The 55,926-nt window shown below is 71.1% G+C and carries 55 protein-coding genes and 1 riboswitch (2 of these 56 running past the window's edge); of the genes, 29 read left to right on the top strand and 26 right to left on the bottom strand.

Annotated elements, in window-relative coordinates:
• Nucleotides 1-264, bottom strand: partial view of a helix-turn-helix domain-containing protein gene (locus ACFFQA_RS05870; protein WP_377850600.1) — the 5' portion only. Its footprint begins 279 nt before the window's first position; 264 of the gene's 543 nt are visible here — the first part of the coding sequence; the start codon lies at nt 262-264; its stop codon lies off the left edge, out of view.
• A gap of 154 nt (nt 265-418) precedes the next feature.
• Here ACFFQA_RS05870 and ACFFQA_RS05875 point away from each other — a divergent pair, with 154 nt between their 5' ends.
• Entirely contained in the window at nt 419-2,320 is a 1,902-nt protein-coding gene (locus tag ACFFQA_RS05875) for a vWA domain-containing protein (RefSeq protein WP_377850601.1), read from the top strand.
• On the opposite strand, the gene ACFFQA_RS05880 is transcribed toward ACFFQA_RS05875, so the two are convergent.
• Nucleotides 2,296-3,492: a serine/threonine-protein kinase gene (locus ACFFQA_RS05880; RefSeq protein WP_377850602.1), complete on the bottom strand. Its 1,197-nt coding sequence runs from the start codon at nt 3,490-3,492 to the stop codon at nt 2,296-2,298. The genes ACFFQA_RS05875 and ACFFQA_RS05880 overlap by 25 nt on opposite strands.
• Nucleotides 3,493-3,638: 146 nt before the next feature.
• On the opposite strand from ACFFQA_RS05880, the gene ACFFQA_RS05885 reads away from it, so the two are divergent.
• Nucleotides 3,639-4,001, top strand: a complete 363-nt coding sequence (locus tag ACFFQA_RS05885; RefSeq protein WP_377850603.1) for a DUF1304 domain-containing protein — start codon at nt 3,639-3,641, stop codon at nt 3,999-4,001.
• A 161-nt stretch (nt 4,002-4,162) separates the two neighbouring features.
• Here the strand turns inward: ACFFQA_RS05885 and ACFFQA_RS05890 are convergent, their stop codons facing one another.
• Nucleotides 4,163-4,729 carry an NUDIX hydrolase gene (locus ACFFQA_RS05890; protein WP_377850604.1) on the bottom strand — a complete coding sequence of 189 codons (567 nt, stop codon included), beginning with the start codon at nt 4,727-4,729 and terminating at the stop codon, nt 4,163-4,165.
• On the opposite strand from ACFFQA_RS05890, the gene dop reads away from it, so the two are divergent.
• The 4 genes from dop (at nt 4,728) to prcA (ending at nt 8,314) form a co-directional block, all read left to right on the top strand.
• Nucleotides 4,728-6,227 carry a depupylase/deamidase Dop gene (gene dop, locus ACFFQA_RS05895; RefSeq protein ID WP_377850605.1) on the top strand — a complete coding sequence of 500 codons (1,500 nt, stop codon included), beginning with the start codon at nt 4,728-4,730 and terminating at the stop codon, nt 6,225-6,227. The two genes, ACFFQA_RS05890 and dop, sit on opposite strands and share 2 nt — an antisense overlap.
• Before the next feature lie 100 nt (nt 6,228-6,327).
• A complete protein-coding gene (locus tag ACFFQA_RS05900) occupies nt 6,328-6,522 on the top strand; it encodes a ubiquitin-like protein Pup (RefSeq protein ID WP_377850606.1) in 195 nt (64 codons plus the stop codon).
• Between the two features lie 58 nt (nt 6,523-6,580).
• On the top strand, nt 6,581-7,450 hold the full coding sequence (gene prcB / locus ACFFQA_RS05905) for a proteasome subunit beta (RefSeq protein ID WP_377850608.1): 870 nt from the start codon (nt 6,581-6,583) through the stop codon (nt 7,448-7,450).
• 54 nt (nt 7,451-7,504) lie between these two features.
• Nucleotides 7,505-8,314, top strand: coding sequence for a proteasome subunit alpha (prcA, locus tag ACFFQA_RS05910; protein WP_377850610.1), 810 nt, complete (start codon nt 7,505-7,507; stop codon nt 8,312-8,314).
• Between the two features lie 38 nt (nt 8,315-8,352).
• On the opposite strand, the gene ACFFQA_RS05915 is transcribed toward prcA, so the two are convergent.
• The 3 genes from ACFFQA_RS05915 to ACFFQA_RS05925 form a co-directional block, all read right to left on the bottom strand.
• Complete coding sequence (locus ACFFQA_RS05915) at nt 8,353-9,573, bottom strand: cytochrome P450 (RefSeq protein WP_377850612.1); 1,221 nt, start codon at nt 9,571-9,573, stop codon at nt 8,353-8,355.
• On the bottom strand, nt 9,570-10,331 hold the full coding sequence (locus ACFFQA_RS05920) for a tRNA-dependent cyclodipeptide synthase (RefSeq protein WP_377850800.1): 762 nt from the start codon (nt 10,329-10,331) through the stop codon (nt 9,570-9,572). The genes ACFFQA_RS05915 and ACFFQA_RS05920 overlap by 4 nt, the downstream gene beginning before the upstream one ends.
• Before the next feature lie 218 nt (nt 10,332-10,549).
• Nucleotides 10,550-12,049, bottom strand: a complete 1,500-nt coding sequence (locus ACFFQA_RS05925) for a bifunctional phosphatase PAP2/diacylglycerol kinase family protein (protein WP_377850615.1) — start codon at nt 12,047-12,049, stop codon at nt 10,550-10,552.
• Between the two features lie 139 nt (nt 12,050-12,188).
• On the opposite strand from ACFFQA_RS05925, the gene pafA reads away from it, so the two are divergent.
• The 11 genes from pafA to ACFFQA_RS05980 all read left to right on the top strand — a co-directional run bounded on the left by pafA (nt 12,189) and on the right by ACFFQA_RS05980 (nt 23,603).
• Nucleotides 12,189-13,547 (top strand): Pup--protein ligase, encoded by a 1,359-nt coding sequence (gene pafA / locus ACFFQA_RS05930; RefSeq protein ID WP_377850617.1) that lies wholly within the window; start codon nt 12,189-12,191, stop codon nt 13,545-13,547.
• Nucleotides 13,548-13,703: 156 nt separating this feature from the next.
• Nucleotides 13,704-13,877: a hypothetical protein gene (locus ACFFQA_RS05935; RefSeq protein ID WP_377850619.1), complete on the top strand. Its 174-nt coding sequence runs from the start codon at nt 13,704-13,706 to the stop codon at nt 13,875-13,877.
• A gap of 48 nt (nt 13,878-13,925) precedes the next feature.
• A complete protein-coding gene (locus ACFFQA_RS05940; protein WP_377850620.1) occupies nt 13,926-14,900 on the top strand; it encodes a helix-turn-helix transcriptional regulator in 975 nt (324 codons plus the stop codon).
• Nucleotides 14,901-14,972: 72 nt separating this feature from the next.
• Nucleotides 14,973-15,953 carry a helix-turn-helix transcriptional regulator gene (locus ACFFQA_RS05945; protein ID WP_377850622.1) on the top strand — a complete coding sequence of 327 codons (981 nt, stop codon included), beginning with the start codon at nt 14,973-14,975 and terminating at the stop codon, nt 15,951-15,953.
• 141 nt (nt 15,954-16,094) lie between these two features.
• Nucleotides 16,095-16,328, top strand: a complete 234-nt coding sequence (locus ACFFQA_RS05950; RefSeq protein WP_377850624.1) for a bacteriophage holin — start codon at nt 16,095-16,097, stop codon at nt 16,326-16,328.
• Nucleotides 16,329-16,351: 23 nt separating this feature from the next.
• Nucleotides 16,352-16,693 carry a Sec-independent protein translocase subunit TatA gene (gene tatA, locus ACFFQA_RS05955; RefSeq protein WP_377850625.1) on the top strand — a complete coding sequence of 114 codons (342 nt, stop codon included), beginning with the start codon at nt 16,352-16,354 and terminating at the stop codon, nt 16,691-16,693.
• Between the two features lie 101 nt (nt 16,694-16,794).
• On the top strand, nt 16,795-17,709 hold the full coding sequence (tatC, locus tag ACFFQA_RS05960) for a twin-arginine translocase subunit TatC (protein WP_377850801.1): 915 nt from the start codon (nt 16,795-16,797) through the stop codon (nt 17,707-17,709).
• Nucleotides 17,706-18,599 (top strand): diacylglycerol kinase family protein, encoded by an 894-nt coding sequence (locus tag ACFFQA_RS05965; RefSeq protein WP_377850626.1) that lies wholly within the window; start codon nt 17,706-17,708, stop codon nt 18,597-18,599. Before tatC ends, ACFFQA_RS05965 begins: the two co-directional genes overlap by 4 nt.
• Before the next feature lie 81 nt (nt 18,600-18,680).
• On the top strand, nt 18,681-21,446 hold the full coding sequence (locus ACFFQA_RS05970) for a DEAD/DEAH box helicase (protein WP_377850627.1): 2,766 nt from the start codon (nt 18,681-18,683) through the stop codon (nt 21,444-21,446).
• Between the two features lie 139 nt (nt 21,447-21,585).
• The gene (locus ACFFQA_RS05975) at nt 21,586-22,326 is read left to right on the top strand and encodes a DUF4333 domain-containing protein (protein ID WP_377850628.1); all 741 of its coding nucleotides are present in this window, start codon (nt 21,586-21,588) and stop codon (nt 22,324-22,326) included.
• Nucleotides 22,327-22,397: 71 nt separating this feature from the next.
• Nucleotides 22,398-23,603 carry a GNAT family N-acetyltransferase gene (locus ACFFQA_RS05980; protein ID WP_377850629.1) on the top strand — a complete coding sequence of 402 codons (1,206 nt, stop codon included), beginning with the start codon at nt 22,398-22,400 and terminating at the stop codon, nt 23,601-23,603.
• A 34-nt stretch (nt 23,604-23,637) separates the two neighbouring features.
• On the opposite strand, the gene ACFFQA_RS05985 is transcribed toward ACFFQA_RS05980, so the two are convergent.
• Nucleotides 23,638-24,570 carry a 5'-3' exonuclease gene (locus ACFFQA_RS05985; RefSeq protein WP_377850630.1) on the bottom strand — a complete coding sequence of 311 codons (933 nt, stop codon included), beginning with the start codon at nt 24,568-24,570 and terminating at the stop codon, nt 23,638-23,640.
• Nucleotides 24,571-24,652: 82 nt separating this feature from the next.
• Here ACFFQA_RS05985 and ACFFQA_RS05990 point away from each other — a divergent pair, with 82 nt between their 5' ends.
• From ACFFQA_RS05990 to ACFFQA_RS06005, 4 genes are all read left to right on the top strand, one after another.
• Complete coding sequence (locus tag ACFFQA_RS05990; protein ID WP_377850631.1) at nt 24,653-25,285, top strand: TetR family transcriptional regulator C-terminal domain-containing protein; 633 nt, start codon at nt 24,653-24,655, stop codon at nt 25,283-25,285.
• The gene (locus tag ACFFQA_RS05995; RefSeq protein ID WP_377850632.1) at nt 25,282-25,848 is read left to right on the top strand and encodes a hypothetical protein; all 567 of its coding nucleotides are present in this window, start codon (nt 25,282-25,284) and stop codon (nt 25,846-25,848) included. The genes ACFFQA_RS05990 and ACFFQA_RS05995 overlap by 4 nt, the downstream gene beginning before the upstream one ends.
• A gap of 176 nt (nt 25,849-26,024) precedes the next feature.
• Complete coding sequence (locus tag ACFFQA_RS06000) at nt 26,025-26,615, top strand: helix-turn-helix domain-containing protein (RefSeq protein WP_377850633.1); 591 nt, start codon at nt 26,025-26,027, stop codon at nt 26,613-26,615.
• Entirely contained in the window at nt 26,612-27,883 is a 1,272-nt protein-coding gene (locus ACFFQA_RS06005; RefSeq protein ID WP_377850634.1) for an MFS transporter, read from the top strand. The genes ACFFQA_RS06000 and ACFFQA_RS06005 overlap by 4 nt, the downstream gene beginning before the upstream one ends.
• Before the next feature lie 25 nt (nt 27,884-27,908).
• On the opposite strand, the gene ACFFQA_RS06010 is transcribed toward ACFFQA_RS06005, so the two are convergent.
• Nucleotides 27,909-28,142, bottom strand: coding sequence for a hypothetical protein (locus ACFFQA_RS06010; RefSeq protein WP_377850635.1), 234 nt, complete (start codon nt 28,140-28,142; stop codon nt 27,909-27,911).
• 111 nt (nt 28,143-28,253) lie between these two features.
• Between ACFFQA_RS06010 and ACFFQA_RS06015 the strand changes: the two genes are divergently transcribed.
• Both ACFFQA_RS06015 and ACFFQA_RS06020 read left to right on the top strand, forming a co-directional pair.
• Nucleotides 28,254-29,387 carry a M24 family metallopeptidase gene (locus ACFFQA_RS06015; protein ID WP_377850636.1) on the top strand — a complete coding sequence of 378 codons (1,134 nt, stop codon included), beginning with the start codon at nt 28,254-28,256 and terminating at the stop codon, nt 29,385-29,387.
• Nucleotides 29,388-29,840 carry an Lrp/AsnC family transcriptional regulator gene (locus ACFFQA_RS06020; protein ID WP_377850637.1) on the top strand — a complete coding sequence of 151 codons (453 nt, stop codon included), beginning with the start codon at nt 29,388-29,390 and terminating at the stop codon, nt 29,838-29,840.
• 178 nt (nt 29,841-30,018) lie between these two features.
• Here ACFFQA_RS06020 and ACFFQA_RS06025 read toward each other — a convergent pair whose 3' ends face one another.
• The 6 genes from ACFFQA_RS06025 to ACFFQA_RS06050 form a co-directional block, all read right to left on the bottom strand.
• Nucleotides 30,019-30,942, bottom strand: coding sequence for a glycosyltransferase family 2 protein (locus tag ACFFQA_RS06025; RefSeq protein WP_377850638.1), 924 nt, complete (start codon nt 30,940-30,942; stop codon nt 30,019-30,021).
• 101 nt (nt 30,943-31,043) lie between these two features.
• A complete protein-coding gene (locus tag ACFFQA_RS06030; RefSeq protein WP_377850639.1) occupies nt 31,044-32,132 on the bottom strand; it encodes a GDSL-type esterase/lipase family protein in 1,089 nt (362 codons plus the stop codon).
• Between the two features lie 65 nt (nt 32,133-32,197).
• On the bottom strand, nt 32,198-32,338 hold the full coding sequence (locus ACFFQA_RS06035) for a hypothetical protein (RefSeq protein WP_377850640.1): 141 nt from the start codon (nt 32,336-32,338) through the stop codon (nt 32,198-32,200).
• A gap of 542 nt (nt 32,339-32,880) precedes the next feature.
• Complete coding sequence (locus tag ACFFQA_RS06040) at nt 32,881-33,549, bottom strand: ABC transporter ATP-binding protein (RefSeq protein WP_377850641.1); 669 nt, start codon at nt 33,547-33,549, stop codon at nt 32,881-32,883.
• Nucleotides 33,546-34,229, bottom strand: a complete 684-nt coding sequence (locus ACFFQA_RS06045; protein WP_377850802.1) for an ABC transporter ATP-binding protein — start codon at nt 34,227-34,229, stop codon at nt 33,546-33,548. The genes ACFFQA_RS06040 and ACFFQA_RS06045 overlap by 4 nt, the downstream gene beginning before the upstream one ends.
• 13 nt (nt 34,230-34,242) lie before the next feature.
• Nucleotides 34,243-36,816, bottom strand: a complete 2,574-nt coding sequence (locus ACFFQA_RS06050; RefSeq protein WP_377850642.1) for an FtsX-like permease family protein — start codon at nt 36,814-36,816, stop codon at nt 34,243-34,245.
• A 185-nt stretch (nt 36,817-37,001) separates the two neighbouring features.
• Between ACFFQA_RS06050 and ACFFQA_RS06055 the strand changes: the two genes are divergently transcribed.
• Nucleotides 37,002-38,186, top strand: coding sequence for an exonuclease domain-containing protein (locus tag ACFFQA_RS06055; RefSeq protein ID WP_377850643.1), 1,185 nt, complete (start codon nt 37,002-37,004; stop codon nt 38,184-38,186).
• Nucleotides 38,187-38,654: 468 nt separating this feature from the next.
• Here the strand turns inward: ACFFQA_RS06055 and ACFFQA_RS06060 are convergent, their stop codons facing one another.
• A complete protein-coding gene (locus tag ACFFQA_RS06060) occupies nt 38,655-39,440 on the bottom strand; it encodes an FHA domain-containing protein (protein ID WP_377850644.1) in 786 nt (261 codons plus the stop codon).
• Between the two features lie 82 nt (nt 39,441-39,522).
• Here ACFFQA_RS06060 and ACFFQA_RS06065 point away from each other — a divergent pair, with 82 nt between their 5' ends.
• Nucleotides 39,523-39,987: a hypothetical protein gene (locus tag ACFFQA_RS06065; RefSeq protein ID WP_377850645.1), complete on the top strand. Its 465-nt coding sequence runs from the start codon at nt 39,523-39,525 to the stop codon at nt 39,985-39,987.
• A 564-nt stretch (nt 39,988-40,551) separates the two neighbouring features.
• Here the strand turns inward: ACFFQA_RS06065 and ACFFQA_RS06070 are convergent.
• From ACFFQA_RS06070 to ACFFQA_RS06095, 6 genes are all read right to left on the bottom strand, one after another.
• Entirely contained in the window at nt 40,552-42,774 is a 2,223-nt protein-coding gene (locus ACFFQA_RS06070) for a serine/threonine-protein kinase (protein ID WP_377850646.1), read from the bottom strand.
• A 31-nt stretch (nt 42,775-42,805) separates the two neighbouring features.
• On the bottom strand, nt 42,806-45,040 hold the full coding sequence (locus tag ACFFQA_RS06075; RefSeq protein ID WP_377850647.1) for a HelD family protein: 2,235 nt from the start codon (nt 45,038-45,040) through the stop codon (nt 42,806-42,808).
• A 111-nt stretch (nt 45,041-45,151) separates the two neighbouring features.
• Nucleotides 45,152-45,649, bottom strand: coding sequence for a GbsR/MarR family transcriptional regulator (locus ACFFQA_RS06080; protein ID WP_377850648.1), 498 nt, complete (start codon nt 45,647-45,649; stop codon nt 45,152-45,154).
• A 308-nt stretch (nt 45,650-45,957) separates the two neighbouring features.
• Nucleotides 45,958-46,896: a sigma-70 family RNA polymerase sigma factor gene (locus ACFFQA_RS06085; protein WP_377850649.1), complete on the bottom strand. Its 939-nt coding sequence runs from the start codon at nt 46,894-46,896 to the stop codon at nt 45,958-45,960.
• 95 nt (nt 46,897-46,991) lie between these two features.
• On the bottom strand, nt 46,992-47,117 hold the full coding sequence (locus ACFFQA_RS06090; protein WP_377850650.1) for a hypothetical protein: 126 nt from the start codon (nt 47,115-47,117) through the stop codon (nt 46,992-46,994).
• A gap of 174 nt (nt 47,118-47,291) precedes the next feature.
• On the bottom strand, nt 47,292-47,612 hold the full coding sequence (locus ACFFQA_RS06095; RefSeq protein ID WP_377850651.1) for a hypothetical protein: 321 nt from the start codon (nt 47,610-47,612) through the stop codon (nt 47,292-47,294).
• Nucleotides 47,613-48,120: 508 nt separating this feature from the next.
• Between ACFFQA_RS06095 and ACFFQA_RS06100 the strand changes: the two genes are divergently transcribed.
• On the top strand, nt 48,121-48,873 hold the full coding sequence (locus ACFFQA_RS06100; protein ID WP_377850652.1) for a nucleotidyltransferase domain-containing protein: 753 nt from the start codon (nt 48,121-48,123) through the stop codon (nt 48,871-48,873).
• Here ACFFQA_RS06100 and ACFFQA_RS06105 read toward each other — a convergent pair.
• Entirely contained in the window at nt 48,845-49,336 is a 492-nt protein-coding gene (locus ACFFQA_RS06105) for an Lrp/AsnC family transcriptional regulator (RefSeq protein ID WP_377850653.1), read from the bottom strand. The genes ACFFQA_RS06100 and ACFFQA_RS06105 overlap by 29 nt on opposite strands.
• A 94-nt stretch (nt 49,337-49,430) precedes the next feature.
• On the opposite strand from ACFFQA_RS06105, the gene ACFFQA_RS06110 reads away from it, so the two are divergent.
• A complete protein-coding gene (locus tag ACFFQA_RS06110; protein WP_377850654.1) occupies nt 49,431-51,125 on the top strand; it encodes an MOSC domain-containing protein in 1,695 nt (564 codons plus the stop codon).
• Nucleotides 51,122-51,991 (top strand): aminoglycoside phosphotransferase family protein, encoded by an 870-nt coding sequence (locus ACFFQA_RS06115; protein WP_377850655.1) that lies wholly within the window; start codon nt 51,122-51,124, stop codon nt 51,989-51,991. Before ACFFQA_RS06110 ends, ACFFQA_RS06115 begins: the two co-directional genes overlap by 4 nt.
• 282 nt (nt 51,992-52,273) lie before the next feature.
• On the opposite strand, the gene ACFFQA_RS06120 is transcribed toward ACFFQA_RS06115, so the two are convergent.
• The gene (locus ACFFQA_RS06120) at nt 52,274-52,759 is read right to left on the bottom strand and encodes a DinB family protein (protein WP_377850656.1); all 486 of its coding nucleotides are present in this window, start codon (nt 52,757-52,759) and stop codon (nt 52,274-52,276) included.
• An 18-nt stretch (nt 52,760-52,777) separates the two neighbouring features.
• Nucleotides 52,778-53,605, bottom strand: a complete 828-nt coding sequence (locus tag ACFFQA_RS06125; protein ID WP_377850803.1) for a bifunctional 5,10-methylenetetrahydrofolate dehydrogenase/5,10-methenyltetrahydrofolate cyclohydrolase — start codon at nt 53,603-53,605, stop codon at nt 52,778-52,780.
• A 58-nt stretch (nt 53,606-53,663) separates the two neighbouring features.
• Nucleotides 53,664-53,761: riboswitch (ZMP/ZTP riboswitch) on the bottom strand.
• Between the two features lie 64 nt (nt 53,762-53,825).
• Here ACFFQA_RS06125 and ACFFQA_RS06130 point away from each other — a divergent pair.
• The gene (locus ACFFQA_RS06130; RefSeq protein ID WP_377850657.1) at nt 53,826-54,653 is read left to right on the top strand and encodes an arylamine N-acetyltransferase family protein; all 828 of its coding nucleotides are present in this window, start codon (nt 53,826-53,828) and stop codon (nt 54,651-54,653) included.
• 48 nt (nt 54,654-54,701) lie between these two features.
• Here the strand turns inward: ACFFQA_RS06130 and ACFFQA_RS06135 are convergent, their stop codons facing one another.
• Nucleotides 54,702-54,983 carry a hypothetical protein gene (locus tag ACFFQA_RS06135; RefSeq protein WP_377850658.1) on the bottom strand — a complete coding sequence of 94 codons (282 nt, stop codon included), beginning with the start codon at nt 54,981-54,983 and terminating at the stop codon, nt 54,702-54,704.
• Nucleotides 54,980-55,926: the 3' portion of a YihY/virulence factor BrkB family protein gene (locus ACFFQA_RS06140; RefSeq protein ID WP_377850659.1), read on the bottom strand. Its footprint extends 31 nt past the window's final position; the window shows 947 of its 978 coding nt (coding positions 32-978); its start codon lies off the right edge, out of view — the gene reads right to left on this strand; it ends in the stop codon at nt 54,980-54,982. The genes ACFFQA_RS06135 and ACFFQA_RS06140 overlap by 4 nt, the downstream gene beginning before the upstream one ends.

The following is a 55,926-nucleotide window of genomic DNA, read 5'->3' on the forward strand; positions in this document are numbered from 1 at the left end:
GGACATCCGGTCGAAGGCCGGGTCGGCGACCAGGGACTCCACCGCGAGCAGCCTGGCGAGCACCGCCGGGTTGCTGATCTTGGCGCGCTGGCCGGACATCAGCTGCGAGAGCATCGGCGCGGACAGGCCGATCACGTCGGCGAAGGCGGACTGGGACAGCCCGAGCCCTGGCAGCAGCCTGCGCACCTTGGCGCCGAGCTGCTCGCCGTACCACTCGGTCTGCAACTGCTGGTTGCGTGCGACGACATCCTCGCCGGTGCTCATCGTCCCCCTCGCCGAGTCGTTCTCATGTGGAACCGATCTGTTTGCAGTCGCGTCCGAAGATCTGTTCGTCTGCGACATGGACCTGCGTACAAGCTGGTCACGGCCGTTCGCAAGCGTAACATTCGACCGGCGACCGAGAGTGGATGTGGGGACGATGGCAAGAACGACCGCGGTGGTGTCGGCGGTGCTGGCCGGGCTGCTCGGCCTGGGGCCCGCCGCGATCCCAGCACAGGCGGACCAGCAGGCGCGGGAGTACGCGCCGACCATGCTCGTCCTGGACGCGTCGGGGTCGATGACCAAGGTGGACGCGGGCGGGTCTCGGATGGAGGCCGCGAAGAACGCGGTTCGCACCGTGGTGGCCGCCGCTCCGGCCGAGGCGCGGATGGGACTGACCGTCTACGGCACCTCGACCGGTTCCTCGGACGCGGAGAAGGCGGCGGGGTGCAAGGACGTCACGGTGCTGCGCAAGGCGGAACGGATCGACAAGGCCGCGCTCACAGCGGCGGTGGACGGTATTGCGCCGCGCGGCTACACCCCGATCGGAACCGCGCTGCGCACTGCTGCGGACGCGTTGCCGAAGTCGGGGCCGCGCTCGATCGTGCTGGTTTCCGATGGCATCGACACGTGCTCACCGCCTGACCCATGTGAGGTCGCGAAGGAACTGCGCCAGCAGGGGCTGGACCTCATCGCGCACACCATCGGCTTCGGCGTCGACGCTGCGGCGCGCAAGCAGCTCACCTGCATCGCACAGGCCACTGGCGGCACCTACACCGACGCGCCCGATCCGAAGTCCTTGGAGCGGGTGCTGCCGCGCGTTACCGCCAGCGCGCTGCGCAACTACCAGCACGCGGGACAGCCGGTGACCGGAACGGCCGACGTGCGCAGCGCGCCGGACCTGCGACCCGGCCAGTACCTCGACACCCTTGGCAGAGACGAGAAGCGGCACTACGCCGTGGATGTGCCGAAGGACGCGACGGCGTACTTCAGCGCGACCATGTCCTACCCGCGCGGTACTACCGCGGACCGTCAGGACATCAACGGTCTGCGGCTGCGCGTGTTCGACGATGAGGGTACGGACTGCCACAAGACCGAGAGCGAGATGGCGACGATGTCGAAGGACGGCGAGACCGTCTCGGCGTCGATCACGTGGGAGGGTGCGAAGAAGTCGCGTGGCGTGTGCACCGGAGCTGGCCGTTACGTCTTCGAGGTGGAGTGGGGCCCCGCTTCCACCGACCAGCCTGAGCGCCTGCCGCTCGAACTGCTCGTCGGTGTGGAGCCGGGTGTCGTCGGCGGCACAGGCGCCGTGGTCGCCGCGGAGCGCGTGTCGTTCGTCAACCCCGCCGGTCCCGCTCGGCCCGTTCCCGGTGGCGGCTCGTTCACCGTCGCGGGCGCCCTCGACGGCAGTGGCCACTACACGGACACGTTGCAGCAGGGGGAGTTCGTTTTCTACCGCGTGAAGCTGAACTGGGGACAGGGGCTTGCCTACCGGGTTCGTTACGACGAAACGCCGGACAGGACCACCGCGAACATCGTGAACATCGAGACGACGCTCTACACGCCGTTCCGCAGCCCGATCGAAAGCGACCGGACCGCGTACACCGGTAGCGCCAGCTCGCTGCCCACGGGCAACAAGGCATTCGCGACGAAGCCGGTCCGCTACAACAACCGCACTGCGAACGACAGCAAGGACCGCATGGCGAACATCGCCGGGTGGTACTACATCTCCGTCAAGCTCGGTCGTGCGCTGGCCGACACCGACAAGCCGCGCAACGCCGTTCCGGTGCACCTGGACCTTACGGTCGCTGGTGAGCCGGAGCCAGGACCCGACTACGGGTTCGCCTCGCCGGAGGCCAAGGAAGGCGGGGTGTTCGGCGAGGGCACCAAGCCCGCCCCGGAAACCGCTCCGACCAGCACCTCGGTCGCCGTGGACAGCGCCTCCAGCAAGGGAGTTCCGGTGACGGTGTGGATCGTGGTCGCGGGCGCCGTGGTGCTCGTGCTGGTGCTCGGCGGGTTCTTCCTGCGGCGCAGGCGTCAGCCGACGGGTTTCCACCGGTAGTCGCCGCCGGGCTGCTGGACGCAGCGGACCAGGACTCCGTTCGCGGAGACCTCCTGGTTCGCCACGTCCTGCCAGTCGCAGCGGCCGTCCACCTGGATGTCGGCTCGTGGTGGAGCCTTCTGGGAGGCGCTCGTCGTCGCAGTTGTTCCTGGCGTGTTCGGTTGGCTCGGCTTTTCGTTGTCCAGCAAGAGAATTGCCGTGGTCGCGGCTCCGGCGGCGACCACGGCGAGCGCTGCGAGGACAACTCCACGCCGTGACCTCGGCGGCGTTGTGTCCACTTTGGTCACTGGAAGCGGCGACGGCGTCACGGGGGCCGGATCGCTCCAACCGGACGGCAGCGGGCCAAGGACGTCGTAGACCTCGACCGGCTCGCCGGTGATGGCGCTGAGGGCGGGCAGCTGCAGTGGCACGCCCGTGAGCGCGTGCGCCAACTGCGCGTGCACGTCCTTGGCGTCGCGCCGGTGGGTCGGGTCGGTGTCGAGCAATCGGCTCACCACCGCCCACACCGGATCCGGCACACCGGGTGGGCGGGAGTTCGCGGTCCGCTGCTCCGGCCGCTCCTGTCCGGCGAGCAACTGCCACGCCAGCACGCCGAGCGCGAACAGGTCCTGGCTCGGCTGCGGCGGGTGGCCCGCCAGGATCTCCGGCGCGAGGTAGCCGGGAGTGCCGACGACGAACCCCACCTCGGTGAGCCGAGGGCCGTCGGCCGGGTAGGCGATGCCGAAGTCCGCCAGGCGCGCGTGTGGCGCTCCGGAGCCCGTCGCCTCCATCAGGACGTTGGAGGGCTTCACGTCGCGGTGCAGCAGACCGGCGGAGTGCACGTGGTCCAGCGCGCCGAGCAGTTGGAGCAGGATCTCGGCGGCGTAGCGCCAGGGGAGCGCGCCGTGGTCGCGGACGAGCGCGAGCAGCGTCCCGCCGCGCACCAGCTCGCTCGCTACCAGGACCCCGTCGTCCTCGGCCGCCCAGGTGTAGGGGCTCAGCACATGCGGATGGGTGAGCCTGACTCCCTGTTCGCGCACCACGCGGACCAGCACGTCCGCGCTGTGACCGTTGGCCAGCTTCGCCGCGCAGTACTTGCCGGTGCGGTGGTCGTAGGCGCGCCACACGGTCGCCGCGCCACCGGCGCCGATCCGGTCGACGAGCGCGAAACGGCCGGCGACGAGGTCATTCACGCGCACAGACGCTACTGGAGCGCGATGACTGATCGGATTACACCTCTGGCAGGTCAGGGGCGCCTTTGGTTCGCTGTGCGTGCCCCAGCGGCTAACGCTACGATACCGTAGCGAATCATTCCGAGCACGAAACGGAGGCTGCGCCGATGCAGCTCCTGGCGAACATCCTCGTGGGCGCGGTCGCCGTCCTGCACGTCTACATCCTGGTCCTGGAGATGTTCCTGTGGCAGACGCCCAAGGCCATGGCCGCCTTCGGCACCGACCCCGAGTTCGCGGCGGCCTCCGCCCCGCTCGCGGCCAACCAGGGCCTCTACAACGGGTTCCTGGCGGCCGGGCTGGCCTGGGGGCTGGTCGTCGGCGGTGACGTCGGCTTCCAGTTCAAGGTCTTCTTCACCGTCTGCGTGATCGTCGCGGGGATCTACGGCGCGGCCACGGCCACCAAGCGCATCCTCTTCGTGCAGGTCATCCCCGGTGTGCTGACCCTGGCGGCGGTGCTGGCCGCGGGCTAGGGCCTGCCGCGCTGCTCTGAGGCCGCGCGCGGTCAGGGTTCGCGTTTTGTCACCTTGTTGCGCGATGGAGCGCTCTCTTTTCGCGCTAAGGGTCCATAACGCGAAAAGAGGGCGGCGGGCTGAGGACGCACGGTCCACTAGCGACCGTCGCGATGGGCCGATCAGACGGAGCTCGGGAGCGGGTTGCGGCGGAACCACTCCTCGATCAGCTGGCGCCCGTCGGGCACGAACGGCCAGTCCGGGTCGGCCAGCCGGGACCGCAGCTCCGCCAGCTCCATCCAGCCCCCGGAGACGACCTCCTCCGGCTGCCACACCACGGGACCGTCCCACCGGGTCTCGAAGGCGAACATGTGCGCGCGCACCGGCGGCCGGAGGTAGGTCGCGGTGAACAGCGGCACCACCTCCACCCCGGAAACGCCCAGCTCCTCGGCCAGCTCCCGCTCCGCGCAGGAGGCCGGGTCCTCGTCGGCACCGAGCACCCCGCCCGCCCAGCAGTCGTACATCCCCGGCGCGAAGTCCTTGCCGTCGCTGCGCTTGTGCACGTACACCCGGCGGCCGTCGCCCGAGCGCACCAGGACCGCCGTTGAGCCGTGCCAGAGGCCCTTGGCGCGCATCACCGACCGGCGCTCGCCGCCGACCCGGTTACCGCGCGGGTCGAAGATCGCAACCAACTCGTCGATCACCGCCACCCCCTGATCGTCACACAGAGGCCGTAAGGTGCAACACATGCGGCGGATCATGGGAACCGAGGTGGAGTACGGCATCTCCGTGCCGGGCGACCCTGCGGCCAACCCGGTGCTCACTTCGACTCAGGTCGTGCTCGCCTACGCGGCGGCGGCCGAGATCCCCAGGGCGCGACGCGCGCGCTGGGACTACGAGGTGGAGTCACCGTTGCGGGACGCGCGCGGGTTCGACCTCGGCGCGCCGGGACTGCCGCCGACCGACCCCGACGTGGAGGACCTCGGGGCGGCCAACGTCATCCTCACCAACGGCGCGCGGCTCTACGTCGACCACGCGCACCCGGAGTACTCCACGCCCGAGCTGACCAACGCCAGGGACGTGGTGATCTGGGACAAGGCGGGTGAGCGGATCATGGAGGAGGCCGCGCTGCGCTCGGCGAGCGTGCCGGGCCAGCCCAAGATCCAGCTCTACAAGAACAACATCGACGGCAAGGGCGCCAGCTACGGCACCCACGAGAACTACCTGATGTCGCGCTCCACCCCGTTCACCGCGGTGATCGCGGGCCTGACCCCGTTCTTCGTCTCCCGGCAGGTCGTCGTCGGCTCCGGCCGGGTCGGCGTCGGCGCCTCCAGCGAGGACGCCGGCTACCAGCTGTCCCAGCGCTCCGACTACATCGAGGTCGAGGTCGGACTGGAGACCACGCTCAAGCGCGGCATCATCAACACCCGGGACGAGCCGCACGCCGACGCGGACAAGTACCGCAGGCTGCACGTGATCATCGGCGACGCCAACCTCGCGGAGTACTCCACCTACCTCAAGGTCGGCACGACCGCGCTGGTGCTCGACATGATCGAGTCCGGGATGCGCTTCGACGACCTGCGGCTGTCCGACCCGGTGCGCTCGGTGCACGTGATCAGCCGCGACCCCTCGCTCAAGGTCAAGGTCGACCTCGCAGGAGGTCGCAAGTACACCGGCCTGGACATCCAGTACGCCTACCACGAGCGCGCCACGGAGTTCTACAACCGGCGCGGCGGCGACAAGGCCTCCCTGGAGGTGCTCCGGGTCTGGGGCGAGGTGCTCGACGCGCTGGCCCGTGACCCGATGGAGTGCGCCGACCGGCTGGACTGGCCTGCCAAGCTGCGGCTGCTGGAGGGCTACCGCGCCCGCGACGGCCTGACCTGGGCCTCGCCCCGGCTGCAGCTGGTGGACCTGCAGTACTCCGACGTGCGGCTGGACAAGGGCCTGTACAACCGCTTGGTGGCGCGCGGCTCGATGAAGCGGCTGGTCACCGAGGAGGAGGTCCGCGAGGCGATCGCGGAGCCGCCGGAGGACACCAGGGCCTACTTCCGCGGCCGCTGCCTGGCTCGCTACCCCGCCGAGGTGGCCGCGGCGTCCTGGGACTCGGTGATCTTCGACCTGGGCCGGGAGTCCCTGGTGCGGATCCCGACGCTGGAACCGCTGCGCGGCACGAAGGCGCACGTGGAACAGCTGCTCAACGACTCCGAAACCGCCGAACAGCTGGTGGCGACCCTGACCCGTCGCTGATCCGTAACAAGATCGATCAGACGGAGCAACGCGGGACTGGGACGAGTGTCGGTCCCGATCGGTACTGTTTGGACACAGGCCTATCGAACCGGAGGGCGAGATGGCACAAGAGCAGAAGCAGCGTCAGGGCGGCGGCGACGGCGACGAGGAGCCGGGCGGCGCGGCCGCGGCCGGCCAGGAACGCCGGGAGAAGGTCGGCGAGGACGTCGACGCGATCCTGGACGAGATCGACGACGTCCTCGAGGAGAACGCGGAGGACTTCGTCCGGGCGTACGTGCAGAAGGGCGGCGAGTAGCCGCCGCGAGGGCACCTCGCTCCCCGTCCCAGCCGACAAACCCATGGAGACACAGCCGATGGACAACCCCTCGGCCCGGTCCTACCCGGGCGCAGCCCTGCCGTCCGCCTTCTTCACCCCAGGCGTGTCGTCGTTCAGCGAGTTCCTGCAGGCCGCTGCGCCCGACCTGCTGCCGGGGCGCAGGTTCGCCCCCGGCGGCGCGCTCCACGGGAGTCACGGGAGCGAGGCGCACGCCCCGCACGGCACCACGATCGTCGCGCTGACCTACGACGGCGGCGTGCTCATCGCGGGTGACCGCAGGGCGACCATGGGCAACGTCATCGCCCAGCGCGACATCGAGAAGGTCTTCCTGACCGACGAGTACTCGGCGGTGGGCATCGCGGGGGCCGCCGGTCTGGCGATCGAGATGGTGCGCCTGTTCACCGTCGAGCTGCGGCACTACGAGAAGCTCGAAGGTGTCCCGCTGTCGCTGGACGGCAAGGCCAACAAGCTGGCCACCATGCTGCGCGCAAACCTTGACGCGGCCATGGCGGGCCTCGCGGTGCTGCCGCTGTTCGTCGGCTACGACGTTGACGAGTCCGACTCGACCAAGGCCGGGCGCATCGTCTCCTACGACGTCACCGGCGGGCGCTACGACGAGTACGCGGGCTACCACGCGGTGGGCTCCGGCTCGGTGTTCGCCAAGTCGGCGCTGAAGAAGCGGCACGAGGTGACCGCGGACAAGGCCACGGCCGTGCGCAACGCGGTCGAGGCGCTCTACGACGCCGCCGACGACGACTCGGCCACCGGCGGGCCCGACCTGACCAGGCGGATCTACCCGGTCGTGGCCACCGTCGACGCGGAGGGGTCGGTCCGGCTCTCCGAGGCCGAGGTCGCCGAGGTCGCCGAGGCCGTGGTGCGCGGGCGCCACGATCGCCCGGGCGGCTGAGCCGCCGACCGTCAAACCCGGCCCCTGCCCTCTCTTAAACGCCTGGAGCTCGCCATGACCATGCCGTTGTACGCCTCAGCCGAGCAGGTGATGCGGGACCGCTCGGAGCTGGCCCGCAAGGGCATCGCCCGCGGTCGCAGTGTCGTCGTGCTCTCCTACGCCGGCGGGGTGCTCTTCGTCGCGGAGAACATGTCGACCACGCTGCACAAGGTCTCCGAGATCTATGACCGGATCGGCTTCGCCGCGGTCGGCCGCTACAGCGAGTTCGAGAACCTGCGCACCGCGGGCATCCGCTGGGTCGACGTGCGCGGGTACTCCTACCACCCGCGCGACGTCAACGCCCGCGCGCTGGCCAACGTCTTCGCGCAGAGCCTCGGCTCGATCTTCACCGAGCAGCTCAAGCCCTTCGAGGTGGAGATCTGCATCGCCGAGGTCGGCGCCTCGGCGGAGGAGGACCAGCTCTACCGCCTGACCTACGACGGTTCGATCTTCGACGAGCCGGGCTTCGTGGTGATGGGCGGCCAGGCCGACGCGATCAGCAACGCCCTCAAGGAGTCCTACCGCGAGAACATGGAGCTGGCCGACGCGCTCCAGGTCGCGGCCGCCGCGCTGAACGCGGGCACGGCGAGCTCCTCGGCGGCCGCCAAGCAGGCCGCCGCCGCTGCCGCTGCCGCTCCTGCCAAGGGCGGGTCCGGCGGCAAGCTGGAGGTCGCGGTGCTGGACCGCACCCGGCCGCAGCGCGCGTTCCGCCGGATCACCGGCGCGGCGCTGGAGGCCCTGCTTCCCACGCCCGCCGAGGAGGAGCCCGCCGCCGAGCCCGAGGCGAAGGACGGCGGCAAGGACGGCGAGGACACGAAGAGCTAGTCAGCTCCGGCATTCCGCGTACCCGGCCCGGTTGGCGGTCACCACGTGACCATCAGCCGGGTCGGTCGCATGTGGGCCGAGCCCCGCTGGCAGGGGATCTCCTCCGGCCGGGTGGCCAGCCGCAGTCCCGGCAACCGCTCGAAGAGCAGGGAGAAGGTCACCTCCAGCTCCAACCGCGACAACGCCGCGCCGATGCAGTAGTGCGGCCCGTGCCCGAAGTGGATGGGGGACGCGTTGTCGCGGTGGATGTCGAAGCGGTGCGGGTCGGGGAACACCGCCGGGTCGTAGGCGGCGGCCAGCACCGGCGCGCACACCGAGGCTCCCCGAGGTACCACCGTGCCCGACAGCTCGACGGGTTCGCGGGCGATCCGGATCGCGCTGAGGTCGAAGCCGGGGCGGTAGCGCATGGTCTCCTCGACCGCCGTCGCCCACAGCCTGGGGTCGTCAACGCACGCCGCGAGCTGCTCGGGATGGCCCAGCAGCGCCTGCACCCCGAGGCCGACCACCGAGGACACCGTCTCGGTCCCGCCGACCAGCAGCACCGCGGCCGTCGCGAGCAGCTCGTCGTCGCTGAGCCGGTCCTCCTCGTCCCGCGCGGCGATCATCATCGACAGCACGCCGACGCCGGGCTGGGCGCGTTGCTCGGCCACCAGCCGCTCCAGCAGCGCCCGCAGCCTGCGGTACTGCCGCCGCAGGTCGGTGCCGGAGGTGGAGGTGGCGTTGAAGCCGGAGGCGAGCATCGCCGCCTCGGCCCAGTCCCGCTCGGCGATGCCGAACAGGTCGCAGTTGATCGCGGTGGGCAACGGGATCGCCAGCTGCGTCATCAGGTCCACCGGCGGCGTCAGCGTCGCCAGGTGCTCGACCAGCGCGCCCGCGGCCCTGGTCACGAACGGCCGGAGGCTGCGAACGGCCCCCGGGGCGAAGATCGGCGCCAGGATGCGGCGCAGCCTGGTGTGGTCCGGCGGGTCCATGTTGAACATGTTCGCCGGGTCCCCGAACACCCCGACCCGCAGCATCTTCGCGTTGTCGGCGCAGGTCAGGGCGCGGGAGAAGCGTGGGTCGGCGAGCACGGTGGCCACGTCGGCGTAGCGGGTGACCAGCCACACCCGCTCGCCGTCGGGCATCCGCATCGGGCACACCGGCCAGTGCCTGCGCAGCTCGTCGAAGATCGGCGGCGGCCCACCGAGCGGATCACGGACGAAGGGGTAGTCCACCTGCGGCCACGCGGGCTGCGGTGGGGTGGCCGGCGCCACGGTCATCGCACCGCGAGCCCCTCCTGAGCCGACTCGACCGAGGCGCGCGGCGCGGGTACGACCGGCTCGGTCTCGATCGAGACCACGATGTGCCCCTGGTTCGGGCTGATCCGCGGCGAGAAGCTGCTCCGGGAGAGCAGCTCCACCATCGGGCTGTCCCGGTGGTAGCAGAAAACGGAGTTCTCCACGCCGAGAATGCGCGGGGTGTCCACGAGGAACGGCAGCTCGGCGAGCAGGTAGCCGATCAGCGACTCCCTGGTCCACGGGTCCGGGTTGGTCGTGCCGAAATTCGTCTGGAGAACACGGGTGGAGATCGCCTCGCAGGCTTCCCGGAATTCCTCGTTCGCCTGGTAGCTGGTCCAGCTCTCCTCGAGAATCCGGTCGTAGTGGTCGTTGTCGGCCATCTCGGTCCAGGTGAACGACACGCTGTCGGGGTCGTCGACGCCGAGGTCCTCCAGGGTGCGCAGCACCCGCCTGCGCACTCTGGCCACCTCCTGCCTGGCCCTTTTCCTGGCCCGGCCGGGGTTGGCGCCGCGCATGCTGGGGATCCAGCTCGCCTCGGCGCCCGGCAGCAGGACGTTGACCTTGCCGAACTCGCAGTAGGCCCAACTCAGCAGCTGCTCGACGCGCTCGTCGGTGTAGTAGCTGTTGAACGAGCTGATTCCCAGCAGTGCGTGCTCGCCGGTGCTGAGGAGGTCGGCGCAGCGCTCCGTGTAAGGGCGGACAATCGGATCGGAACAACGGGAAACAACTCCGGGATTCATCGCCACCCGCTCAACGTAGAGCGGGCATCCCGGCCGCGGTATTGCCCGTGCGCGTGATGGCAATTCCCTCGTCGCCGCCGAACATCACCCTGCGAACACGTGAACTCGGGACTGCAATCCACTGAACGGGCGGTGCGGCGGCGCGGGCGGGTCTACCGGTGGTCACCGGCCGCCGCACCGCCGTTCAGGTGATCATGAGTGAGCTTGCTCTCGTCGGCTCACGTCAGGTTGTTGCGGCCGTGCTCCTCGCGGTAGGCGTGCAGGGCGGCCTCGTGCGCGACGAAGCGGAACCGGTTGCCCTCCGGCCCGACCTCGCCGTCGGTGGCGATGGCGACGGGGGGCCCGAGCACCTCCACGAGCAGGTTCGGCCGCTCCTGCTGCACGTAGGTCCGGCTGCGGTGCAGCGCCCCGGCCAGCGCGGAGGCGACGAACCGGATGCGCGACCACTTGATGTCGGCGCGGATGTAGCGGATGTCCAGCAGGCCGTCGTCCAGCCGCGGTCTGCGGGTCGGCGCGAACCCGCGCGGCCGGTACGGGCCGTTGCCGACGAAGAGCAGCCACACGTGGTGCCGCTTGCCGTTGATCCGCACCTCCAGCGGCTGCGCCTGCCGCAGCACCCGGATCAACGCCACGGCCGCCGCCGGCCACTTGCCCCAGCGGCCCTGCCACTTCTCCCGCAGCCGCACCATGTCCGGGTAGCCACCGAGGCTGGCGGTGTTGATGAACCAGCGCTTGGGCTGGCCGTCCACCCGCACCGTCGCCAGGTCGACGCCCACCGCGTGGCCCTCGCGCACCGCGTCGTCGACGTCCAGGATGCCCTCGACGCCGATGTCGCGGGCGAAGTGGTTGAGCGTGCCCGCGGGGATGACCGCCAGCGGCAGCTTCTTGCGCGCGGCGACCGAGGCCATCGCGGCCACCGAGCCGTCGCCGCCCGCGACCCCCAGCGCCTTGATCTCGTAGGTCGAGTCGGAGATCTCCTTGTCGATCTGCTCGATCAGGTCGACGCCGTCCTTGGGGTTGACGACGCGGGCGTTCGGCCAGACGCTGCGGACCTGCTCGGAGGGGTCCTCGCCGTCGATGCCCGAGTGCGGGTTGACCAGGACCAGCAGGCCCTGGCCCTCGTCCAGCGCCGCGGCCTCCACGTCCGGGCGGACCTCGGCGGGCTCGTCCGGGTGCACCGGCCACCAGCGGCGGGTGGCCAGCGCGATGCCGGTGCCCACGGCCGCGCCCGCCACCACGTCGCTGCCCCAGTGCACGCCGGTGTGCACCCGCGAGTAGGCGACGGCGGCGGCCAGCGGCGCGATCGCCGCCCCGGCCAGCGGCGACTCCATGGCGACGGCTGTGGTGAACGCCGCGGCGGAGGCGGCGTGACCGGAGGGGAACGACGACGACGTCGGCGGGTTGGACAGCCGCCTGCGCGGCGGCATCAGCTCGGCGGCGGGGCGTCGGCGCGGCAGCAGCAGCTTCATCACCAGGTTGACCGTCGGGCTGGTGCCCGCGATGGCCGCGACCCCGCGCGCGGCGGCGCGGCGCGTCGGTCCCTTGCGCGCGGCCAGCAGGCCCGCCACGGCGAACCACAGCACTCCGTGGTTCGCGGCGCGCGAGAGGTTCTTCAGTGCCCGGTCGGCCCTGCTCCTCGGCAGCCCAGCGCTGCGCCGCACCAGCGCCTGGTCGAGTTCGATGACTGATTCCGTGGCGGCGTGCAGCTTCTCGATCACGGTACGACGCTATGCAATATCACGGCTGCGCGCATATGGGCCCCGGTTGTATGCCGTGGTGATGACGTTTGGGACACGCGGATCTTCTCTCCCCGATCGGCGCACAGGTGATCGCCCGAATACCCCCTAGTGTGGACATATGCAGCGGCGGATCTTCGGCATCGAGACTGAGTTCGGGGTGACCTGCACCTTTCACGGGCAGCGCAGGCTCTCGCCGGATGAGGTGGCGCGCTACCTCTTCCGTCGTGTGGTGTCCTGGGGCAGGTCGTCCAACGTGTTCCTGCGCAACGGCTCGCGGCTCTACCTGGATGTGGGCTCGCATCCGGAGTACGCCACGGCCGAGTGCGACGACCTTGCGCAGCTGGTCACCCACGACAAGGCGGGGGAGCGGATCCTGGAGGATCTGCTCATCGACGCCGAGCGGCGACTGGCCGACGAGGGCATCGGCGGGGACATCTTCCTTTTCAAGAACAACACCGACTCCGCGGGCAACTCCTACGGCTGCCACGAGAACTACCTCGTGGCCCGCGCGGGGGAGTTCTCCCGCATCGCGGACGTGTTGCTGCCGTTCCTGGTGACACGCCAGCTGATCTGTGGCGCGGGCAAGGTGCTGCAGACCCCGCGCGGCGCGGTGTACTGCCTGTCGCAGCGCGCCGAGCACATCTGGGAGGGCGTCTCCAGCGCCACCACCCGGTCGCGCCCGATCATCAACACCCGCGACGAGCCGCACGCCGACGCCGAGCGCTACCGGCGGCTGCACGTGATCGTCGGCGACTCGAACATGTCCGAGGTGACCACGCTGCTGAAGGTCGGCAGCGCCAACCTCGTGCTGGAGATGATCGAGGCCGGGGTGCAGTTCAAGGACTTCACGCTGGACAACCCGATACGGGCCATCCGCGAGATCAGCCACGACCTCACCGGCACCAGACTCGTGCGCCTCGCGGGCGGGCGCGAGGCGTCCGCGCTGGACATCCAGCGGGAGTACTACAGCAAGGCCGTCGAGCACGTGGCGCAGCGGCAGCCCGACCCGGTCGCCGACCGCGTCATCGAGCTGTGGGGCCGCACGCTGGACGCCGTGGAGCGCCAGGACCTGACGCTGATCGACCGCGAGATCGACTGGGCGATCAAGCACCGGCTGATCGAGCGCTACCGGACCAAGCACGACATGGAGCTGTCCAGCCCCCGTGTCGCGCAGCTGGACCTCGCCTACCACGACATCCGTCGGGGGCGCGGCATCTTCGACCTGCTGCAGCGCAAGGACCAGGTGCTGCGGGTGACCGACGACAGCGAGATCGAGGCGGCCAAGGACACCCCGCCGCAGACCACGCGGGCCAAGCTGCGCGGTGACTTCATCGCCGCCGCGCAGGAGGCGGGCCGCGACTTCACCGTCGACTGGGTCCACCTCAAGCTCAACGACCAGGCCCAGCGCACGGTCCTGTGCAAGGACCCGTTCCGCGCGGTGGACGAGCGCGTGGAACGCCTCATCGCCTCCCTCTAACCGGCGGCCTTCCGGCCATTCGCGGGCTTATGGACGTGTTCGGGACTCCCGAGAGGTCCATAAGCCCGCGAATGGCGGGTATTGGGCTCGGGGGAGGGGTCACCTGGTCGGGGGGTGGGGCGTTTGGGGGTGGCAGGATCACCTGGGTGGGGAGTGGTGCGGCCGCGAGTAGGGGTACTGCGCGTGGGCGGCGGGGTGGACGCGGACGCGCTCGTCCGGGGGATCGGGCCGAATGAGGGGCCGTGGGGCTCGCTAGGCGCCGAGATGGCCACCCTGCGCGACCTCGGCCGCGTCGGTGACGGCGGGCGGACCTGGACCGGAACTCGTTAGCACAGGTGTTCGACACACGCACTGTGATGAGGGACTAAGGTTCGCGGGGTGCCGACCGTACGTGCCGAACGTCTGGTGAACCTGGTGCTGTGCCTGCTGGCCACCCGCCAGTACCTCACCGCAGAACGAATCAGGGGGATCGTCCCCGGCTACACCGACGCGCCGAGCGACGACGCGTTCTTCCGCATGTTCGAGCGGGACAAGGCGGAGCTGCGCGATCTGGGCATCCCGCTGGAGACCGGCCGCAACTCGGTCTTCGACTCCGTGGACGGATACCGGATCGCCCGCCGCGACTACGAGCTCGGGGAGATCGACCTGGAGCCGGACGAGGCCGCCGCCGTGGCGCTCGCGGTCCGGTTGTGGGACTCCCCGCACCTCACCGGCGCCGCGCACGGTGCGCTGCTGAAGCTGCGCGCGGCCGGGGTCGACGTCGACCCGGACGCACCGGCGGTGGTCGAGCCCAGGGTCCGCACGTCCGAGCCCGCGTTCGCGCCGCTGCTCGCCGCGGTCAACCGGGGCCGGGTGGTGGAGTTCGACTACCGCAAGCAGTCCTCGCCGCGGCCGGCGCGCCGCACGGTGGAGCCCTGGGGCGTGGTCTCCTGGCGCGGCCGGTGGTACCTGGTCGGCCATGACCGCGTGCGGGACGCGCCGCGGTGTTTCCGGCTCTCGCGGATCGTCGGCACGGTGCGCGCGTCGGGCAAGGACGGTGTGGTGCGCAGACCCGCCGACGTGGACCTGCTGGGCATGGTGGCCGGGCAGAACGACCAGCCGCCCGCCTCGGCGACGGCGCGGCTGTGGGTGGCGGCGGGGCGCGCGCAGGGGCTGCGCAGGCGGGCCAAGCCGATCGAGACGCTGGAGCTGGACGGCGAGCCGGGCGAGGTCGTGGAGATCGACCTGATCTACCCGGACTCGGCGGCCAGCTGGATCGCCGGGTACGGGCCGGACGTGGTGGTGCTGGAGCCGGACTCGCTGCGCGCGCACGTCAGGATGCTGATGTCGGGCTTCGCTGAGGGGGCGAGATGACTACCGCCGACGTGCTTTTCTCCATGGAGGCGAGATGACTATCGCCGACATGCTTCTCTCCGTGGAGGCGAGATGACCGTGGACTCCGCGCAGAACCGGCTGCCGAGGCTGTTGGCCCTGGTGCCCTACCTGCTGGCCCGGCCGGGCATCCCGGTCGCCGACGCGGCCGAGGACTTCGGCATCACGGAGAAGCAGCTGCGGCGCGACCTGGAGCTGCTGTGGATGTGCGGGCTGCCGGGGTACGGGCCGGGCGACCTGATCGACATCTCCTTCGAGGGCGAGACCATCACCGTCGCCTTCGACGCGGGCATGCGGCGCCCGTTGCGGCTGACCGCGGAGGAGGCCACCGCGCTGCTGGTGGCGCTGCGCGCGGTCGGGGAGACGCCCGGCGTCGCGGACACCGACGCGGTGCAGCGCGCGCTGGCCAAGGTGGAGGCGGCGGTCGGCAACGCCAAGCCCGCCGGGGTCGCTGTCGGCCTCGCCGGGCGGGAGAACCAGACGACGGCCGAGGTGCGCGAGCCGATCCAGGCCGCGTTGCACCGCGGGGTCGCCGTGCGCATCCGGTACTACACCGTCTCGCGCGACGAGATCAGCGAGCGCGTGGTCGACCCGATGCGGCTGGTGCTTGTGGACGGCCGCAGCTACCTGGAGGCGTGGTGCCGGCGGGCCGAGGGGGTCCGGCTGTTCCGGCTGGACCGCATCGACGAGGTGACCGTGCTCGACGAGCGCGCGGCGCCACCGCCGCACGCCGAGCCGACCGACCTGTCCGACGGGGTGTTCCGGGCCAGGGAGGACCAGGGCGCTGCCGTGCTGCTGCTCGACGCGGACGCGCGCTGGATCGCCGAGTACTACCCCGTTGAGGAGGCCGCGGATCTGCCGGACGGGCGAATGCGGATCGTCATGCGCTACGGCGACGAGTCGTGGATGGTGCGGCTGCTGCTCGGTCAGGGCGGCCGGGTGCGGGTGGAGGAGCCCGCGTCGCTGGCCGGTCTGGTCGCCGAGCGGGCCGCCCTCGCGCTGCGCAGGGCGAAGGCGGCCGAGGCCCGCGTGTGAGCCGGGTGTGAAGCCGTCGGGTGACGATCACGGCAAGATCGCGGAAAAGATTCCGGTAGTCCGGACAACCTGGGACGAACGTTGGGCCAACCGGGTAGGTCCGGTGTACCGGAGGGTCGTCCCGGCGGTTACGGTGTGCCGGTGCCGTACCTGCTGAGCCTGCTGCTGGTCGTTGCCGGACTGGCGGTGCTGCTGTTCGTCGTGGTGAAGGTCCTGCGTTCGCTGAGCCGCTTCGGCGCGGCCCAGGCGGCGGTCAACCGTCACTTCGACGACCGTGCCGGTCTGCTCCGCGCCCGGTCCGCCGCGCTGCGGGTGGCCATCGCTGAGCGCAAGACGAACAACATCGACGACTCACCCGCTCCGCGTACCATCTGAGCCGGGGAGACGAGGAGGACACCGTGCCCAATCTCGGAGGCTTCGAGATCATCATCATCGCGCTCGTGGTGGTGCTGCTCTTCGGTGCTGCCAAGCTGCCGACGATGGCGCGTTCCATCGGGCAGTCGATGCGCATCTTCAAGGCCGAGACCAAGGCCATGAACAAGGACGGCCAGGCCGAGGAGGCCCAGCCGCAGCAGGCGCCCCAGCAGCAGTACCAGCAGCCGCAGCAGTACCAGCAGCAGGCCTACCAGCAGCAGCCCGCTCCGCTGCCGCCCGCCCAGCCGCAGGTCGCCCCGCAGGTGGCCCCGCCGCAGGTCGCGCCGCCGCTGGAGCAGCAGCAGCCGCGCACCGACAACCGCTGAGAAGGGTCGGCAGCACGGTGGCGAGCAACCCGCTCCGCCGCCTGATCCCGAGCGGCCGCAAGCGCAAGCCATGGAGCCGGAAGCACAACCCGGACGGCACCATGACGCTCCTAGAGCACCTCTACGAGCTGCGGCACCGGGTGGCGGTCATCTCCCTGGCACTGACCGTCGGCGGCATCATCGGCTGGATCTGGTTCACCACCAGGATCGCCGGCCTGCCGACGCTGGAGTCGCTGCTGCGGGATCCGTACTGCTCGATCCCCGCGGAGCAGCGGTTCCCCAGCACCCCCTGCGTGCTGATCCAGCAGCAGCCGTTCGAGGCGTTCATGATCCAGCTCAAGGTCGGCCTCGGCGCGGGCGCCGCCCTGGTCAGCCCGGTGTGGCTGTACCAGATCTGGGCGTTCATCACGCCGGGCCTCTACGCCAAGGAACGCAAGTTCGCGCGGATCTTCGTCTTCTCCGCGAGCTTCCTGTTCATCGTCGGCACCGCCCTCGCCTACCTGGTCATCCCGGCAGGCCTGTCCGTCCTGGTCAGCTTCGCGGGCAGCTTCTACCTCACGGCGCTCACCGGCGCGTCCTACGTCAGCTTCGTGCTGACCATGCTGATCGTGTTCGGCGTGAGCTTCGAGATGCCGCTGGTCGTGGTGATGCTCAACCGGATCGGCGTGCTCACCTACGCCAAGCTCAGCAAGTGGCGGCGCGGCATCATCTTCGCGCTGTTCGTCTTCGCCGCCGTCGCCACACCGGGCACCGACCCGGTCGGCATGGTGGTGCTCGCGCTCGCGCTGACCGTGCTCTTCGAGTTCGCGTTGCAGATCTGCCGGGTCCACGACAAGCGCAAGGCGAAGCGGGACGAGTCCTCGCAGTGGGCCCACCTGTCCCCGGACGAGGCCGCGCCGCTGGACCTCGGCCCGGCCGCGGTCGAGACGCCCGCCCCGGCGCCGGTCGCCTCCGTCGAGCCGCGGCGGACCGAACCCCCGGAGCCGCCACGTAACCGCTACGACGACGCGACGTGAGCGGTCCGAAGGTCGCGTTAGTCGTCAGTCCCGCCTCCGGAGCGGGTGCCGCGGCCCGGGTGGCTGGCAGCGTCGCCGCCCGGATCCGTCCCGCGGCGGGGCGGCTCGTGCAGTCCGTGGCGCGCAGCGGTGAGCACGCCGTCGAGCTGGCCCACCGCGCCGTGGAGTCCGGTGTGGACGTTCTGGCGATGCTCGGCGGCGACGGGGCCGCGCACGCGGGGTTGCAGGCGTGCGCGGAGTCCGCGACCGCGTTCGCGGTGATCCCGGCAGGCACCGGTAACGACCTGGCTTCCGCGCTTGGCTGGCCGAAGGACTCCCTCGCCGCGGCCGACGCGGTCGCCGCCGCGTTGGCCAAGGGCTCCTTCGGCCGCATCGACCTGGGCCGGGTCGAGGGCGGCGCGTGGTTCGCCACCGTGCTCTGCGCCGGGTTCGACTCCGCGGTCAACGAACGCGCCAACCGGATGCGCTGGCCGCGCGGTCCCAGGCGCTACGACCTGGCGATCCTGGCCGAGCTGGTCCACCTGAGGGCGCGTCCGCTCGTCGTGGAGACCGACCGGGAGCGGCTGGAGCTGGACGCCGCGCTGGTCGCGGTCGGCAACACCCGCTGCTACGGCGGCGGCATCCCGGTGTGTCCCGGCGCCGACGCGGGTGACGGGCTGTTCGACCTGACGGTGGTCACGGCCGCGTCCAGGGCGTTGCTGCTGAGGATGCTGCCGAGGCTGCGGTCCGGCGCGCACGTGGAGCTGCCCGAGGTGCGGACGTTGCGGGCCCGGTGGGTGCGGCTGGGCGGCGGCACCGGCTGGGTTGCCTACGCCGACGGCGAACTCCAGGCGGAGCTGCCGTTGACGGTGACCTCGGTGCCGGGCGCGCTGCGGGTCCTCACGCCCTGAGCCGGTGCCGAAATGATCAAAAATGCGGCGCGGCGCGACTATCCACTCGGTCCTGTCAGGGGCGTGTGACAACCTGGACGGGTGGTAGCAAGCAGCTCCTCCAGCACCGGTTCGTCCCCGTCCGAGGCGTACGCCGCGGCCAGGAAACGCGCCAGGTACCCGCGGCTCGCCGACTTCGCGCCGCTGTTGTCCTTCGAGCTCGACGACTTCCAGCGCTCCTCCTGCGAGGCGCTGGAGGACGGGCACGGCGTGCTCGTCTGCGCGCCGACCGGAGCGGGCAAGACCGTCGTCGGCGAGTTCGCCGTCCACATGGCACTCGGCGAGGGCCGCAAGTGCTTCTACACCACGCCGATCAAGGCGCTGTCCAACCAGAAGCACGCCGACCTCGTCGCCCGCTACGGGCCGGAGAACGTCGGACTGCTCACCGGGGACACCTCTGTCAACGGCAACGCGCCGGTGGTGGTGATGACCACCGAGGTGCTGCGCAACATGATCTACGCCGGTTCGTCCACTGTGGACAACCTGGGCTACGTGGTGATGGACGAGGTGCACTACCTCGCCGACCGCTTCCGCGGCGCGGTGTGGGAGGAGGTCATCCTCAGCCTGCCCGAGCACGTGCGGCTGGTCAGCCTGTCGGCCACGGTCAGCAACGCCGAGGAGTTCGGCGAGTGGCTCAAGACGGTGCGGGGTGACACCACGATCGTCGTGGACGAGGTCCGCCCGGTCCCGTTGTGGCAGCACATGCTCGTCGGCAACCGGATGCTGGACCTGTTCGCCGCGGAGAGCTCCGGCGAGACCCGGATCAACCCGGAGCTGGCCAGGCACGTCGGGGAGCTGGACCGGCACTTCGTGCCGTTCTCCCGGGCGCGCGGCCCGCGGGGCGGGGGCCGGGGCCAGCGGTACCGCCCGCCAGGGCGGCCGGACGTGGTGGAGCGGCTGGACGGAGCCGGGCTGCTGCCCGCGATCCTGTTCATCTTCAGCCGCAACGGCTGCGACGACTCGGTGCGCCAGTGCCTGCGCGCCGGGGTGCGGCTGACCACCGAGTCCGAGGTGGCGCGGATCCGCGAGATCGTCCGGGAGAAGACCTCGGAGCTGCCGGAGGGTGACCTGACGGTGCTCGGCTTCTGGGAGTGGAAGGAGGCGCTGGAGCGGGGGATCGCCGCGCACCACGCCGGCCTGCTGCCCGCGTTCAAGGAGACCGTCGAGGAGCTGTTCGTCCAAGGCCTGGTCAAGGCGGTCTTCGCCACCGAGACGCTGGCGCTGGGCATCAACATGCCCGCCCGCACCGTGGTGCTGGAGAAACTGGTCAAGTACAACGGCGAGGCGCACGTCGATCTGACGCCGGGGGAGTACACCCAGCTCACCGGGCGCGCGGGGCGGCGTGGCATCGACGTCGAGGGCCACGCGGTCGTGGTGTGGCAGCCGGGCATCGACCCCAAGCAGGTCGGCGGCCTCGCCTCCACCCGCACCTACCCGCTGCGCTCCTCGTTCCGGCCCGCGTACAACATGGCCGTGAACCTGGTGCAACGCCTGGGCGCCAGCGCCTCGCGCGAGATGCTGGAGCAGTCCTTCGCCCAGTTCCAGGCCGACCGCTCGGTGGTGGGCGTCTCCCGCAAGATCGAGCGCAACCGCGAGGCACTGGCCGGCTACACCGAGGCGATGGAGTGCCACCTCGGTGACTTCTCCGAGTACGCCGGGCTGCGCAAGCAGATCTCGGCGCGGGAGAAGGCGCTCGCCAAGCAGAACAGCTCCGCCCGCCGCACCGAGGTGGAGTCCTCCTTGGAGCGGCTGCGCAAGGGCGACGTGATCGCCGTGCCGACCGGGCGGCGCAGCGGGTTGGCGATCGTCATCGATCCCGGTCTGGACCAACGCGGCGAGACGCGGCCGCTGGTGGTCAACGAGGACCGGTGGGCGGGAAGGCTTTCCGCCGCGGACTTCCCCGCGCCGGTGGAGGCCCTCGGCCAGGTCCGGCTGCCCAAGCAGGTCGACGTCCGGTCGCCGCGGTCGCGCCGCGACCTCGCGTCCACCTTGCGCAACACCGGCATCAGCGTGCCCGCGCGGACCGGGCGCAGACGCGGCGGCCCCGACGAGGACGGGGAGCTCGCCGCGCTGCGCAGGGCCCTGCGCGCGCACCCGTGCCACGGCTGCGACAAGCGCGAGGACCACGCCCGCTGGGGCGAGCGGTACCAGCGGCTGGAGGCCGAGACCGAGCAGCTGGAGCGCAAGGTCGCCGGGACGACCCACTCGCTCGCCAGGGCTTTCGACCGGATCCGGGCGTTGCTGCGGGAGCGCGGCTACCTCGACGGCGAGGGCGCGGACGAGCAGGTCACCGAGCACGGCCGCAGGCTGACCCGGCTCTACAGCGAGTCGGACCTGCTGGCAGCGGAGTGCCTGCGGCACGGGGTGTGGCGCGGTCTGGGCGCCCCGGAGCTGGCCGCGGTGATCTCGGCGCTGGTGTTCGAGGCGCGGCGGGATCCGCTCGGCGCGCCGAGGGTGCCCGCGGGCGCGGTCACCGACGCGCTCGCCGCGACCGTGCGGCTGTGGGCCGACCTGGAGGACGACGAGCGGCGCTTCCGGCTGCACAACCGCACCAGGGAACCCGACGTCGGCTTCGCCTGGCCGATCTTCCGGTGGGCCCGGGGCGAGTCTCTGGAGAAGGTGCTCACCGCGGCGGAGGCAGGAGGCCAGGAGCTCTCCGCTGGCGACTTCGTCCGCTGGTGCCGTCAGGTCATCGACCTGCTGGAACAGGTGCGCGACGTGGTCGGCAGGGCCGACCCGGTCGGGGCGACGGCGGCCAAGGCGGCGACCTCGCTGCGACGCGGTGTGGTGGCGATGGGCACACTGTGAGCCTGCCGGAGAAAACAATGCGACCCAATTGGTCGGTCTGGTGCGATTTGCCAGCAAAGCTGTGGTTGGATCGCGCGCAGCGACGCTCAGCGCGCGAAGTCGTCCATGGCGCGACCTCGATCCCGGAGGCGAAAAGAGAATGACCAGCCCCTACGGCCCGCCCGGAGGGAACGACCCCAACCAGCAGCAGTGGGGTCAGCAGCCCTACGGCGGGGGGTACGGCCAGCAGGGCACCCCGTCCGGCGGCTTCCCGCAGCAGCCCGGCGGCCCCCAGCAGGGCCAGCCCGTGCCCGGCCAGCAGCAGCCCGGCGGCTACGACCCGAACCAGGGCCAGTTCGGTCAGCAGCCCGGCTACGGCCAGCAGCCGCAGCAGCCCGGCGGTTTCCCGCCGCCCGGCTACCCGCAACAGGGCCAGCCCGGGCAGTTCGGCCAGCCCGGTCAGCAGCAGGGCGGCTACCCCCAGCAGCCCGGCGGCCCCCAGCAGGGCTACCCCGGTCAGCAGCAGGGCCAGCCGGGGCAGTTCGGGCAGAACCCGTACGGCGCCCCGCAGCAGCAGGGTGGTCAGAAGAAGTCCAAGCTGCCGATCATCATCGGCGCGGTGGCCGTGGTCCTGGTCGCCGCGGTCGGCGTCACCGGCTTCGTCTACCCGGGCTTCCTGAACACCAAGGTCTTCGACTCGTCGGCGATGCAGAACGACGTCAAGAAGATGGTCACCGAGCGGTACGGCCAGAAGGTCGAGTCGGTCACCTGCCCCTCCGACAAGGAGGTCAAGGTGGACGCGACGTTCGAGTGCAAGGCCAAGATCGACGGCAAGGAGAAGACCGTGCCCATCACGGTCAAGACCGCCGAGGGCAAGTACGAGGTCGGCTACCCGAAGTAGGGCGCGCCGGCTCACGCGGGGCGATCGGATATCCGGTCGCCCCGTTCGGCTTTTCCGGAGAGGATCAGCGCGTGAGCGACTACGTGGTCCGGGTGCTGGAAGAGGACGAGAAGCACGCGGCGCAGACCGTGTTCCGCGGGAGCCTGCACCATCCGCCCTCCACCGACGAGGAATGGGAGCACGCCGCCGACGGCTATCCGGCGCGGCGGTCCTTCGGCGCGTTCCGCTCCGGCCGGATCGTCGGCAGCGCGCAGTCCTTCGGGTCCGCCATGGTGGTTCCCGGCGGGAAGGTCCTGCCGCTCGCCGCGGTCAGCCGGGTCGGCGTGCGCGCCGACCACACGCGCCGAGGGGTGCTGACCGAGCTGATGAGCGCGCAGCTGCGCCAGCTCCGCGAGCTCGACGAGCCCCTTGCCGCGTTGCACGCCACGGAGTCGGTGATCTACGGCCGGTTCGGCTACGGCGTCGCGACCAGGGGGCGCACGGTCGAGGCCGAGTCCACCAGGGGCCGCACGCTGCCGCCCATGCCCAGTAGCGGGGAGATCCGGCTGCTGGAGCCCGACGAGATGATGACCGTGCTGCCCGGGCTGTACGAGCGGATCGGCCTGCGCCGTCCCGGCATGATGGCCCGCCCCGAGAGCTGGTGGCGGATGGTCGTGCAGCGGCGGCTCAGCTTGAAGGAGCACCTGACCGTGGCCGTCCACAGTGGACCCGACGGCGACGACGGCTTCGTGGCCTACCAGACCTCCGTCACCCCGCCCAGCGAGGACCGCACGCTCACCGTGCAGGACCTGCACGGCACGTCCCTCGGCGTGGTGCTCGACCTGTGGCGCTTCCTGCTCGGCGTTGACCTGGTCCGCTCGGTGAGCGCGTGGCTGCGCCCGCTGGACGAGCCGGTGGAGCTGATCGTGCCCAACCGCGGCGAGTGCCGGACCACCGCGCTGGGCGAGGAGACCTGGCTGCGCCTGGTGGACGTGCCCGCCGCGTTGGCCGCGCGCTCCTACGGCGACGCCGACCCGGTCGTGGTCGAGGTGCACGACCGGTTCCTGCCGGAGAACGCGGGCAGCTACCGCGTCGGCCCCGAGGGCGTCGAGCGCACGGACGCGCGCGCCGACCTGGAGCTGCCGGTGGACGCGCTGGCCATGCTCTACCTGGGCGACGTCTCCGCCTCGGTGCTCGCGACCACCGGCCGCCTCACCGCGCACGACCCGGACGCGCTCCTGCGCGCCGACCGGCTCTTCACCACCGGCGCGCCCCCGTGGTCGGGCACCTTCTTCTGACCGGCCCCGAGTCTCTGACCGGTCCCGAGCGGAGTCAGCCCAGTGCGGCGAGGAGCCGGTCCACCGAGCGGCTCAGGCCCCACGTCTCCTGGAGTGCCCGGACGCGGTCGAGGTCGGCAGGGGCCGTGGGCAGGACGTCGTCGCGGTCCAGGGCGACCGGCGCGTCGACCGCGACGCGCACCACCGTGGGGGCGACCGCCAGGTAGTCACGGGCGGCGTCGAGCTTGCCCCTGGAACGGGCCGGGATCCTGGTGTCGGCCGGATCGTCGAGCGCGGCGAGGATCTCCTCCACCGAGCCGAGCGCGGTGATCAGGTTCGCCGCCGTCTTCTCGCCGATCCCCGCGACGCCGGGCAAGCCGTCGGAGGGGTCGCCGCGCAACGCCGCCATGTCCGCGTAGGCCGGACCCGCGTTGCCCACCGGCAGGCCGTAGCGCTCGGCCAGCTCCGCCGGGCCGTAGGTCTCGGCCTTGGCCAGGCCCTTGCCGGTGTAGACCACCCGCACCGGGGTCGGCTCGTCGCGCACGAGCTGGAACAGGTCGCGGTCGCCGGTGATCACCTCGACCGGGTCGCGGTCCTCCGAGGTGGCCAGCGCGCCGATCACGTCGTCGGCCTCGTAGCCCGCGGCCTCGGCGGTGGCGATGCCCATCGCGTCCAGCAGCTCCAGGATCACCGGGACCTGCGGGGTGAGCGTGTCCGGCACCTCCTCGGCGTTGACCTCGGGTTCGGCCACCCGGTGCGCCTTGTACGAGGGCAGCGCCGCCACCCGGAACGCGGGCCGCCAGTCGGCGTCCATGCAGGCCACCAGCCGGGACGGCCGTCGCTCCGTGATGATCTTGGCGACCATGTCGGCGAAGCCGCGCACCGCGTTGACCGGCGTGCCGTCCGGGGCGGTCATCGACTCGGGCAGCGCGTAGAAGGCACGGAACCACAGGCTCGCGGAGTCGAGCAGCACCAGGGGAGTCCTCACCCGGCCAAGCCTGCCATCCGGCACCGACATCCGCGGGGAGGCCGACCTTGCACCTTTTCCAATATGGTCATATTGTAAAAATGTGCCCAAGGTGATCGACCACGAACTGCGCCGCAGGCAGGTGGTGGAGGCGCTGCTGCGGCTCACCGCCGAGCGCGGGCTGGACGAGGTGAGCGTCGCCAAGGTGGCCGCCGCCGCCGGGGTGTCGGTCGGCCTGGTGCAGCACTACTTCTCGAACAAGGACGAGATGCTGCTGCTGGCCTTCCACACCATCGACGAGCGCTTCGACGAGCGCCTGCGGGTGCTGCTGGAGTCCAGCGGCGACCGGGAGGTCCCCGCGCGGTCCCTGGTCCGCGAGGCGCTGTTGCAGCTCATGCCGCTCGATGACGTGCGGGCCGACGAGGCCCGGGTCTGGCTGGCCTTCTGCGCGCGCAGCGTGGGTGCGCCACAGCTGGCCAAGGTCTACGAGGCGGCCACGCTGCGGCGCCTGGAGCAGCTGGCCGACGCCGTGGTGCGGGGGCAGCTGGCGGGGGAGGCCGCCGAGGACCTGGACCCGCGGGTCGAGGGGCTGCAGCTGCTGGCCTTCGCCGAGGGGCTGGCGCAGCAGGCGTTGCTGGCCGCCGGGCAGATCAGCGCCGAGATGGTCGTCGAGGCGGTCGACGCGCGGCTCGACCGCGTGTTCCAGTTCAGAGCAGTCACAGGGGAGAACGCATGATCTACTGGGCCATCATCGGAGCCGAGGTCGGCTTCTGGTTATTCATCGGGCTGGGCCTGTTCGCCCGCTACGTGCTGAAGATGCCGAAGCTGGGCGTGGCGTTCCTGATCTGCACGCCGCTGACCGACGTGTTCCTGCTGATCGTCGCGGGCTACGACCTCACCGTCGGTGGCAAGGCCGCGTTCCACCACGCCATCGCCGCGCTCTACCTCGGCATCTCCGTGGTGTGGGGGCACCGGATGATCCGCTGGGCCGACCAGCGGGTCAACCACCGCTTCGCCGGTGGCCCGCCGCCGCCCGCCAAGCCGAAGCACGGCCGCGCGCACGCGAGGTTCGTGCGCGCCAACTGGTACCAGCACGTGGCGTCCTGGGCGCTGGGCTGCAGCCTGCTGGCCGGTGGCCTGTGGCTGGCCGACTGGGACCTCGGTCGCGCGGAGGTGCTGCTGACCGTCGCCAAGGTCTGGACGATCGCGATGCTCGTCGACGGGGTGTACTCGCTGTCCTTCACCGTCAAGCCGCGTCCTGAGCCGAAGCGTCCCGAGCTGGCGTACAGCGGTCACTAGGCCACTCGTTGGTGTTTTCTCGCCCGCTCCGTGTAATCACGGGGCGGGCGAGAGTCGTATGGGGGGTTGGCAACTACCCCAAAAGGATTACTACGGTTACATCTCCTGATCGCTTTCAGTAACTGATTTGCCAAGAACCCATTGCAAAGGCTCCTTGGCGAACTAGCTTCCGCTCCGTGCCGACAACGACCGATCCGCAGCGGTGGGGGCAGCCACTCGACGCCCGCAGCCTCCGGGGACTGGCGCATCCGCTGCGGATGCGCATCCTCGCGTTGCTCCGCCAGGACGGCCCGGCAACCGCGTCCGGGCTCGCCGCCCGTCTCGGCGAGAGCTCCGGCAGCACCAGCTGGCACCTGCGCCAGCTCGCCGAGTACGGGTTCATCGAGGAGGACCCGGACCGCGGCAACCGGCGCGACCGCTGGTGGCGCGCCCTCCACGAGGTGATCACCTTCGACAAGGCGCAGTTCCTCGACGACCCCGACTCCTGGGGCGCGGTGCAGGTGCTGCTGCACGAGGTGGTCAACCGCGACTTCGGCCAGGCCGCCGCCTTCGTCGCAGCCGTGGAGTCCTGGCACCGCCAGTGGGTCTGCGCCGCGACACTGTCCGACTGGGACCTGTGGCTCACCGCACCGGAACTGGCCGAGCTCGTCGAGGAGCTCGGCGCCGTCATCGCGCGCTACCGCAGGCCACGGGCCGACGGGGACGAGGCGGTCCGGGTGCAGCTGCAGGCGTTTCCCCACCGCCGCAACGAGGAGCAGCAGCCTTGACCCTTGCCGAACCCGCCCCGCCGCCACGCGCCACGGTCGGGGCACTTCCGGCGCCGACGCCCAGCAGGACGCGCGGGCCGCTCGCGGCGGTGCTCGTCGCGAACGCGGTGTCCGGCTGCGGCACGACCATGACCCTGATGGCGATCCCGTGGTTCGTGCTGCAGACCACCGGGAGCGCGACCCAGACCGGCCTCGTCGGAGCGATCGAGGCGGTCGGCCTCGTGCTGTCCTCGGTGCTGGGCGGCCCGCTGGTCGGCCGGTTCGGGGCGAAGGCGGTGAGCGTGCTCTCCGACCTGGTCGCGGTCGTCGCGGTCGGGCTGATCCCGTTGCTGCACGCCACGAACGGCCTGCCGTTCTGGCAGCTGGTCGTCCTGGCCATGGTGATCGGGATGAGCCGCGCGCCGGGGGACACCGCGCGCTACAGCATGCTGCCGAGGCTGACCGAGCTCGCCGGCACCACGGTGGAGCGCGCGGCCAGTGGCTACGACGGCGCGGGCCGGGCCACCAGGATGCTGGGCGGCCCGCTGGCCGGGTCGTTGATCGCGCTCACCGGGCCGCCGCAGGTGCTGGTGATCGACGCGGCGACGTTCCTGTTCTCCGCGCTGGTGGTCGCGGTCTGGGTGCGGCACCTCGACGGTGCGCCCGCCGAGCGCAGGAACTACCTCGCCGAACTGCGCGAGGGCATCTCCTACCTGCGGTCGGACCGGCTGATCGCGGCCATCGCCGGGATGATCGCGGTGACCAACGCGCTGGACAGCGCCACGATCACCGTGCTGATGCCCTCCTACGCGCGCGACGTGCTGCACAGCAGCGTGGCGCTCGGCATGATCATCGGCGTGTTCGGCGCCTGCGCGTTGACCGGGACGTTGATCTACGGCTGGATCGGCCACCGCATCCACCACAGAAGACTGCTGTTCACCACGGCGTTCATCCTGGTCGGCCCGGTGCGGTTGCTGATTTACACGGTCGATCCGGGGCTGCCGGCGATCCTGCTGGTGGTGGCCGTCGCCGGGTTCGCGGCCGGGTCGATCAACCCGCTGCTGGCGGTCGTGGAGTACGGGCGCATCCCGGTGCGCATCCGCAGCACGGTGATCGGCGCGATCGGCGCCTGCGCCCTGGTGGGCATGCCGCTGGGCTCGCTGCTCGGCGGGCTGGCCGTTGAGACCTGGGACGTGCACCTGACCTTCGCGGTCGGCGGGTTGATCTACCTGGGCGCGACGCTGTGCCCGTTGGTGTTCCCGGTCTGGCGGGAGATGGACTCCCGCTGAGCTGTCTACTGTGGACGTACGGCGGTCAGCCGCGCTTCGACCAGGGATGGCCGCCGTACTTCTTGTGCACCGCCTGCTTCGAGACGCCGAGCGCCTCGGCGATCAGCGCCCAGGGCACGCCCCTGCCGCGCGCCCGCCGCACCTGCACCGCCTCGATGCGCTCCGCCTCGTGGCGGATCTCCGCGGCGGCGTAGAGGGCCTTCAGCGGGTCGTCGTCGCCCGCCTGCCCGACCAGAGTCGCCAACTTGTCGACCTCCATCCGGTAAAGCTACGTCCTCCCCGCTCGTCAATCTAGGTTGACTTCTCCGCTGCGTCAACCTGGGTTGACTTCTTCCTCGGTGAACGAACTGGTTTGCCGGGGAGCACTAGTGTGGTGACCATGTCCACGATCACTGGGGCGCTTGACGTCGAGGCCGTCCGGGCACGTCTGCGCAGAGCCGGGGAGGCCGCCGGGAGAGCCGGGGTGGACGCCCTGGTGATCTCGCCGGGTTCGGACCTGCGGTACCTGCTCGGAGTCGGCGGCGGCTCGCACGAGCGGCTGAGCTGCCTGCTGCTCGGAGCGGACGCGCCGGTGCTGCTGCTGCCCGCCCTGGAGGCGCCGGGCTACGCGCACCTGCCCTTCGACGCGCTCGGGGTGCGGCTGCGCACCTGGGTCGACGGCGAGGACCCGTTCCGGATGGTCGCCGACGAGGTCGCGGGCGCGACGGCGTTCGCGGTGTCGGACATGATGCCCGCGCTGCACGCCCTGCAGCTGCGCGACGCACTCGGCTCGGCGCGGCAGAGCCTGGCCGGGCCGATCGTGCGCGAGCTGCGCATGCGCAAGGACGCGGCCGAGATCGACGCGCTGGCCGAGGCGGGCGCGGCGATCGACCGGGTGCACGCGCGGATGGGCGAGTGGCTGCGCGCCGGGCGCACCGAGGCGGAGGTCCGCGCGGACATCGCCGCCGCGATCGTCGCCGAGGGCCACACCGAGGCCGAGTTCGTGATCGTCGGCTCCGGCCCCAACGGCGCGAGCCCGCACCACGAGGTCTCCGAGCGGGTGATCGAGCGCGGCGACGTCGTGGTGATCGACATCGGTGGGCCGATGGCCAGCGGCTACAACTCCGACTGCACCAGGACCTACTCGATCGGCGAGCCCCGGCAGGACGACGTGGCGGCGACCTACGCGGTGCTCCAGCGGGCCCAGGCCGCGGCCGTCGAGGCGGTCCGCCCCGGCGTCACCGCCGAGTCGGTTGACGAGGCCGCGCGCTCGGTGATCGCCGCCGCGGGCTTCGGCGAGTACTTCGTGCACCGCACCGGGCACGGCATCGGCCTGGACGTGCACGAGGAGCCGTACGTGGTGTCGGGCAACGCGATCGCCCTGGAGCCGGGCATGGCCTTCAGCGTCGAACCGGGCATCTACCTGCCAGGCCGGTGGGGCGCGCGCATCGAGGACATCGTGGTTGTCACTGAGGATGGGGTCCGGTCGTTGAACAACCAGCCGCACGAATTGGTGGTGCTGTAGATGAGTTCGGCGTTGGAGCCCATTGACCGCGCGATCCTGCGCGAGCTCTCCGAGGACGGCCGGTGCAGCTTCACCGACCTCGCCGAGCGGGTCGGTCTGAGCGTTTCCGCTGTGCACCAACGAGTTCGCCGCCTCGAACAGCGCGGAGTGCTGCGCGGCTACCAGGGCAAGCTGGACTACGAGCAGGTCGGCCTGCCCCTGACGGCCTTCATCTCGGTCACGCCGATCGACCCGTCGGCTCCGGATGACTACCCGCAGCGGCTGGAGCACCTGCGCGAGATCGAGGCGTGCTACTCGGTCGCGGGCGACTACTCCTACATCCTGCTGGTGCGCGTCGCGCGGGCGACCGCCCTGGAGGACCTGCTGCGGCGGATCCGCGAGGCGGCCAACGTCTCCACGAAGACCACGGTCGTGCTGTCCACGCCGTACGAGGCGCGCCCGCCCGCGGTCTGAGCGGGCGCTCCCGCCAGGGCGTGTCCTGACGGGAGCGGCACCACCTCACCGGCCGCTCACCCGCCGCTCACCACGCGCGCCCCCGTACCCCTCGTTCGCGTTGTGGAGCCTTAACGCGAAAACCCTGAGTGCGCCAGGTCGCGTGCACAGCGCAGTGCGGCATCGGGACGGGTAGGACCTAGCCCAGGGTCGCGAGCAGGCGCGTGGGCACCTCGGCCACGTCGATCCGGCCGGTGTGCGCGCTGTGCAGCACGCGGAGAGCCTGCTCGTACAGGAAGTGCGGCAGCGGTTCACCGCGCACGAGGCGCTCGTGGCACACGTTGTTGAAGTCCATCATGTGCTGGCGCAGCGCCGCGATCGGCGATGTCGGCGGTACCGGCCACTGGTCCAGCAGCGCCGGATACCCCTGGCGGTAGCGGTCGTGTCCTTCCACGATCCGCACGGCGTCGACGGTGTCACTGCTCTGGTCGGCGATCCGGTGGTAGACCACGGTCGGCCGATCGGTCGAAGCGACCTTCCACCCGTGCCCGTGCACCAGGCGCAGCAACAGTTCCCAGTCCACGAGCACCGGGATGGTGGGGTCGAACCGCGCCGCGCGGTCGTTGCGGCAGACGATCGTGGAGGTCGGGATGTAGTTGCAGACGAGCAACATCGCGCTGTCGTAGGCGACGTCGAAGGCGTGCTCGGTGCGCGCCGGTACCTCGCCGGGCTCGACGCGGCGGTCGCTGATCCGGCAGTGCGCGTAGACCAGGTCGGCGCCAGTGGCGCGCATCGTGCTGAGCGCGGTCTCCAGGTGCTCCGGCAGGTAGAGGTCGTCATCGTCGAGGAAGGCGATGTACTGGCCCTCGGCCGCGTCGATCCCGGTGTTCCTGGCGGCGGAGTGCCCGTGCGAGTCCGGCGACTCGATCAGCTTGACGTTGTCCAGCCCCGACTCCTTCACGACGTCACCGACGCCGGTGCCGCCGTCGTTGACCACGATCACCTCGATCCGGTGGGCGGATCCGGGATCGGTCAGTGTCTGCGCCGCCACGCTCTCCAGCGCCGAGGCCAGCGGCCCAGGACGGTTCTTGGTCGGGATCACCACGCTCACCACCGGCTCCATGATCAACACAGTAGTGGGTCGGCCCAGGGGGCATAAGCGGGCGAACGGACCGTCCAGCCTGGCAAAACCCTCGTGTCCCAACGGTTGCGCGTGCGCGGGCCTCAGCCGGACGCGCGTGTGAGCGCGGCCTCGCCGGTGACCAGGTCCAGTCCGCCCGCCGGGTCCGGCACGCAGGCGCCGATGCGCTCCGGCGTGCGCAGGAAGCGGCCCAGGCACCTGCCGATCTGTTCGTGGCCGTTGGCGTTGGGGTGGAAGGACTCCTGCATCGCGTGGCGGGCGCGGTCGTCATGGCGGAGGTCGTTCCAGTTCACCGTGAGCCTGGTGAACCACTCCGACTTGCCCTCCGCCGCCGAGGTGCAGGCCTCGTGCCCCACGCCCGCCCCCGACAGGTCCAGGAAGCGGGCGTTCGCGCCGTCCGCCGCCCGGCGCAGGCCGTCGGCGAGCTGGTAGACCGCCTTGGTGCGCACCCACTGGAGGTCCTCGGTGCGGAACGGGCAGCCTGCCAGGCTTTGCAGCGCCGACAGGACGTTCGGGCCGACCGGGGCGGCGTAGGACTGGACGACCAGGGAGTAGGCGGAGTCCTGGTAGCCCGACTTGCGCATCACCGTGCGGATGTCCGCGAGAGCTTGGCCGACCTTCGGGACCATGCGGTCGACCCGCTTCGGCCAGTCCGTCGTGAGGCCCGCGGCGCAGCCCGCCTCGCGGCCCAGCAGCCAGGCTCCCGCGCAGTCGGTCACCGTGCGGGCGAAGCCCGGGTCGTCGTTGGCGCCGATCTGCACCACCACGGTGGTCACGCGGAAGACGCGGGCCACCTCCGCGAGGCGCTGCGCCTGGGAGCGTTCGGTGTGGTGGGTGTCGTCGGTGAGCCCGACGTTGCGCGCGACCGCCCCCGAACAGGCGAGGTTGATCGTGGTGATCGCCTTGGTCATCGCGGTGTGGTGCACCAGCGAGCGGTTGGAACGGTGGCACCAGTTGCCGTTCTCACCGTTGGTGCCCGGCTCGTAGTCGCCGACGCCCTCGCCGGACATCGAGCTGTCACCGAGTGCGACCACCGCGTGCGGGGCCTCGGCAGGCGGGCCAGGGGCCAGCGGGGCGCGGCCGTCGGAGAGCAGCACGCTCAGCCCGATGATCGGCACCGCGAGCGTGAACAGGACCAGCCGCAGTGGGCGAAAACGGTGTCCGGCGCGCATCGCTACCGAGTGTATCGACGCGGGTGCCCCGGGGACTGCGCGTTTCGAGTGCTTCCGGAGCCGCCTCAGGAAGCTTCGCGGTGCCTGCGGCCCGAGGTCTCCAGGTCGGCATCTGCCTCGGCGGCGGGCTTGTCCTCGGTGACCACGCCGCCCGCGGTCAGCTCCTTGAAGAGCTCGTCGTAGATCGGTGTCGCTGCCTGCTCCACGGGATCCCCCTATTGGTCTAATCGGAACCTGGGAAGGCTAACTCACCGTTCCGGCGATCGCATGTTCTTGATGTGGGTGCGATCTTCCTCACTTGAGCCTTAGCGCGGGCCGTGACCAGATGTGCACACCCCGTGCTGTTCGCGCTCGGCGAAAACGCACAGGAAAGGATCTCCGTAATCGCGGTGTCCGATCCGCTCCTCGGGGCCTCGCGCGTTTTCGCGACCCTCTTGGCGGCCCGGTGGAATGGGCGGGTAGTGCGGGGGTGAGGCCGAGGCCGGCGGCGTGCGCCAGGCGTAATGATTTCTGCTTTGCCCGAAACTGGCCGCCGAAGCCCCGCTTTGCATCCGCTGGGAGTCGGTGCCCATCTTTCTTCGGGAACAACGTCGGATACGTCAATCGGGCATGTGGTTGTCAGCCGTGTGCCGCAAAGATCAATGCGAAGTGGTGCCGGGTCGTGTTCACGTATTCCCTGCCGATGCTGTCCGAGTCCGGATCGCCGGAGATAACGCGAAGACTTCTCGTATCGAGTGGTGGGTGTCCCTCACAGTGGGGAGGCGCCCGCCGTCACCCGTCCCTCCACCAGCCGCAGCCGCCGGTGCGCGGCCTCGTGGACCTCCTCGTCGTGGGTGGCCACCAGCACCGCCGCGCCCTCGTCCGCCGCGCGGCGCAGCAGCCCGAGCACCAGCGGGACGGTCGCGTGGTCCAGGTGCGCTGTCGGCTCGTCGGCCAGCAACAGTCGCGGCCGGGGTGCCAGCGCCCGCGCCAACGCGGCTCGCTGGCGCTGCCCGAAGGACAGCTCGGTGGGGTAGCGGTCGGCGAGCGCGCCGACTCCGAGCTCGTCGAGCAGCTCCCGTGCGCGGGCCACCGCCGACTCGGGCGCGTCACCGCGCAGGCGCAGCGGCAGCGCCACGTTCTCCTCGACGGTCAGCTCGTCGGCGAGGCCCATCACCTGCGGCAGCACCGCGCAGTCCTGCCACGACGGGTGCTCCGCCATGCGCTCGCCGAGCAGCAACACGTCACCCTCATCGGCGGTGTCGAAGCCGCTGAGCACCGCGAACAGCGCGCTCTTGCCGGAGCCGGACGGGCCGGCCAGCGTCACGAACTCGCCCGCCGAGACCTCCAGGTCCACGCCGTTGAGCACGTCCACGACGCCCGTGCCCTGCGGGAAGGACCGGCGCACGCCACGCGCGCACAGCACCGAGTCGGTCATCGCAGTCCTTCCGTCGAGGTGATCCGTCCGTCGCGCAGGCGCACCACCGGGCTGCCGAGCTCGATCAGCCGGTCGTCGTGCGAGGCCGCCACCACGGTCACGTCCCACGTCGCCAGCTCGGCGAGGGTCTCCAGCACCAGCGTCGCCGAGCGCGCGTCCAGCTGCGAGGTCGGCTCGTCGGCCAGCACCACCTCCGCGCCCGCGGCGATCGCGCAGGCGAAGGCCAGCCGCTGCTGCTGACCGCCGGAGAGCGCGCTGACCCGCCAGCCCTCGGTGCCGGGAAGACCCAGGCGCTCCAGCAGGTTCTCCTGCGCGGCCCGGCGTCCGGCCAGCTGCGCGGCGGCCACCAGGTTCTCCCCGACGGTGAGGTAGTCGAAGAGGTTGTCCGCCGGGTTCTGGAAGATCATCACGACCCGGTTCCTGCGCAGCCGCCGCAGCTGCCGGTGCGCCAGACCGGTGACCCGGCCGCCGTCGAACCACACCGTGCCCTCGGTCGGCCGCTCGACAAGGCCGAGTAGTCGCAGCAGCGTGGACTTGCCGGAGCCGGACGGGCCCGCGAGCACGGTCAGCCCGCCGCGCGGCACCACGAGGTCCACCTCCTTCACCGCCGTCACCGGGCCGGACGGGGTCGGGTAGTCGAGGCGGACCCCGCGAAGCTCCAACGCGGGCACCGAGGCGATGTCGGTCAACGGCTCAGCCACGCAGCAGCTCCCCGGCTCGTGCGGTGCGGACCGCCCGCACCGCGATCGCGCCCGCCACCACCACGATCGCCGCCGCGGTGAGCGTGGTGAGCAGGACGAACGGCAACGGGTCCGGAACGGACGGGAACGGCGCCAGCCTCGGCGCGGGGTCCAGCCGCGCGGCGGACAGGGCCGCGCCGAGCACGCCGACCGCCGTGCCGACCGCGGTGGCCAGCGCCGCGATCACACCGAGCTCCACCAGGTGGCTCGACACCAGGGTGCGCCGCCGCATGCCCATCCGCGTCGCCAGCACGCTGAACAGAACGTTCTGCCTCCGCCGCACCTCGACGGAGAGCAGCAGGGAGGACGCCGCCAGCACCGCGAGCACGGCGCCGAGCGCGGTGATGAACGAGAACGTCCAGCTGACCACGTAGAACGGCAGCGCGTCGATCACCTTGGTGCGGCTCTGCGGGTTGAAGTAGCGCACCCCGCCCGCGGTCAGCTGCGCGGTGACGCGGTTGATGTCCTCGTCGGTGCTCCACAGCCGCCACGCCGCCGCGTCGTAGGCGTTGGGCAGCGCCTCGCGGGCGATCACGTAGCCCCGGTCCACGCCGAAGCCCGGGAACTGGGGGAGCGAGCCGACCGTATGGATCTTGACTCCACCCACCGGTTCGAGTCTGCCCTGCGGGGTCCTGCCGACGCTGAGGGCCGGGGCGGCCCCTGAGGAGTCCGCCGGGCCGAGCTTGGCCAGCTCGTCGGTGAGGTCGATCGAGGAGGCCTGCCACGCGATCCGCTCGAAGCTGGCCCGGTCGACCACCAGCACCCGCACCTGACTGCCGTTGACCAACCCCGGCGCGTCACCGACCAGCGTGGTCGTCGAGCCCAGCTCCGCCGGGACCGCGACCTTGCCCTCTGCCACCTCAAGCGGTAGCTGCACCGCGGTGTTGGCGCCGACGACCATGCCGGACTTGTCGTCGAGCGCGTTCTGCTGCGCGCTGGTCACGCCGTAGCCGACCGCGACCGTGCCCACCGCGAGCGCGGCGACGGTCAGCACGCCGGTCGCGGTGGTGCGGGAGATCGCCAGTCGCCGCACGGCGAGCTGCACCGCGGGCCAGGACCACGCGTCGAGCCGGTGCGAAGCGCCGAGGGAGACGCCGAGGACCCGCGAGATCAGCCCGGCCGCCGTCAGCACCACGAGCAGCGGGAAGGCCAGCGCGATCGGGTCGATGCGGGGCAGGACCTCACCGCGCTGCACGGTCAGCGCACCGTTGACGAGCCTCGTCCACGACCACACCGCGAGCGCGGACGTGCCGAGCTCCCAAGGAACCCAGCGCAGGACGCGTCGTCCCGCGCCGCGCGGCTTCGCCTGGAACGCCCTGCGGACGTGCACGGCGGTCGTCCCGCCGAGCACGAGCACGGCCAGGCCGAGCACCGCCGCGACGATCACCGCGGTGAGGCCGAACGTGCCGGGGTCCAGCGCGGTGCTCGGCGCGAACAGCGGCAGCGCCAGCCTGCCGAGGCCGAGTCCTGCCGCGCCGCCGAGCACGAAGGGGACGATCAGCTCCAGCACGGCCTTGCCGCCCAGCCCGGCGGGGGAGACACCGCGCACCCACAGCAGCCGGACCTCGGCGCGGCGGCGTTGGCACCACTGCACGGCGACCGCGCCGACCGCGACCAGGCCGACCAGGACCGTGACCGCGGTCAGCGGCAGCACCGCGAGCAGCACACTCGTGCGCGCCTGCTCGGAGAGCTCGATCCCCCGCCGGAGCAGGTCGGTTCTGGTGAACGCGGTGCCGAGTCCCGCGGCGTTCAGCTCGGAGTCGATCTGCCCGAGCAGCGCCGCCGACCGGTCGGCGAGCTCGTGCGCCTCGGTCAGCGTGGCCGGGAGCTGCTGGGGGAAGCGCATTGTCAGCGTGTACGACATGCGGGCGCGCAGGTCGGTCGGCAGCGCCGCGACGAGCTTGTCGAACTCGGCGCGGTCGGGCAGGAAACCGAGCGCGGCGGTCGTGCTCTCGTCGGCGAGCGGGTTGGCGACGACGTAGCGTTCCTCGCTGCACCACCAGTTCCCGGTCGGCGCGGCGATGTCCTCGAAGATCGTCGTCACCGGCGGCAGCAGGCCGCCGAGGCCGCGGTCGCCGAGCCGCACGCCACCGGCCTCGGCGACGCTGCGCGGCAGCCACAGCCCGGTGCGCTCGCCGCCCTGGAGGACCTTCACGTGGTCGGCGGCGCCCTCGCGGTGGCCGATCCGCAGCCAGGGTGTCCTGCCGTTGAAGTCCACCCGTCGCACCGAGGTGTAGCGGCCACCGACCATCTGCTCGAAACCGTTGCGAGCGGCGGCCTCCGTGCCGATCCGCAGGGCCTGCTCGACCTGGTCCGGGCGCAGCCGCTCGCCGTCCACGGTGGGTGTGACGATCCCCGGGCAGCCGCGACCGGTCTGGTAGGCGACCGCGGCCGAGCCGCTGGAGACGGTGTGGGTGGCCGCGGCGGTCACCACGAACGAGAGCACGAGCCCGGCCAGCGCGGCGACGAGCACGGTGGAGATGCTTGCCAGCGCGGCACGGGGTGCTCGGGTCCAGGGGAGGCGCACAGGCAGGACCGTACCTGCGCCGAACGCGCTTCGGACACGAACGGGTGAACACCGAGATCAAGCCGAGGCCGTGCGGGCCGTCCGCCGCAACGCCCGCTGCGCCACCCGGAGTGCCGCGGCCGGGGCCGAGCCGGGTATTGATTACGTGATCACCCAGGGGGCTGGAAGGACGGTGCCGAGGAGTCATGCCGGGCGGCTACGCGGTGGTCGACGTCGAGACCACGGGCCTGTCCTCGGGCTGGCACGACCGGGTCGTGGAGATCGGCGTCGTGCTGCTGGACCGGGACGGCGCGGTCACCGGCGACTGGTGCACGCTGGTCAACCCCGGCCGGGACCTCGGCCCGCAGCACATCCACGGGATCACCGCCGCCGAGGTGCTCGGCGCCCCCGCCTTCCCGGAGATCGCCGCCGAGCTGGCCGGGCTGCTCGCCGGGCGCGTTGTCGTCGCGCACAACCTCGCCTTCGACGCGCGGTTCCTCGCCGCCGAGTTCGCCAGGGCGGGCATGGCGGTGCCGGTTCGCTCCGACCTGGGCCTGTGCACGATGGAACTCTCCAAGAGCTACCTGACCACGTCGTCCCGCTCGCTCGCCGCCTGCTGCGCGGTCGCCGGGATTCCGTTGCTCCAGGCGCACTCCGCGCTCGACGACGCCTACGCGGCGGCCGGGCTGATGGTCACCTACCTCGGAATGGAGCGGGCTCGCCCTGAGCCGTGGGCCGCGCTGATCGAGGACGCGGGCACCCGGCGGTGGCCGGTGTCGCCCGCCGCCCCCGGGGCGCGCACGGTGCGCAGGGGAGCGGTGCGGACCGGGCTGTTCGTCGACCGGATCCCCGCCTCGGCCACCACACCGTCCGATGTGGACGGTTACCTCGCGGTGCTCGACCGCGCGCTGATCGACCGCGTGCTCTGCGTCAGCGAGCAGGACGAGCTGGTCGCGGCGGCGGTGGAGCGCGGGATCGACCGTGCGACGGCCGGGGAGCTGCACCGCAGGTACCTCGCCGAGTTCGCCCCGGACAGCCCCGCGGACCGCGCCGCCGTCGCCGACCTGCTCGGTCTGCCCGCCGCGCTGGTGGACCTCCCGGCGCGACGGGCGGTCTGGGGGACCTTCGGGCTCCGGCCGGGCGACCGGATCACCTTCACCGGCGAGACCGTCAAGCCCCGCGAGCTGTGGCTGGAGGAGGCCAGCGACGCCGGGCTGGTGGTGTCCCCGCCCAACATCTGCCGCTGGACCAAGGTCCTGGTCGCCGCCGACCCGGACTCCTTGTCCACCAAGGCCCGCAAGGCAAGGGACTACGGCGTCCCGGTCGTGGTGGAGGACGGCTTCGCCCGGCTGCTCGGCGACATGCCGATCACAGCGGGTCCACGGTGCTGAACGGCTCGCCTCGTCGAGCTGGTCGTGCCTGCCGCGTCATCGCGGTAGAGGTCGGTGGTCGCGCCAGCGCGCGGGAGGGGTCCCGAAGCTAGTCGGCACCCTCCAGGCGCCCTCACCCCCTGGGTCGCTCCTTCCACGTTTTGTAGCCTTAACGCGATTTGGGAGCGCTCTTTTGCGCGCTAGGGCTACAAAACGCGAAAACCCCGACCACGTCAGCCAGGCCACGTGCACGCCGGGGTACGAGGGCGGCGCGCTACCGCGCGGGAGGGGTCCCGAAGCTAGTCGGCACCCTCCAGGCGCCCTCACCCCCTGGGTCGCTCCTTCCACGTTTTGTAGCCTTAACGCGATTTGGGAGCGCTCTTTTGCGCGCTAGGGCTACAAAACGCGAAAACCCCGACCACGTCAGCCAGCCCACGTGCACGCCGGGGTACGAGGGCGGCGCGCCAGTGCGCGGGAGGGGTCCCGAAGCTAGTCGGCACCCTCCAGGCGCATGAGATCCGCACTGGTGAGACTGCTGGTCGTGACGGCCAGCTCGGTGAGCAGGTTGTGGCTGAGCAGATTGCCGATCGGCTGGGGCAGATCGCTCTGGACGAGGCCGAACACGCCCTGCCCGGACAGGCGCAGGCGGACGGCCTCCACGACCCGGTCCATCTTCCTGACGTCCCAGTCCTCGCCGGGCCGCAGCTCGGCGAGCTGGGCGGCTGCCTGGTGCCGGGCAAGCGGCTGGGCGCGCGGGTTGTTCCGCAGGTACTCCTGGCCGAGGACGGCGAGCACGAGCCGCTCCCGCTCGTCGAGCCGCCAGACGTGGCCGGGTGCCGTGTGCAGCCCGAACGCCGGGGCGGGCGACGCGCCCTCGCTGCCGTTGACGCACAGCTCCACCAGATGCCTGCGGTCCGCCGTGGAGATCAGTGCCGAGGTCACTCCGGCGCGGAGGGGAACCGCGTCGCCGTTGGGCTGCAGAACGTGGTTGCCGACCTCGATGGGCAGTCTGCCGGTGTTGCTGAGGTGCCACCAGCCACTCCGGTGCACGAGCAGGCCGTGCTGCCTGCTCACCTTCGTGTCGTCCACGCCGACGGTGACGTCGACGGGCTTCCCCGGGTCACCGGGGCGGCCCCGGCCGAAGCGCAGCATCGCTCCTTCAACGGGCGCCGCGGCCGCGGCGTTGCCCAAGGCCCGGACGACAAGCGCGCCGGGAGCGGTCCACGGTCTCTTCCGGGGCGGCGCACCGGCCCCCTCGAAGTGTGCGACGTTCACGGCACCCCTTTCCGATCGCGAAGCCCGCAGAATCCCACGAAACCCCGGACGCGCAGCGCAGGGGCTCGGCTACCGTCTGCGCATGCCTTCGTTGACCGCGTTGACGGGGGGCGCGGTGCTGCTCGCCCTGCTCGCCGGATGCACCAGCACGCCTGAGAGCGCTCCGGTCACCACCACGTCGAGTGCCCCCGCGACCACGACCACGACGACCTCGGCCGTGCCCGACCGGCAGCCGCACACCTTGGTGCTCAACGCGACCGGCACCGGCAACGCCGTGATCAACAAGATCAAGTACAGCCTCGACGGGCAGGTCCAGGAGGAGGGGGAGGTGAGCCTGCCCTGGCGGAAGTCGCTCAGCGTCCCCGCCGACGGTCTCCCGCACGCCTGGGAGCTGACGGTCACCTACACCGGCAGCCGCAACGGCAGGCTCGAACTCGTCGCGGTCTACGACGGCAAGGTGGTCGGGCAGGGCGGCAGCGCGGCGGGCGGCACCGGCAACACCAAGGTCACCGGCAGCTCCTCCGTCGGCGGCAGCGTCCGGGGCTAGCGGCCCAGGCGGTGTCGGGCCGGCAGTGCCGTTTCACGCCGATTCACGCAGTCGGAATGTCCACTGAGGACTTCGCCTGGAGGTCATCCCGCCGCTTGGGCGGGCGTTACCGCCGTTGTGGGAAGCCGACGGCCTCGATCATCGCCGGGGTGGGCACGATCGCGGGCCTGCGCAACCTCGTCGTGGTCGGGGAGCCAGGGATGCGAGCACGTTCGATGCCGCTCGGGCCCAGTACGCAACACCTTTCGGGGCCATGGTCGACCAGCGCGGCAGTGTCCGAGCGCTGCCCTGCCGTTGGTGGCCGGGGTGTCCGCGGCCAACCTCAACGATCACCTCGCGCTGGAAGCCATGGTCACCGCCATCCCTCCGGCGTACACGCCGCACGCGGACGCGGCCTAAGCCGTCGCCGACCTGCGTGCCTGGCCGCGTGAGCGGGGCATCGCACGCACGGGCATCGACTCCTCCGAGAAACTGGGACGCCACCCCTGAGCAACCGGGGCGGCAGCACGGCTTTCAACCGCAGCACGGCCCCCAGCGGCAGCACCATGACCAGGACGGCCTGAACTAGATCGGCCCAGCGTCGTGGGTCCACCAGTCGATCATCGCGTAGGGATCGGTACCCCGATAGGCCACCGCCCGAACGGCCAGCCGGTCGTCGGTCCAGCTCAGCATCCGCTCACCGGTCTCCTTGACGGTGGAGCACCGGAGGTGCCCCGTGGTGCCGCCACGCGAGTAGCTGTGGTCCCCCTCGAAACCGGCGGGCAGGTCGCGGCAGTCCTTGCCCTCCGTGGAACTGAGCCCGTGCACCGCCCGCATGCTCGCGGCGTCCTGGAACTGGTAGTACGCGACGAGTTCCGCTCCGCTGGTCCGGCCGCACACCACCCCCACGGCCGGGGTCGCGCTGACGTCGCGCCACTTCTGGCTCGGCGACGGCCGCACGCAGTGCACGCGCGACGCGGCCGGGATGTGCGCGAGCAGCGAACGCTCCTGCGCCGTCGGAAACGGTGGCGCGGACTGGGCGTTGATCGCGTCGACAAGCCGGGACACCGGCGCGACATGCCACTGCGACCACCAACCGGAGAGCGCGGCGGGCACTGTCCCGCCGACGCGGCCGATGACCGACAGCGGCTCCATCGTCCACTCCATCGCCAGTGAGCCGCTCGGCGTCGGCCGGCACAGCACCTGGCCCACATCCACGCCGAGCCAGTCATGCCGTTGTGTGCCAAGGAATCCCGGAGCCGAAGCGCACGCGGTCCCACTCGGCGCACGAGCGTCGTTCACCAGCGCGCCGAAGGCGTCGCGGAGCGCGGGCAGCGAGGCGAACCGGTAGTAGGAGACCTCCTGCGCTCCTTGCCCGTACGGCACGCAGGTCACTCCCGCGACTGCGGTGGGTAAGCCGTCCAAGCTCGCGCGCTTGCATTCGGTTCCGGCCGCCAAGGACATCACGGCTCGCTCGTCGTCGGTCGGAAACACTGTCGTAGCACTGGTCCAGCCCGCCCACGCCTGCCGGAGCGCCGCGTCGTCTGCGGTCGGAGCTTCGACGCGAGTGACGACTCGGGCCTCGTCGGAGGTCCACACGATCACCGAGACGCCATCCCGCGAGTAGCAGAGCACGCGACCCTGAGCGGGGCCGGTCACGGGGTAGCGGTGCTCAGCGCCGGTCGCGGTGGAACAGTCGCCCTGAGTCCTGGCCACGCCGGACGTCTCCACAGCTCGCGCGTAAGCGGCAGCAACAGCAGCGCGGTCGGAGAACAGCTCCGACACCGCCTCGCGCCCCGCGCTGTCGCGACAGGACAGCACAGCGGGAGCCGAGACACCGCAGTCTCCGCGCAGTGCGGCCGGAACCCGATCCAGCGCCGCCTTCTCCGGGGCCGGACCACCGAAGATCACCGACGCCAGGACCAGCACCATCACGACGCCCAGCGCGACCAGTCCCCCAGCGGTCGTCCGGCGTCGGCGAACGCCGCGAACCCGGGCCGCGGCGAGGTCCTCGACCAGCTCCCCGCAGCTCGCGTGCCGATCCGCGGGATCCTTCGACATGGCCTTGAGCAGGACCCGGTCCACCAACGGGTACCGGGACCGCGTCCCGTTGGCCAGCTCCGGGGAGACGCCGGTGAGGCAGTGCTGGATCACCCTGCCCAGCGAGTAGACGTCCGTGCGGTGGTCGATCTCGCCGCCCGCGGCCTGCTCCGGTGAGGAGTAGTACGGCGTGCCGACGAAGCCGCCCACCGCCGTCAGCCGCGTCAGCGCGGTGTCCTTCGCGATGCCGAAGTCGCACAGGTAGACGTGGCCGGTGCCCTCCTCGACCATGATGTTGGCGGGCTTGACGTCGCGGTGGATCAGGCCGCGCTCATGGGTGCTGTCGAGCGCGGCGGCGACCTGGCGCGCGACCGCGATGGTCTCGTCCATGCCGAGCGCGCCGCGCTCGTTGAGCACCTGGAGCAGGTTCGCGCCGTGGATGTAGCGCATCGCCAGGTAGCACAGCTGCTTGTCGGCCGACTCGCCCGCGGCGTGCGAGGGAACGACGTTGGGGTGCTCCAACGTCAGCGCGATCCGCGACTCCCGTTCGAACCGCGCCCGGAAGCCGGGGACGCGCACCAGGTCCGGACCGAGGACCTTGAGCGCGACCTGCCGTTGCCCGTTCTTGAGGTCCTCGGCGAGGAACACCGAGGACATCCGCGTCTCCGACAGCCGCCGCACGAGCCGGTAGTCCGGCAACCGCAGGGCGATGTGCTCCTCGTCGAGCGCACCGTCCTCGGTCTCGTTAGCGGTCTCGTCCTCGGCCAACGTCAGCTACCCCCGAATTCGGCGGACAAGCCTAGCCAAGGGCGGTCGCCAGCGACTCCGGCAGTGCCGCCGAGTGCAGGACGCCGAGGCGCTGCGTCGCGCGGGTCAGCGCCACGTACAGGTCGTTGAGGCCCTTGCTGGACTCCGCGCGGATCGCGGACGGCTCGACCACGATCACCGAGTCGAACTCCAGGCCCTTGGCCTCGCGCACGGTCAGCACGCTGACCCGGTCCTCCGCGGTGACGGCCAGCTCGCGCAGCGCGATCGGCGTGATCACGCCGACCGTGCCCTCACCGACCTCGGCCAGCTCCGCGCGGACCAGCTCCGCCAGCCGCGCGGGCAGCCGGTCGGCGTCCACCTCCACCCGCCACGGCGGGACTCCGGTGCTCCGCACCGACTTCGGCGCCTCCAGCGGCGGCTCGAACTCGCGCAGCACCTCCGCCGCCACCGCCATGACCTCGGACGGGGTGCGGTAGTTGACGGTCAGCTCCTCCATCCGCCAGCGGTTGTCCACGTGCGGGGCCAGCACCTGCTCCCAGGACTCCGCGCCCGACAGGTCACCGGTCTGCGCCACGTCGCCGACCAGGGTCATCGACCGGGACGGGCTGCGGCGCATCAGCAGCCGCCACGCCATCGCGGAGAGCTCCTGCGCCTCGTCGACGATCACGTGGCCGAACGTCCAGGTCCGGTCCTGGGCGGCGCGCTCGGCCGTGGTCAGGTTGCTGGAGCGCTCGTGCCGCTCGGCGAGGTGGTCGGCGGTGATCATGTTCATCGCCATCAGCACGTCGTCGTCCGCGGTCTCCTCGTCGATGCGCATGATGTCGACGACGCCCTCGGCGAACTCCAGCCGCTCCTGCCGCTTCCTCGCGGCCAGCGCCTTCGCCATCCGGTCGTCCTCGCCGAGCAGCTCCATCGCCTCGTCCAGCAGCGGCACGTCCGCGACCGTCCAGCCGTAGTGCTCCTCCCGCAGCAGCAGCGCCCGTTCGGCGTCGGTGAGGTGCGGGAACGCGGACTCCAGCAGCTCGGGCGTCGCGTAGAGCTCCTTGAGCAGCCGTTGCGGCGTGAGCACCGGCCACAACCAGTCCAGCGCCTCGATGACCTCCGGCTCCTCGCGCAGCTCCCGCGCGATGTCGGCGAAGTCGCCCGGCTCCAGCAGGTCCGCGCCGAGGTTGTCGGCGACCTGCCTGGTCAGCTCCTCGATGATCGCGGTGGCGAAGGTCGGCTGCGCCCGGTTGTGCAGCGTGCCCAGCCGCCGTGCCGCCGCCCTGGCCCGCTCCACCGCCGCGGGCTCCAGCAGCAGCGTCTCCCGCTCGAAGACGATCTCCATCGGCTCCGATGGCACCCGCTGGCGGTCGGCGACCGCCCGGCGCAGGACCTCCACCATCTCCGCCCTGCCCTTGATCTCCGCCGTCGCGACCGGCTCGGTCAGCCGCGGCCGCACGTCCGGGAAGAGGTCGCCGATGGTCGCCATCAGCACGCCGGTCTCGCCGAGCGAGGGCAGCACCTGCGAGATGTAGTTGAGGAAGGTGGTGTTGGGGCCGACGACGAGCACGCCGCGCTTGGCCAGCTGATCGCGGTGGGTGTAGAGCAGGTAGGCGGCCCGGTGCAGCGCGACGGCCGTCTTGCCGGTGCCCGGCCCGCCCTGCACGACCAGCACGCCGTGCAGGGCCGAGCGGATCACGTTGTCCTGCTCGGCCTGGATGGTGCGGACGATGTCGGTCATCCGGCCGGTGCGCTTGGCGTTGAGCGCGGCCAGCAGCGCGGTCTCGCCGGTCACGCCGTCGGAGCCGTCGACGCCGGAGAGGTCGAGCAGCTCGTCGTCGACGCCGGTCACGGTGCGCTTGCGGATGCGCAGGTGCCTGCGCATCCGCACCCCCTCCGTGGAGGCGCCGGTCGCGACGTAGAACGGTCGTGCCGCGGGGGCCCGCCAGTCCACCAGCAGGGGTTCGTAGTCGTTTGTCTCGTCGAGAATCCCCATCAGCCCGACATATCGCCGCTCGCCGTCGGTGAATTCGAGCTTGCCGAAGCAGAGGCCGGTTTCCGCGGCGGCGTACTGCGCGAGCTGTTCTGTGTGGAGCCGGGTGGCGGCATTTCTCTCCGCGTGGCCCTGCTCGGAGTCCGGAACCTGGGCCAACGCCTCCGACAAGCGCTGGTTCGCCTGCTTGCGCAGGGTGTCGAAGCGGTCGTACAGCAGCGAGACGTAGTCCTGCTCGGCGGCGAGTGCGGAGATCTCGCCGGTTTCCGACGCAGTCGAGACGGTTGACAACCGGGTCCCTTCTCCCTTACAATCAGAGGCACGCGATTGGTTATCGCTTCGCCCTGTCCTGATTCTGCGCATACGAATCCGACTATAGCGGCTCGTATCTCTTTCTGCGAATCACTCTTTTTCGGACTGGTGCTCGCGCCACTTCTCCAGCAGTCCGGGCAGCTCCGCCTCCAGGAACCGGAAGAACGCCAGCGTCTCGGCCATCCGCGCGCCGCCCGGCGTGTCCTCGCCCACCACCTCGACGCCCTCGGCCAGGCTGTCGGCCCACCGCCTCATCATCCGGTTGCGGCTGAGCACGGTCTGCTGCCACAGCGTGCCGTCCGCGCGGTAGTGGTCGCGCCGCGCGCCGGGCTCGCGGTCGCGCACCGCGATCTGGGCGTCGCTGAGGTAGCGCACCGCCCCGGAGATCGCGGCGGGGGAGACCCGCAGCATCTCCGCCAGTTCGGCGGCGGTGAGCCTGCCGGTGTCGCTGGCCAGCAGTGCGATGAACACCCGCGCGGGCATCCTCGGCCAGCCGGCGTCGGAGAGCCCGGCGGCCGAGCGCTCGATGAAGCGCGCCAGCTCCTCGTCGGGGACGTCGGAGCCGTTGTGCGTCGTCGCGGGGGTCATGGTCGCCTCCTGCCTGCGGATATCGATGGAGTTTATCCGTGTCACTAACTTCACGAGATTGTGAAGTGGATGGAGGTGTGCGCGGCTGGACCCGTTGACGGGGAGGTCTTCCGCGAGTGCGCCGCCGAGCAGCGCACTCGCGCGGCCGCGGCCGCGGGCCCGGACCGCCCGGCCGAGCTGTCCACAGTGGAGGGCGTGCACGCGCTGGATGTGGACGCGAGCCTCGGCAGGCGCTCCGCCGCCGGGGCGCGGACGCTGACCAGCCAGCCGCCCACGCTGGAGGAGCGGCACGACGCGACCAGCGGCGGTCAGCTCGCCCAGTCCAGCAGCGCCTGGTGCAGCCGGGGATCGCGCAGCCGCCGCATCGCCACCTTCTCCAGCTGGCGGATGCGTTCCCTGGTCAGCCCCAGGTGGTCGGCGATCTCCTGCAAGGTCCGCTGGCGGCCGTCGGTGAGCCCGTACCGCAGGGTGATGATCAACGCCTCGCGCGGCGGCAGCCCGTCGATCACCGCGCGCAGCTCCCGCGCCAGCGCGCGGAACTCCAGCACGTCGTGCGCGGCCAGGACGTCGGTGTCCTGGATGAGGTCGCCGACCCTGGTCTCGCCGTCCACGCCGACGAGGCTGTCCAGGCTCAGCGACTCGCGGCCGATCCGGCGCAGCTCGCGTACCCGCTCGACCGGCAGCTTCGCCGCCTCGGCGACCTCGTGCGCGGTCGGCTCGCGGTCCAGGGACAGCCTGAGCCCGCGCTCGGTCTTGGCCAGCCGGTAGAGGGTTTCCACGACGTGCACGGGGAGCCGGATCGTGCGGCTGTGCTCGGCGAGGCCCCGGTCGATGGCCTGCCGGATCCACCACGTGCCGTAGGTGGAGAACTTGAAACCCTTGGTGTAGTCGAACTTCTCCACCGCGCGGATCAGGCCGAGGTTGCCTTCCTGAACCACGTCCAGCATCGGGACGCCGCGGCGCGCGTACTTCCTCGCGGTGGCGACCACGAGACGCAGGTTGGCCCGGATCATGTGTGCCTTGGCGTCGGCGCCGTCTCCTGCGACCCGCTCCAGCTCGGCGGCGCGGCCCCGGTGCGCGCCTTCGTCGAGCAGGTGCCTGGCGTAGACGCCGGCCTCGATCCGCTTGGCCAACCACACCTCCTGCTCGGCGGTGAGCAGTGGTGTAGCGGCGATCTGGTCGAGGTACTGCCGCATCAGGTCGGTCTCCTCGCCCGCGGGGCGGGGTTCCTGGCGCTGTGCGGTCACCGTGGTCACCCCCCGGGCTCTCGTGGAGAACGATCTCCACGTCGGCTACCCGGATCGCGGGCGGGAGCAACCTGGTTCGGTGATCTCAGTACGGTTCAGTCCGACCCGCGCACGATGTGCGGCTCGGCCTCACGCGGCTCGTCGCCCAGCCACGACCAGCGCGCCCAGACCGCGGTGTTGTGCGTGTCGACCGGCGTCTCCGCTCTCCGTGGAAACGGCACGACGCTCTGTCTGCGTGTGGTTGTCTGTCCCATGGCTCGTTCCTCCTTCCCGCCGTTGCCGGCGTGGGGGTGTGAGTCTCCCTACACCGTGGTGATCGCCACCAGAGTCGTCATCGTTTCGATGTACCACTCTTCGGGAAAGAACTTGACTCGACCGTGCGAGTCGTTCTCTCCCTATGGGTGTGCCCGGTAGTTGTCGGCGATGAACTTGGCCACGACCGTGGGAGCGGGCGGGTTCAGCGTGGGAACCCGGCTGAGGTACTGGTGGTCGGTGGGGGCGGCGTCGACGTCGTAGGCGGAGCGGCGCGCGATGGACCAGCCGTCCCGCGTGGTCCAGCAGGCGGCGACCGAGCTCCCGGCGAGGTCCATCCGGACGTCCTCGGCGCGGTGGTCGGCGCCGAGGTCGAGTCGTTCCACCAGAATCGAGTGGTCCAGCACGGCGCGCTCCACTTGCAGGAAGTAGTCGATGGTGGCCGCCGTCGCATGAAGAGGCATGTGCTCACCGTAAGCGCCCGGACGAGGATGCACCATCGCCATTCCCGGTGACCGGGGCCGGTTCCCGCCGCCGGGTGGTGCGGCCGGTTCGCTTGCGGGACAAGCGTACTGACTCGCATGTCCACTGTGGATGGTTCTTGATCGAAGCCTGGATCGATCAGGCACGGGGGGCGAAAGCGATTGCACTGAGTGATCACGGCGGCGATCCTGTCCCGTTGTGCGTCAGAGGGCGGTGGAGGAGGCGCGTCGTGCTCGGGTCCGAAGCCGACCGCGATGCCCCGCGTGGCGAGCGCGTCCGACGTGCTTGCTGTTGCTGGCCGATCGCTCGGCCCGGGTGGCGCACCCCGAGGATCCCGCCAATCGTTTGCGCGAGGTATGGACCCCCGCCTTGTGCTCGTGTGGCACAAGAACCGCGATGTTCCCCGGAACCGCAGCCGCCGGAGCGGGTCATGCGGCATGGGCTCAAGGCCGCCGAAGCCGCTGATGGACCCGCAGTAGGGTCGCGGTCGTGTTCACCGTCGAGGAACGAGAACTGCTGCGGGACAGCCTGGTCGCGGCGGCCCGAGCCGACCGTCGTGTCACGGGCGCGGCGTTGACCGGCTCCGCGTCGGTGGGGGCTCAGGATCGCTGGTCCGACATCGATCTCGCCTTGGGTGTGGCGGGCGCTGTCGACAAGGTCATCGACGACTGGACCGGACTGATGTACCGGGAGCACGGCGCGGTGCACCACACGGATGTGGTCTTCCGCTCGACCCTGTACCGGGTTTTCTTGCTGGACAACACTTTGCAGGTCGATGTCGCGTTCGCGCCCGCCGAGGAGTTCGGTGCGCTCGCGCCCACGTTCCGGCTGCTCTTCGGCACGGCGCAGGAACAACCCCAGCCCGCCGCGCCCGATGCCGTCGCGCTGCTCGGCATGGGGTGGCTCTACGCGCTGCACGCCCGCTCCAGCATCGAGCGGGGCCGGGTGTGGCAGGCGGAGTACATGATCAGCGGCGTGCGGGACCAGGTGCTGGCGCTGGCCTGCCTGCGGCACGACCTGCCCGCGAGCCAGGGGCGTGGCGTGGACCGGCTCCCGCCGTCGGCGACGGCGGTCGTGTCCGGTGCGCTCGTGCGGTCACTGGAGACCACGGAGCTGCGGCGGGCCTTCGGGGTCGTCACCGACGCGCTGCTCATCGAGGCGGAGCTGGTCGACGCCGAGCTGGCCCGGCGCCTGGCCGGACCGCTCGACGAGCTCAGCCGGAGCCGGTCCGCCCCGAGCTGATCGGCACGGTGAGCCCGACCTTCACCCGGTCCATGACGACGTTGGTGGTGAACCGCCGCACCGTGGGGTTGTCGAAGAGGATCCGCCTGGTGACCGCGTCGAACTCGGCCATGTCCCTGGCGCTGACCACGAGCACGAAGTCGAACTGGCCCGTGACGCAGTAGCACTGCTGGACGTGCTCCTCGGCGAGGAACTGCTGCCGCAGCGAGTCCAGGAGGTGCGCGCGCTCCCGCTCCAGCTCGACCAGCAGCACGAAGGTCATGTCCTGGCCGAGCGCGCGGGGGTCGAGGACCGCGACCTCGCGGCTGATCGTGCCGTTCTCCCGCAGCCGCTTGATGCGTCGCTGCACCGCCGCCGCGGACAGGCCGACCCGCGTGCCGATGTCCTCGGCGATGGTCCTGCTGTCCTGCTGGAGCAGGGCCAGGATCGCCCTGTCGACGTCGTCGAGCTTCACGCTGCGCATAAACCGCACGATAAGGCGTTCGGCGCGGTTGAGCCGCGTAGCCGGCCGAAAACCAGCGGCGCGGCCGCGTCGGCGATCTCTAGGATTTCCTCTCATGCGGCTCGACGGCGTTTTCCGGTATCCGGTGAAGGGTTTCGCGGGGCAGGCGATCCCGGAGGCGAGCCTGCTTCCCGGCAGAGGTGTGCCCTACGACAGGCAGCTCGCGGTGGCTCACGGCGGACAGGACGTCGCGGAGGACGGGGCGTGGACGTCTTGCCACGCGTTCGTGCGGTCGGGGCCGTACAAGGACCTGCCGTTGTTCGGGGTGGACTTCGACGGCTCCGCGCTGTCGATGACGCGGCCCGGCGGTGAGCCGCTGTCCGTCCCGCTCGACGACCTCTCGCGGGCCGACTCCGCGTTGGCCTCGTGGTTCCCCGGCACCGCCCCTCGGCTGGTGCGCGCGCGGAACGGGTACTGGGACTACCGCGACGCCATGGTCTCGTTGATCAACACCGCGACGATCGCCGCGCTGTCCGAGGCTGCCGGGCGCACCATCGACCCGTTGTCCTTCCGCGCCAACCTCTACGTCTCCGACATGGAGCCGTGGGCGGAGCTCGCCCTCGTTGGCAGGCGCATCCGCGTCGGTGCGGTCGAACTGGAGGTGCTTCGCCCCATCGACCGCTGCTCCACCACGTCGATCCACCCCACGACGGCCGAGGAGGTCGTCAACGTGCCCGCCCTGCTCGCCAGGGAGTTCGGGCACATCTACTGCGGTGTCTACGCCCGCGTCGTGGTGGGCGGCCGGATCGCGCCGGGCGACCCGGTCACCGACCTCGCGGCCGCCCCCGCCGCCGCACTGGACGGGACCGCGCCGGACAACGCCCCGCCTGCGCAGCACTGGCCGCGCCCGGCGCGCGTGGGGCGGCGCGTGCAGGAGAGCCCGTCGGTCATCAGCTACTGGCTGACCGATCCGCTCGCGGGTGTACGGCCGGAACCGATCGCGGGACAACACATCCGCGTGCACCACTGTGGACAGTGGCGGGCGTACACGATCTCCGCGGTCATGGGGGACCAGTTGCGCTTCAGTGTGAAGCGTGACGGGTGGATGTCGCGGCTGTTGCACGACACCGAACCGGAGGAGCTGACGATCTCCGGCCCGTTCGGCGACATGTGCCTGGACACCGAGTCGTCGCCGTTGTTGTTGGTCAGCGGGGGAATCGGCATCACCCCGATGCTGCCGATGATCCGCGCGGCGGGGGACAGGCCAGTCACGCTGCTGCACTCGGCTCGCGAGGAGTCCCCGGCGCTGTGGGCCGAGGCGAAGGCGTTCCTGCCGCCCGGCCGGGCGAGGCTGTTCGGGCGACTGGACGCGGACACCGTTGCGGCGGCGGCGACTCCGTCCAGCTCGATCTACCTGTGCGGGCCAAGGGGGTTCATGCAAGCGATGCGGGAAGCCCTTGTGCTGTCCGGGGTTCCGGACGAGCAGATCCGGCAGGAGGTCTTCGTGTCCCCGTTGACCACCGCCGGTCAGCGCACACCTCCACCTAAGCCGGGGCCGTTCCGCGTGCTGTTCGCCGACAGTGACGTTGAGGCGCAGTGGAAACCGGAGAGCGGCAGCCTGTTGGACCTCGCCGAGCAGGCCGGAGTCCCCGTGTCGTCGAGCTGCCGCGCCGGTGCTTGCGACACGTGCGTCCAGCCGTTGCGCGAAGGTTCGGCGGCGTATCTCACCGATCCGGTGATGGCGCCCGCGCGGGACCGCGTTCTGTTGTGTTGCTCGGTCCCGACGAGCGATGTGATTATCGGCGCGTGACGTGGAAGGTTGACGACCAGGTCCGGCAGCGGTTCGCGGTACGCTTCGGCCCGCAGGTGGCGGCGTGGCTCGATGCGTTGCCGGACACGGTGGACGCGTTGTGCGCGCAGTGGGAGCTGACGGTGCTGCGGGCGGTCGCGGAGGGCGGGACCTCTCGGGTCTTCCTGTGCCAGCGGGCCGATGGCGCTTCGGTGTTCCTGAAGCTCACTCCGGACCGGACGGTCGCCGAGACCGAACTGCTCGCGTTGCGGGCGTGGCGGAAGTCGCCGCACGTGGTCGATGTGCTCGCCGACGACCTCGACGCCGGAGCGCTGTTGCTGCCCGCGATCGAGCCGGGCACCACGGTCGCCGACTCGCCGGAGCTGGTGCCCGGCGAGCTGTTGGAGTCACTGCGCGATGACGTGGAGCTGCCGGTGCACGGGCTGCCGACCTTGGCGGAGCGCGTGGTGTTCCTCGGTGAGCTGAGCGCTCGGCGGTTGGCCGCGATCGGTGGCGATCCTTCGGCGCAGGCGTTGCTGGACAAGGGAGTCAGGCTCAGCGTCACGCTCGCGGACGGTGGCCGTCGCGGACTGGTGCACGGGGACCTGCACTCCGGCAACGTGTTGCGCGGACCTCGGGGTTTGGTGGCGATCGACCCGCGCGCGTGCTTGGGCGATGTCACGTTCGACCTCGTCGACTGGGTGCTCAACGGCGTCAGCTCGATGCCCGAGTTCGAGCGCCGGATCACCGCGCTCACCTCGGTTGTGTCCGATGTGGACACTGACCGGTTGCGGGCGTGGTGCTCCGCCTCCGCCGCGATGAGCGTGATCCTCGTGCTGCGCGAGGGCGGAGAGCGGACGCGGTTCCTGCTCGACCTGGCGGCGTGACGCGGCCCCCCACGCCCCCTCCGCGTCAACCCACACGCACGCGCCCCGTGCACGCGCCAACCCCCGCGCACCCGCTCCCCCGCGTCAGTCCACGCGCCCCCGCGCACCCGCGCCAACCCCCGCGCACCCGCTCCCCCGTGGGTCGGCCGGCGCGGTCGGATTTTCGCGTTTTGTAGGCTTAATGTGCAAAAGAGCGCTCTCATTTCGCATTAAGCCTACAAAACGCGAGATGAGGGGGGCGGGTGCCGATGCGGTTGTGGGGCCGAGGCGGGCGGGACGGTTCTAGTCGTCGGTGACGCCGTCGTTGAGCTCTCGGACGATGTCGAGGTGGCCGACGTGCCGCGCGTACTCCTGGAGCAGGTGGAACTGGATCCACGCCAGCGTCGGCCGGTCGTCCTCGGTGAACCGCCCGCCCGCCCGCGCCAGGTCACCGAGCCGTGCGCTCGCGGCGATCCGGCGGGAGTGCTCGCACTGCTCGCGGTAGAAGGCGATCACCTCGGCGGCGCCGACCTCGGGGTGCCATTCGGCCTCGCCGCCCCACGGCCGCTCGACCTGCTCGGCGCGGAACCCCCAGCGCATCCACCGCCGCTCCACGTAGGCGAGGTGGTTGACCAGGCCGATCGGCGTCCAGCCCGACGGCACCCTGCTGGTGCGCAGCTCCTCCTCACCGAGCCCGTCGATCTTGCTCAGCACGGTCTCGCGGTAGTGGTCGAGATACCCCGCGAGCAGCTCCGCCGCGTCGCCCAGTGTCCGTTCCGGTTCGGCCACGGTCGTCATCCGCCCCGCTCAGCCCAGGGTGGCGAAGGCGGCGGTGACCGTCTGCTCCAGCAGCAGCGCGATGGTGGTGGGGCCGACGCCGCCGGGGACCGGGGTGATCAGCGAGGCGTGCGGGAGCGCCTCGTCGAAGGCCACGTCGCCGACGTTGCCCTCGTTGTAGCCCGCGTCGATCACCACCGCGCCCGGCTTGAGCCAGTCGCCGCGCACGAACTCGGCGCGGCCCACAGCCGCGACCACGATGTCGGCGGTGCGCACGATCGACGGCAGGTCCTTGGTCCTGGAGTGGCAGACCGTGACCGTCGCGTCCCGGGCGAGCAGCAGCATCGCGGCGGGCTTGCCGAGGATCGGGCTGCGGCCGATGACCACCGCGTGCTTGCCGCTGGGGTCCACGTCGTAGGCGTCGAGCAGTCGCATGATGCCGCCCGGCGTGCACGAGGCGAAACCCTTCTCCTTGAACGCCATCGCCGCGAAGGAGTGCATTGTGACGCCGTCGACGTCCTTCTCCGCCGCGATCGCCTCGAAGGCCGCGCGCTCGTCGATGTGCGCGGGAACCGGGTGCTGCAACAGGATTCCGTGCACCGTCGGGTCCGCGGAGAGCTCGCGGATCGTCGCGACCAGCTGCTCGGTGGTGGTCTCCTCGGGCAGCGGCACGTGGTGGGAGGTGATACCCGCCTTGGCGCAGCGGTTGCGCTTCATCTTCACGTAGGTCACCGAGGCCGGGTCGTCGCCGACCAGCACGGTGGCCAGGCAGGGCTTGGTGCCGGTGCGGCGCTCGAACTCGGCGGCGCGGTCCGCGGTCGTCCTGACGATCTCGGCGGCCAGCTCGGTGCCGGACATCAGGCGGGCGGCGAGCGTTTCGGTCACGGGGGCTCCCTGGGTGGCGGTCGTCACTGTCGCGGATCACCCAGGCGCGCGGCTCGGACCAGCAGGGTCGCGCTGGTCAGGCCGCTCCCCGGTGGTGCACCACCTTCAGCGCCAGTCACGGCCTCCCGCCAGCTTACGCCAGCTGGCGAACGAGGTTGACCTCCAGTGTGGTTGAGGTGCGAGGCTCGGTGCCATGAGCACAGTGACCGAGCCGGTCGGCAAGACCGACGAGTGGAACCGCGACGCCACGGACGTCGCCGCCTACCTCGCCCGCACCGGGCACGCGAACGTCGCCGCGCCGACGGCGGACGCGCTGCGCTCCCTGTGCGAGGCGCACGTGCGCGCGATCCCGTTCGAGAACATCGACGTGGTTCTCGGCAGGCACGCGGGCATCGACGTCGGAGTGGTCAACGCCAAGCTGCTCGGCCGCGACCGCGGAGGGTACTGCTACGAACACGAGATGCTGTTCTCCGGTGTCCTGGAACGGCTCGGCTACCAGGTTCGGAGATTGATCGCGCGAGTCCAGCCCGACCGGCCGGGGCCGCACACGCACATGATGCTCGTGGTGCGCGCCGAGGGGCAGGACTACCTCACCGACATCGGGTTCGGCGCGGGCATGCTGCACCCCATGCCCCTGCGGGACGGCGCGATCGTCGACCAGGCGGGGTGGGAGCACCGCCTGGACGAGGACAACGGCTGGTGGACGCTGTCCAAGCGCGTTGGCGACGAGTGGGAGGTGCTGTACGGCTTCGACCTGGTCGAGCGGCGGCGCGTCGACTACGAGGTCGCCCACCACTACACCTCGACCCACCCGCGTTCGCCGTTCACCGGGCAGGTGGTGGTGATGCGGCTGGAGCGCGGCGTCAGCCGCCGCCTCGTCGGGAACGAGCTCACCGTCGAGCTCACCGACGGAACGACCACGACAACCAAGATCACCGCCGACGAGCTGGACGCCACGCTCCGCGGGCTCGGCGTGGTGCTGACCGCGGAGGAGCTCTCCGCGCTGCGCGCAACCTGGTAAAGGGAGACGGCGGGCTCCTTGTCGGGGAGTGGAGCCCGCCGTCAGCTCTCACTTCTTGCGCTGCACCAAGCGCCGAAGGATCGACAGTGCGCCGAGGCCCATCAACGCGGCTTGGAGCGGATGCCTGCGGGCCTCGGCCATGATCTTCTTCACCTTGCCGGAGACCTCGGGCGGGAGCTTCGACAGGCCGGTGTCGACCTGCTCGCTCACCTTGTCCTTCACCTCGGTCGCCTTCTCCCGCAAGGACTCCGCCTCCTCGTGGGCCTTCTTCCGCACTTCCTCGGTCTTGTTCTCGTGCTTGGACTGCGCAGCGTGCTGCGGTGTGCTCATCGGTCGCTCCTTTCCGTTGGGGGCTCGGGGTTCTCACGCGCGGGCAGGATGGGCTCCCGGTCCGCGGGCTCGCCCGCCTCGATCCGTTGGCCGCGGGCGAGCTCGGCGTTGAACTCCGCGCCGAGCAGCACGGCGATGTTGGTGATCCACAACCACACCAGGAAGCTGATCACCCCGCCGAGCGAGCCGTAGGTCTTGTTGTAGGAGGCGAAGTTCGCCAGGTAGAGCGCGAAGCCGAAGGAGGCAAGCAGCCAGAGCGCGACGGCGAGCACGCCGCCAGGGCTCAACCACCGGAACCGCGGTCCCGGGTGCCGCACATTGGGCGCGGCCCAGTACAGCAACGCGAACGCGAAGCTCACCAAGAGCACGATCACCGGCCACTTGGCGATGTCCCACACGAGGACCGCGGTGGAGCCGATGCCGAGAGCCTGCCCGAGCTGTTCGGCGATCGCGCCCGTGGTGACCACGCCCAAGGCGGACAGCGCCAAGAGCGCCACGATCGTTGTCGTCAGGCCGAGACGCAACAGCAGGGTCTTCCACAGCGGGCGGCCCTCTTCGGCTTCGTAGACCGCGTTGGAAGCACGCATGAACGCGCCGATGTAGGCCGACGCCGACCAGAGCGCGCCCGCGACACCGATCACCGCGAGTGGCCACGCGGCGGCCTGGTTCCGCTGGAGCTCGGCCAGTGCTGTCAGCAGGATCTCGCGTCCCTGGCCGGGAACGAGCGCCTTGATGATGTCCACCAACGACTGCGTTGCCTCCGGCCCGAGCAGGCCGAGCACGGCCGTGATGACGAGCAACCCGGGAAACAGGGACAGCACCGCGTAGTAGGTCAGCGCGGCGGCCCAGTCGTTGAGGTTGTCCTTGCTGAACCCCGCCATCGTCCGCTTGAGCACCGCCATCCACGACCGCTTGGGGAGCTCCGTGGGGCTGTCCGGTTGCA

Source organism: Allokutzneria oryzae (genome assembly GCF_042429765.1).
Lineage (GTDB): Bacteria > Actinomycetota > Actinomycetes > Mycobacteriales > Pseudonocardiaceae > Allokutzneria > Allokutzneria oryzae.

What these genes read in the sequence shown, in the direction of transcription:
- ACFFQA_RS06065 (WP_377850645.1), top strand. Translation starts at nt 39,523, where the DNA reads ATGCCTTCGTTGACCGCGTTGACGGGGGGCGCGGTGCTGCTCGCCCTG.
- ACFFQA_RS06110 (WP_377850654.1), top strand. Translation starts at nt 49,431, where the DNA reads ATGCGGCTCGACGGCGTTTTCCGGTATCCGGTGAAGGGTTTCGCGGGG.
- ACFFQA_RS06040 (WP_377850641.1), bottom strand. Translation starts at nt 33,549, where the DNA reads ATGACCGACTCGGTGCTGTGCGCGCGTGGCGTGCGCCGGTCCTTCCCG.
- pafA (WP_377850617.1), top strand. Translation starts at nt 12,189, where the DNA reads ATGCAGCGGCGGATCTTCGGCATCGAGACTGAGTTCGGGGTGACCTGC.
- ACFFQA_RS05900 (WP_377850606.1), top strand. Translation starts at nt 6,328, where the DNA reads ATGGCACAAGAGCAGAAGCAGCGTCAGGGCGGCGGCGACGGCGACGAG.
- ACFFQA_RS06105 (WP_377850653.1), bottom strand. Translation starts at nt 49,336, where the DNA reads ATGCGCAGCGTGAAGCTCGACGACGTCGACAGGGCGATCCTGGCCCTG.
- tatC (WP_377850801.1), top strand. Translation starts at nt 16,795, where the DNA reads ATGACGCTCCTAGAGCACCTCTACGAGCTGCGGCACCGGGTGGCGGTC.
- ACFFQA_RS06080 (WP_377850648.1), bottom strand. Translation starts at nt 45,649, where the DNA reads ATGACCCCCGCGACGACGCACAACGGCTCCGACGTCCCCGACGAGGAG.
- ACFFQA_RS06030 (WP_377850639.1), bottom strand. Translation starts at nt 32,132, where the DNA reads ATGCGCGCCGGACACCGTTTTCGCCCACTGCGGCTGGTCCTGTTCACG.
- ACFFQA_RS06135 (WP_377850658.1), bottom strand. Translation starts at nt 54,983, where the DNA reads ATGAGCACACCGCAGCACGCTGCGCAGTCCAAGCACGAGAACAAGACC.
- prcA (WP_377850610.1), top strand. Translation starts at nt 7,505, where the DNA reads ATGACCATGCCGTTGTACGCCTCAGCCGAGCAGGTGATGCGGGACCGC.
- ACFFQA_RS06010 (WP_377850635.1), bottom strand. Translation starts at nt 28,142, where the DNA reads ATGGAGGTCGACAAGTTGGCGACTCTGGTCGGGCAGGCGGGCGACGAC.
- ACFFQA_RS06025 (WP_377850638.1), bottom strand. Translation starts at nt 30,942, where the DNA reads ATGGAGCCGGTGGTGAGCGTGGTGATCCCGACCAAGAACCGTCCTGGG.
- ACFFQA_RS05885 (WP_377850603.1), top strand. Translation starts at nt 3,639, where the DNA reads ATGCAGCTCCTGGCGAACATCCTCGTGGGCGCGGTCGCCGTCCTGCAC.
- ACFFQA_RS06095 (WP_377850651.1), bottom strand. Translation starts at nt 47,612, where the DNA reads ATGCCTCTTCATGCGACGGCGGCCACCATCGACTACTTCCTGCAAGTG.
- ACFFQA_RS06130 (WP_377850657.1), top strand. Translation starts at nt 53,826, where the DNA reads ATGAGCACAGTGACCGAGCCGGTCGGCAAGACCGACGAGTGGAACCGC.
- ACFFQA_RS06055 (WP_377850643.1), top strand. Translation starts at nt 37,002, where the DNA reads ATGCCGGGCGGCTACGCGGTGGTCGACGTCGAGACCACGGGCCTGTCC.
- ACFFQA_RS06125 (WP_377850803.1), bottom strand. Translation starts at nt 53,605, where the DNA reads ATGTCCGGCACCGAGCTGGCCGCCGAGATCGTCAGGACGACCGCGGAC.
- ACFFQA_RS05945 (WP_377850622.1), top strand. Translation starts at nt 14,973, where the DNA reads ATGACCGTGGACTCCGCGCAGAACCGGCTGCCGAGGCTGTTGGCCCTG.
- ACFFQA_RS05875 (WP_377850601.1), top strand. Translation starts at nt 419, where the DNA reads ATGGCAAGAACGACCGCGGTGGTGTCGGCGGTGCTGGCCGGGCTGCTC.
- dop (WP_377850605.1), top strand. Translation starts at nt 4,728, where the DNA reads ATGCGGCGGATCATGGGAACCGAGGTGGAGTACGGCATCTCCGTGCCG.
- prcB (WP_377850608.1), top strand. Translation starts at nt 6,581, where the DNA reads ATGGACAACCCCTCGGCCCGGTCCTACCCGGGCGCAGCCCTGCCGTCC.
- ACFFQA_RS05975 (WP_377850628.1), top strand. Translation starts at nt 21,586, where the DNA reads ATGACCAGCCCCTACGGCCCGCCCGGAGGGAACGACCCCAACCAGCAG.
- ACFFQA_RS06020 (WP_377850637.1), top strand. Translation starts at nt 29,388, where the DNA reads ATGAGTTCGGCGTTGGAGCCCATTGACCGCGCGATCCTGCGCGAGCTC.
- ACFFQA_RS05890 (WP_377850604.1), bottom strand. Translation starts at nt 4,729, where the DNA reads ATGTGTTGCACCTTACGGCCTCTGTGTGACGATCAGGGGGTGGCGGTG.
- ACFFQA_RS05995 (WP_377850632.1), top strand. Translation starts at nt 25,282, where the DNA reads ATGATCTACTGGGCCATCATCGGAGCCGAGGTCGGCTTCTGGTTATTC.
- ACFFQA_RS05915 (WP_377850612.1), bottom strand. Translation starts at nt 9,573, where the DNA reads ATGACCGTGGCGCCGGCCACCCCACCGCAGCCCGCGTGGCCGCAGGTG.
- ACFFQA_RS05920 (WP_377850800.1), bottom strand. Translation starts at nt 10,331, where the DNA reads ATGAATCCCGGAGTTGTTTCCCGTTGTTCCGATCCGATTGTCCGCCCT.